53 protein-coding genes and 1 tRNA gene (2 of these 54 only partly in view) are annotated in these 56,284 nt (G+C 71.1%); 21 read left to right on the plus strand and 33 right to left on the minus strand.

What is annotated here, in order from left to right:
* From ACIOD2_RS20420 to ACIOD2_RS20430, 3 genes are all read left to right on the plus strand, one after another.
* Positions 1 to 173 carry the end of a substrate-binding and VWA domain-containing protein gene (locus tag ACIOD2_RS20420; protein ID WP_400540032.1) on the plus strand. 1,558 nt of this gene lie to the left of the window's left edge, so 173 of the gene's 1,731 nt are visible here — the last part of the coding sequence; its start codon lies off the left edge, out of view; it ends in the stop codon at positions 171 to 173.
* Positions 173 to 904, plus strand: coding sequence for a hypothetical protein (locus tag ACIOD2_RS20425; protein ID WP_400540034.1), 732 nt, complete (start codon positions 173 to 175; stop codon positions 902 to 904). The genes ACIOD2_RS20420 and ACIOD2_RS20425 overlap by 1 nt, the downstream gene beginning before the upstream one ends.
* Before the next feature lie 229 nt (positions 905 to 1,133).
* Positions 1,134 to 1,616 (plus strand): DUF4231 domain-containing protein, encoded by a 483-nt coding sequence (locus ACIOD2_RS20430; RefSeq protein ID WP_400540036.1) that lies wholly within the window; start codon positions 1,134 to 1,136, stop codon positions 1,614 to 1,616.
* A gap of 61 nt (positions 1,617 to 1,677) precedes the next feature.
* Here ACIOD2_RS20430 and ACIOD2_RS20435 read toward each other — a convergent pair whose 3' ends face one another.
* A complete protein-coding gene (locus ACIOD2_RS20435; protein ID WP_400540038.1) occupies positions 1,678 to 2,055 on the minus strand; it encodes a hypothetical protein in 378 nt (125 codons plus the stop codon).
* A 93-nt stretch (positions 2,056 to 2,148) separates the two neighbouring features.
* Between ACIOD2_RS20435 and ACIOD2_RS20440 the strand changes: the two genes are divergently transcribed.
* Positions 2,149 to 3,387, plus strand: a complete 1,239-nt coding sequence (locus ACIOD2_RS20440) for an MFS transporter (RefSeq protein WP_400540040.1) — start codon at positions 2,149 to 2,151, stop codon at positions 3,385 to 3,387.
* On the opposite strand, the gene ACIOD2_RS20445 is transcribed toward ACIOD2_RS20440, so the two are convergent.
* Entirely contained in the window at positions 3,354 to 4,403 is a 1,050-nt protein-coding gene (locus ACIOD2_RS20445) for a hypothetical protein (protein WP_400540042.1), read from the minus strand. The two genes, ACIOD2_RS20440 and ACIOD2_RS20445, sit on opposite strands and share 34 nt — an antisense overlap.
* A gap of 166 nt (positions 4,404 to 4,569) precedes the next feature.
* Here ACIOD2_RS20445 and ACIOD2_RS20450 point away from each other — a divergent pair, with 166 nt between their 5' ends.
* Entirely contained in the window at positions 4,570 to 5,364 is a 795-nt protein-coding gene (locus tag ACIOD2_RS20450) for a DUF2470 domain-containing protein (RefSeq protein ID WP_400540044.1), read from the plus strand.
* On the opposite strand, the gene ACIOD2_RS20455 is transcribed toward ACIOD2_RS20450, so the two are convergent.
* Positions 5,356 to 5,817, minus strand: a complete 462-nt coding sequence (locus ACIOD2_RS20455) for a PPOX class F420-dependent oxidoreductase (RefSeq protein ID WP_400540046.1) — start codon at positions 5,815 to 5,817, stop codon at positions 5,356 to 5,358. The two genes, ACIOD2_RS20450 and ACIOD2_RS20455, sit on opposite strands and share 9 nt — an antisense overlap.
* A gap of 22 nt (positions 5,818 to 5,839) precedes the next feature.
* On the opposite strand from ACIOD2_RS20455, the gene ACIOD2_RS20460 reads away from it, so the two are divergent.
* The 3 genes from ACIOD2_RS20460 (at position 5,840) to ACIOD2_RS20470 (ending at position 8,582) form a co-directional block, all read left to right on the plus strand.
* Entirely contained in the window at positions 5,840 to 6,652 is an 813-nt protein-coding gene (locus ACIOD2_RS20460) for a CPBP family intramembrane glutamic endopeptidase (protein ID WP_400540048.1), read from the plus strand.
* 40 nt (positions 6,653 to 6,692) lie between these two features.
* Complete coding sequence (locus ACIOD2_RS20465) at positions 6,693 to 7,877, plus strand: arginine deiminase (protein ID WP_400540435.1); 1,185 nt, start codon at positions 6,693 to 6,695, stop codon at positions 7,875 to 7,877.
* Between the two features lie 150 nt (positions 7,878 to 8,027).
* Positions 8,028 to 8,582: a ferritin gene (locus ACIOD2_RS20470; RefSeq protein ID WP_400540050.1), complete on the plus strand. Its 555-nt coding sequence runs from the start codon at positions 8,028 to 8,030 to the stop codon at positions 8,580 to 8,582.
* Between the two features lie 76 nt (positions 8,583 to 8,658).
* On the opposite strand, the gene ACIOD2_RS20475 is transcribed toward ACIOD2_RS20470, so the two are convergent.
* The 4 genes from ACIOD2_RS20475 to ACIOD2_RS20490 form a co-directional block, all read right to left on the minus strand.
* A complete protein-coding gene (locus tag ACIOD2_RS20475) occupies positions 8,659 to 9,483 on the minus strand; it encodes a hypothetical protein (protein ID WP_400540052.1) in 825 nt (274 codons plus the stop codon).
* On the minus strand, positions 9,480 to 9,986 hold the full coding sequence (locus ACIOD2_RS20480) for a SigE family RNA polymerase sigma factor (RefSeq protein WP_400540437.1): 507 nt from the start codon (positions 9,984 to 9,986) through the stop codon (positions 9,480 to 9,482). The genes ACIOD2_RS20475 and ACIOD2_RS20480 overlap by 4 nt, the downstream gene beginning before the upstream one ends.
* A 201-nt stretch (positions 9,987 to 10,187) precedes the next feature.
* Positions 10,188 to 10,541 carry a DUF952 domain-containing protein gene (locus tag ACIOD2_RS20485; RefSeq protein ID WP_400540054.1) on the minus strand — a complete coding sequence of 118 codons (354 nt, stop codon included), beginning with the start codon at positions 10,539 to 10,541 and terminating at the stop codon, positions 10,188 to 10,190.
* A gap of 132 nt (positions 10,542 to 10,673) precedes the next feature.
* Positions 10,674 to 11,555: a DUF5926 family protein gene (locus ACIOD2_RS20490; RefSeq protein WP_400540056.1), complete on the minus strand. Its 882-nt coding sequence runs from the start codon at positions 11,553 to 11,555 to the stop codon at positions 10,674 to 10,676.
* A 53-nt stretch (positions 11,556 to 11,608) separates the two neighbouring features.
* Here ACIOD2_RS20490 and ACIOD2_RS20495 point away from each other — a divergent pair, with 53 nt between their 5' ends.
* Positions 11,609 to 12,775, plus strand: coding sequence for a cytochrome P450 (locus tag ACIOD2_RS20495; RefSeq protein ID WP_400540058.1), 1,167 nt, complete (start codon positions 11,609 to 11,611; stop codon positions 12,773 to 12,775).
* 790 nt (positions 12,776 to 13,565) lie between these two features.
* Here the strand turns inward: ACIOD2_RS20495 and mca are convergent.
* On the minus strand, positions 13,566 to 14,411 hold the full coding sequence (gene mca / locus ACIOD2_RS20500) for a mycothiol conjugate amidase Mca (protein WP_400540060.1): 846 nt from the start codon (positions 14,409 to 14,411) through the stop codon (positions 13,566 to 13,568).
* Positions 14,408 to 15,769: a DHA2 family efflux MFS transporter permease subunit gene (locus ACIOD2_RS20505; RefSeq protein WP_400540062.1), complete on the minus strand. Its 1,362-nt coding sequence runs from the start codon at positions 15,767 to 15,769 to the stop codon at positions 14,408 to 14,410. The genes mca and ACIOD2_RS20505 overlap by 4 nt, the downstream gene beginning before the upstream one ends.
* 94 nt (positions 15,770 to 15,863) lie before the next feature.
* Between ACIOD2_RS20505 and ACIOD2_RS20510 the strand changes: the two genes are divergently transcribed.
* Complete coding sequence (locus ACIOD2_RS20510) at positions 15,864 to 16,460, plus strand: TetR/AcrR family transcriptional regulator (protein WP_400540064.1); 597 nt, start codon at positions 15,864 to 15,866, stop codon at positions 16,458 to 16,460.
* Here ACIOD2_RS20510 and ACIOD2_RS20515 read toward each other — a convergent pair.
* The 16 genes from ACIOD2_RS20515 to ACIOD2_RS20590 form a co-directional block, all read right to left on the minus strand.
* Positions 16,457 to 17,497 carry a DUF4328 domain-containing protein gene (locus ACIOD2_RS20515; protein ID WP_400540066.1) on the minus strand — a complete coding sequence of 347 codons (1,041 nt, stop codon included), beginning with the start codon at positions 17,495 to 17,497 and terminating at the stop codon, positions 16,457 to 16,459. The genes ACIOD2_RS20510 and ACIOD2_RS20515 overlap by 4 nt on opposite strands.
* Positions 17,498 to 17,499: 2 nt before the next feature.
* Positions 17,500 to 17,859 (minus strand): rhodanese-like domain-containing protein, encoded by a 360-nt coding sequence (locus ACIOD2_RS20520; protein ID WP_323325508.1) that lies wholly within the window; start codon positions 17,857 to 17,859, stop codon positions 17,500 to 17,502.
* 265 nt (positions 17,860 to 18,124) lie between these two features.
* Positions 18,125 to 19,753 carry a cation acetate symporter gene (locus ACIOD2_RS20525; protein WP_400540069.1) on the minus strand — a complete coding sequence of 543 codons (1,629 nt, stop codon included), beginning with the start codon at positions 19,751 to 19,753 and terminating at the stop codon, positions 18,125 to 18,127.
* Entirely contained in the window at positions 19,750 to 20,100 is a 351-nt protein-coding gene (locus ACIOD2_RS20530) for a DUF485 domain-containing protein (RefSeq protein WP_400540071.1), read from the minus strand. The genes ACIOD2_RS20525 and ACIOD2_RS20530 overlap by 4 nt, the downstream gene beginning before the upstream one ends.
* Before the next feature lie 204 nt (positions 20,101 to 20,304).
* Positions 20,305 to 22,095 (minus strand): cation acetate symporter, encoded by a 1,791-nt coding sequence (locus ACIOD2_RS20535; RefSeq protein ID WP_400540073.1) that lies wholly within the window; start codon positions 22,093 to 22,095, stop codon positions 20,305 to 20,307.
* Between the two features lie 29 nt (positions 22,096 to 22,124).
* Positions 22,125 to 22,646 carry a hypothetical protein gene (locus ACIOD2_RS20540; protein WP_400540075.1) on the minus strand — a complete coding sequence of 174 codons (522 nt, stop codon included), beginning with the start codon at positions 22,644 to 22,646 and terminating at the stop codon, positions 22,125 to 22,127.
* A 13-nt stretch (positions 22,647 to 22,659) separates the two neighbouring features.
* Positions 22,660 to 23,496 (minus strand): LytR/AlgR family response regulator transcription factor, encoded by an 837-nt coding sequence (locus ACIOD2_RS20545; RefSeq protein WP_400540077.1) that lies wholly within the window; start codon positions 23,494 to 23,496, stop codon positions 22,660 to 22,662.
* 88 nt (positions 23,497 to 23,584) lie between these two features.
* Positions 23,585 to 24,988, minus strand: coding sequence for a glycoside hydrolase family 16 protein (locus tag ACIOD2_RS20550; protein WP_400540079.1), 1,404 nt, complete (start codon positions 24,986 to 24,988; stop codon positions 23,585 to 23,587).
* 118 nt (positions 24,989 to 25,106) lie between these two features.
* The gene (locus tag ACIOD2_RS20555; RefSeq protein ID WP_400540081.1) at positions 25,107 to 26,231 is read right to left on the minus strand and encodes a TetR/AcrR family transcriptional regulator; all 1,125 of its coding nucleotides are present in this window, start codon (positions 26,229 to 26,231) and stop codon (positions 25,107 to 25,109) included.
* The gene (locus tag ACIOD2_RS20560; protein WP_400540439.1) at positions 26,232 to 27,830 is read right to left on the minus strand and encodes a long-chain-fatty-acid--CoA ligase; all 1,599 of its coding nucleotides are present in this window, start codon (positions 27,828 to 27,830) and stop codon (positions 26,232 to 26,234) included.
* 405 nt (positions 27,831 to 28,235) lie between these two features.
* Positions 28,236 to 28,697 (minus strand): hypothetical protein, encoded by a 462-nt coding sequence (locus tag ACIOD2_RS20565; RefSeq protein ID WP_400540083.1) that lies wholly within the window; start codon positions 28,695 to 28,697, stop codon positions 28,236 to 28,238.
* Between the two features lie 70 nt (positions 28,698 to 28,767).
* Entirely contained in the window at positions 28,768 to 29,613 is an 846-nt protein-coding gene (locus ACIOD2_RS20570; protein ID WP_400540085.1) for a S49 family peptidase, read from the minus strand.
* A gap of 19 nt (positions 29,614 to 29,632) precedes the next feature.
* The gene (locus tag ACIOD2_RS20575; RefSeq protein ID WP_392775613.1) at positions 29,633 to 30,958 is read right to left on the minus strand and encodes a sensor histidine kinase; all 1,326 of its coding nucleotides are present in this window, start codon (positions 30,956 to 30,958) and stop codon (positions 29,633 to 29,635) included.
* A gap of 301 nt (positions 30,959 to 31,259) precedes the next feature.
* The gene (locus tag ACIOD2_RS20580) at positions 31,260 to 32,120 is read right to left on the minus strand and encodes an Fpg/Nei family DNA glycosylase (protein WP_400540087.1); all 861 of its coding nucleotides are present in this window, start codon (positions 32,118 to 32,120) and stop codon (positions 31,260 to 31,262) included.
* Between the two features lie 39 nt (positions 32,121 to 32,159).
* Positions 32,160 to 32,600, minus strand: a complete 441-nt coding sequence (locus tag ACIOD2_RS20585) for a DUF983 domain-containing protein (protein ID WP_392775617.1) — start codon at positions 32,598 to 32,600, stop codon at positions 32,160 to 32,162.
* Between the two features lie 113 nt (positions 32,601 to 32,713).
* Entirely contained in the window at positions 32,714 to 34,291 is a 1,578-nt protein-coding gene (locus tag ACIOD2_RS20590) for a sigma-70 family RNA polymerase sigma factor (protein WP_400540089.1), read from the minus strand.
* A gap of 200 nt (positions 34,292 to 34,491) precedes the next feature.
* Here ACIOD2_RS20590 and ACIOD2_RS20595 point away from each other — a divergent pair.
* The 3 genes from ACIOD2_RS20595 (at position 34,492) to ACIOD2_RS20605 (ending at position 36,974) form a co-directional block, all read left to right on the plus strand.
* Positions 34,492 to 34,564: transfer RNA gene (locus ACIOD2_RS20595), tRNA-Gly, on the plus strand.
* 257 nt (positions 34,565 to 34,821) lie between these two features.
* Complete coding sequence (locus tag ACIOD2_RS20600; RefSeq protein ID WP_400540091.1) at positions 34,822 to 35,406, plus strand: lytic polysaccharide monooxygenase; 585 nt, start codon at positions 34,822 to 34,824, stop codon at positions 35,404 to 35,406.
* Between the two features lie 101 nt (positions 35,407 to 35,507).
* Positions 35,508 to 36,974, plus strand: a complete 1,467-nt coding sequence (locus tag ACIOD2_RS20605; RefSeq protein WP_400540093.1) for a phosphocholine-specific phospholipase C — start codon at positions 35,508 to 35,510, stop codon at positions 36,972 to 36,974.
* Positions 36,975 to 37,022: 48 nt separating this feature from the next.
* Here ACIOD2_RS20605 and ACIOD2_RS20610 read toward each other — a convergent pair whose 3' ends face one another.
* The 3 genes from ACIOD2_RS20610 to ACIOD2_RS20620 all read right to left on the minus strand — a co-directional run bounded on the left by ACIOD2_RS20610 (position 37,023) and on the right by ACIOD2_RS20620 (position 38,376).
* A complete protein-coding gene (locus ACIOD2_RS20610; protein ID WP_400540095.1) occupies positions 37,023 to 37,322 on the minus strand; it encodes a YiaA/YiaB family inner membrane protein in 300 nt (99 codons plus the stop codon).
* 69 nt (positions 37,323 to 37,391) lie between these two features.
* The gene (locus ACIOD2_RS20615; RefSeq protein WP_247059795.1) at positions 37,392 to 37,793 is read right to left on the minus strand and encodes an immunity 7 family protein; all 402 of its coding nucleotides are present in this window, start codon (positions 37,791 to 37,793) and stop codon (positions 37,392 to 37,394) included.
* Between the two features lie 43 nt (positions 37,794 to 37,836).
* A complete protein-coding gene (locus ACIOD2_RS20620; RefSeq protein ID WP_400540097.1) occupies positions 37,837 to 38,376 on the minus strand; it encodes a DUF2716 domain-containing protein in 540 nt (179 codons plus the stop codon).
* Between the two features lie 134 nt (positions 38,377 to 38,510).
* Here ACIOD2_RS20620 and ACIOD2_RS20625 point away from each other — a divergent pair, with 134 nt between their 5' ends.
* Positions 38,511 to 39,194: an alpha/beta fold hydrolase gene (locus ACIOD2_RS20625; protein WP_400540099.1), complete on the plus strand. Its 684-nt coding sequence runs from the start codon at positions 38,511 to 38,513 to the stop codon at positions 39,192 to 39,194.
* Here the strand turns inward: ACIOD2_RS20625 and ACIOD2_RS20630 are convergent.
* The 3 genes from ACIOD2_RS20630 to ACIOD2_RS20640 form a co-directional block, all read right to left on the minus strand.
* On the minus strand, positions 39,179 to 40,711 hold the full coding sequence (locus ACIOD2_RS20630; RefSeq protein ID WP_400540101.1) for a serine/threonine-protein kinase: 1,533 nt from the start codon (positions 40,709 to 40,711) through the stop codon (positions 39,179 to 39,181). The genes ACIOD2_RS20625 and ACIOD2_RS20630 overlap by 16 nt on opposite strands.
* A gap of 81 nt (positions 40,712 to 40,792) precedes the next feature.
* Positions 40,793 to 41,398 (minus strand): hypothetical protein, encoded by a 606-nt coding sequence (locus ACIOD2_RS20635; protein WP_400540441.1) that lies wholly within the window; start codon positions 41,396 to 41,398, stop codon positions 40,793 to 40,795.
* A gap of 116 nt (positions 41,399 to 41,514) precedes the next feature.
* Positions 41,515 to 43,272 carry a hypothetical protein gene (locus ACIOD2_RS20640; protein WP_400540103.1) on the minus strand — a complete coding sequence of 586 codons (1,758 nt, stop codon included), beginning with the start codon at positions 43,270 to 43,272 and terminating at the stop codon, positions 41,515 to 41,517.
* Between the two features lie 236 nt (positions 43,273 to 43,508).
* On the opposite strand from ACIOD2_RS20640, the gene ACIOD2_RS20645 reads away from it, so the two are divergent.
* The 6 genes from ACIOD2_RS20645 (at position 43,509) to ACIOD2_RS20670 (ending at position 53,557) form a co-directional block, all read left to right on the plus strand.
* Positions 43,509 to 44,630 carry a hypothetical protein gene (locus ACIOD2_RS20645; protein WP_400540105.1) on the plus strand — a complete coding sequence of 374 codons (1,122 nt, stop codon included), beginning with the start codon at positions 43,509 to 43,511 and terminating at the stop codon, positions 44,628 to 44,630.
* A 142-nt stretch (positions 44,631 to 44,772) separates the two neighbouring features.
* Positions 44,773 to 45,978, plus strand: coding sequence for a flagellar basal body protein FliL (locus ACIOD2_RS20650; protein ID WP_400540107.1), 1,206 nt, complete (start codon positions 44,773 to 44,775; stop codon positions 45,976 to 45,978).
* Positions 45,971 to 48,700 carry a glycosyltransferase gene (locus ACIOD2_RS20655; protein ID WP_400540109.1) on the plus strand — a complete coding sequence of 910 codons (2,730 nt, stop codon included), beginning with the start codon at positions 45,971 to 45,973 and terminating at the stop codon, positions 48,698 to 48,700. Before ACIOD2_RS20650 ends, ACIOD2_RS20655 begins: the two co-directional genes overlap by 8 nt.
* A complete protein-coding gene (locus ACIOD2_RS20660; protein ID WP_400540111.1) occupies positions 48,697 to 49,992 on the plus strand; it encodes a hypothetical protein in 1,296 nt (431 codons plus the stop codon). The genes ACIOD2_RS20655 and ACIOD2_RS20660 overlap by 4 nt, the downstream gene beginning before the upstream one ends.
* A 38-nt stretch (positions 49,993 to 50,030) precedes the next feature.
* Complete coding sequence (locus ACIOD2_RS20665; RefSeq protein ID WP_400540113.1) at positions 50,031 to 51,200, plus strand: hypothetical protein; 1,170 nt, start codon at positions 50,031 to 50,033, stop codon at positions 51,198 to 51,200.
* Positions 51,201 to 51,205: 5 nt separating this feature from the next.
* Positions 51,206 to 53,557, plus strand: a complete 2,352-nt coding sequence (locus ACIOD2_RS20670; protein WP_400540115.1) for a glycosyltransferase — start codon at positions 51,206 to 51,208, stop codon at positions 53,555 to 53,557.
* A 4-nt stretch (positions 53,558 to 53,561) separates the two neighbouring features.
* Here ACIOD2_RS20670 and ACIOD2_RS20675 read toward each other — a convergent pair whose 3' ends face one another.
* Together ACIOD2_RS20675 and gmd are read right to left on the minus strand one after the other, a co-directional pair.
* Positions 53,562 to 54,521 (minus strand): FkbM family methyltransferase, encoded by a 960-nt coding sequence (locus ACIOD2_RS20675; RefSeq protein ID WP_400540117.1) that lies wholly within the window; start codon positions 54,519 to 54,521, stop codon positions 53,562 to 53,564.
* Positions 54,518 to 55,513 carry a GDP-mannose 4,6-dehydratase gene (gene gmd, locus ACIOD2_RS20680; RefSeq protein ID WP_400540119.1) on the minus strand — a complete coding sequence of 332 codons (996 nt, stop codon included), beginning with the start codon at positions 55,511 to 55,513 and terminating at the stop codon, positions 54,518 to 54,520. The genes ACIOD2_RS20675 and gmd overlap by 4 nt, the downstream gene beginning before the upstream one ends.
* 237 nt (positions 55,514 to 55,750) lie before the next feature.
* On the opposite strand from gmd, the gene ACIOD2_RS20685 reads away from it, so the two are divergent.
* Positions 55,751 to 56,284: the 5' portion of a hypothetical protein gene (locus tag ACIOD2_RS20685; RefSeq protein ID WP_400540121.1), read on the plus strand. 63 nt of this gene lie beyond the right edge of the window; 534 of the gene's 597 nt are visible here — the first part of the coding sequence; the start codon lies at positions 55,751 to 55,753; the stop codon falls past the right edge of the window.

The following is a 56,284-nucleotide window of genomic DNA, read 5'->3' on the forward strand; positions in this document are numbered from 1 at the left end:
TGCGGCCCGAGGGCAACGCGGAGACGGTCCGGTTGTTCACCATCGCCTACGGCGGCGACGCCGACCAGGACGTGCTGAAGCAGATCGCGGAGTCGACCGAGGGGTCGGAATACGATTCGTCCAAACCGGACTCGATCAACCAGGTCTTCACGTCCGTGATCTCGAACTTCTGATGAAGTTCGCTCGTGAGCTCGCCGAACCGTGGGGGCTGTTCCTCGGCGCCGCGTCGGCCGGGGTGGCGTGGGCCGTGCAGCTGCCGGTGGTCGCCGCACTCGGCGTGGGTATCGCGGTGCTGGCCGCCCGCGCCGGCGTCGCGGTCGCCACTCGCGAGCCTCCACCTCGTGAAGCGCGGGTCCTGGACGTCACGCCGGGATCGGCCGAAGCCAACTGGCTGCAACGCGCGGAGCACGCCGCCGAGGGGTTCGGCTCGCTGAGCGACTCCCTGGACTCGGGCCCCCTCGCCGACCGCGTCGCCGACATGGAACCGGTGGTCCAGGAGACACTGTCGACCCTGCAACGCCTGGCCGGCCGCGCATCGGCGACGGGAAAGGCGTTGTCCCGCGTCGATCTCGAGGCCGTCGCGCGGGAAAAGCGCCGCCTGAAAGGGGAATTGAAGTCGGCCCACGAGGACGTCCGCGGTGATCTCGAGTCGGCGTTGAGCGCGGTGCAGGCGCAGGCTGACGTCCACGCCCGGCTGTCGGGAGCGCGGGACAAGCTGCTGGCACAGCTGCAGTCAGGCGCGCTGGGTCTGGACAGTCTGGTGGCGCGGGTCGCGGAACTGACGGCGGCGACCACGGACTTCGCGGTGGACACGGGCGCGGTCCGCGAGCTGAGCGACCAGCTGGAGGGAATCCGGCAGGGAGTCCTGGAAACGGAACAGGCGACGCGTCGATCGTTGGGCTAGCAAGGATTTTGCCGCGGGCGGGCCTCTAGTGGAACCAGACATCCCCCGCCGCTCCCAGGGGGGCGACCCCGGGTCCAGTTTATCGGTGGCCGGTGACAAAGGGGCCGGGAATCGGTCTGGCTGAAGGAGTTGTCCACAAGGCAAGGCGGGTGTGGACAACTCTGGTGCGCACGGCCGAGCGGTGGACCGCTGCTTGACCGGATCACCCTCTGGTGTGAACTTCCCTCCCATGAAGGCAGAGTCGCGCACGATCGCGCGGAGTCAGTGGGTTCTGGACGCGAAGGGTGTCGACGACGAGCCGGTGCCGCCGTCGGTGCTGGCCGAGTGGCGGCGGTACCAGCGGTCGTCGTGGGCCGCGCGGCGGCGGCACTCCGTGGTCGAGATGGCGAGCCTGGTCGTGACCGCCACGATTCCCGCGCTCGCGGCCTTCGCCATCGACGCGCGGATCATCGCCGCCGTCGGGTCGCTTGCGGTGCTGGTCAACGGGGTTCGCGCGCTCGGCGGGTACAAGGAGAACTGGACCAGCCGGACGCGAGCGCGCTACGCGATCGAGAAGGAGGTCGCGCTCTTCGCCGCCCGTCACGGCAACTACGCCGCCTCGGGCGCGGCGGCCGTGCTGGTGGAGACCGTCGAAGAAATCTGCGCCGGGGAGCGTGACGGCTGGGTGGCGCTGCGCCTGTCGTACGGCAACGCCCGGGAGAAGATCACCTAGCTCGGCCGCTCTCGTGCCGGGTCGCAGGTGCGTGCGGAGGGCGGCCAGCGCCGGGTGCGGGTCAGGTCGCCCACTCCGTGCCCGGCACGATGCCGGGCATCCAGATCCGGTGCCCGGCCAGCTGCGCCGGTGTCACCGCGGGCGCCGTCGCCGGCACGTGCGCGGGGCCGCACAGCAGCAGGAGCGGCTCGTCCAGTACCGCCATCGATGCGACGCCGCCGGACAAGGCGACGACGGCGCGGAAGGACGCGTCGTTCGAGCCGTCCCGCACCGCGGCGACCGCGGTCTCGGCGTCGAACCAGCAGCAGTTCGCGAGCGTGCGGCAGGAACGCCTCGCCGTCACCGCGGCCTGCTGGGTGACCGACCGGTCGGCGGCGGCGTCCTGGAACCGGCCCGCGTCCGCGGCGGCGGCGAAGGTGCGCACGGCATCGATGTCCACGGACCGACTCCAGGTTCACAACGCCGGGTTGTGGCTCGCCGCCACGGTGGTTGTTTGCTCCGCGGGCGCCTTGTTCGCTTTGCTCTCCCGGTGATGCGCAGGCGGTCGCTGGGACCGCGGTTCAGGTGGCTTTGGACGGCTTACGCCGTCAGTTCGTTCGGGACCTGGCTCGGGTTCGGGGCCTTCCCGCTGCTCGCGATCCTCGTGCTGCACGCCGGGCCGGTGGCGGTGTCCGCGCTCGCCGCCGCCGGGCCCGCCGTCGGTGCGCTCGTGGCCGTGCCGCTGGGGCCGTGGATCGAGTTCCGGCGGAAGCGGCCGGTGATGGTCGGGATGGACGTCGTCCGGTTCGTGGCCCTGATCAGCGTGCCGGCCGCCTACGCGCTCGGCTGGCTCGGTTTCGGGCAGCTCCTGGTCGTTTCGGTGATCGTCGCCGCGGCGGACATCGCCTTCACGTCGGCGAGCGGCGCCTACCTGAAGGCGCTCGTGCCGCCGGAGGACCTGCTCGTCGCGAACGGCCGGTTCGAGTCGACGACCTGGACCGCGACCGCGCTCGGCCCGCCGCTGGGCGGCGCCGCGTTCGGGCTGCTCGGGCCGGTGACGACGGTGGTCGCGAACGCCGTCAGCTTCCTGCTCTCGGCGCTGGGGATCCGGGCGATCGGCGGGGCGGAACCGCCGCCGGCACGCACCGCGGCACGGCTGCGCGCGCGGGACCTGGCCGAGGGGTGGCGCTTCGTGCTCACCCATCCAGGCCTGCGGCCGCTGTTCTTCAACGTGCTCCTGTTCAACGGCCTGATCATGGCGACCGAGCCGCTGCTGGCCGTGCTCATGCTCGGTCAGCTCGGGTTCACGCCCGTGCAGTACGGGCTCGCGTACGCCGTCCCGTGCCTCGGCGGGCTCGCCGGCTCGCGGCTGACCCCGCGGCTCGTCGCCCGGTTCGGGCGGCACACCGTGCTGTGGACGTCGGGAGTGCTGCGCGCGTGCTGGCTGCTCGCACTGGCGTTCCTGCCCACGGGCGCCGGCGGGCTCGCGTACGTGATGGTCGTCGAGCTCGGCCTGATCTTCTTCTGCAGCGTGTTCAACCCGGTGCTCGCCACCTACCGGCTCGAGCAGCTCCCCGCGGACCGCATCGCGCGGACGCTGTCGGCGTGGTCGGTCAGCACCAAGGCGAGCATCGCCGCGCTCACCGCGACTTGGGGGCTGCTCGCCGGACTGACGGGCCCGCGCGTCGCGATCGGGATCGCCGGGGTGCTGGTGCTCGTGACGCCGTTCCTGCTCCCGCGCCACGACCGCACGCCGGCTCAGCCGAGCCGGACCGTCCCCAGCACCGGGTAGCCGGGGACACCCGTCGCGGACCGGCCCGGGCGCGGGACGCCGGCGATCCACAGGCGTCCGGTCGCCGCGACGTTCGCGGCCGTCGACGGGTCGGCGTCGTGGATGCGGAACGGGATGACCTGGCCGTCGGCGAGCATCGTCAGGCCGCTCACCCGGGCGGAGCCGTGCGGGCTCACCCGCACCGGCCCGTCCGGCACCGCGCGCAGCTCGGTCCAGTGGTCCGCCGGCTGCGGCCCGAGGTAGGCGACCGAGCGCAGCGCGACGGCGATCGCGGCCGCCAGCGCGAGAACCGCGAGCCCGGTGAACACCAGGACGACGAACCCGGTCGCGCCGTCGTCCGCCGGGAAGTCGAGCCGCACCCAAGTCGCGAACCCGGCCAGGGCCAGCAGGAACGCGGCGGCTTCCCACAGCTCGCGGGCGCGGCGACGGCGGTGCGCGACGAGCACGGGGTCGAGCCGCGGCGACGCGGACCAGGCCGTCTGCGGTACGGCGACGGCGTGCGCGGGCGGCGTGTCGTGGATCCGGGCGCGGCGGACCCGCACGACACCGGGGAAGCCGACGAACACCTTCGGCCCCGAGCCCAGCAGCCACACCCGGCGGTCACCGGCCAGCAGCAGCCGGAACGCCTCGTCCAGCCGGACCCGCAGCCACCGGCCGTCCGGCAGCCGCACGCCGACGGTCCGGCCGCTGGCGACCAGCCCGTCCGCGGCGACGTCCACCCGCCGGAACCGCTCGCGCTTGAGCCGTTTCTCGGGCACCCCGACCCGGCCGCGGTGGAGCCAGAACAGCTGGAAGAAGCCGAACAGCACGATGAGGAACACCGGGATGGCGATGCCCGTGCCGGTGAAGAACTGGGAGAAGCCGAGGAGCACGAACGGCCAGCCCGCGAGCCGCTGGTTCGTGATGGTCCGGCCGATGCGGTCGAGGTACTCGCCGAAGATCGGCATGGCGCCGGACGGCATGGCGGGGTCGAACTCGAACGCGCGCACGCGCTTGTGAGCCGGGACGATCTGCACGTGGAGCCCCCACCGTGTCGACACTGGTCACCGACCCTTTCGGTGAACCGGTCATCGGCGTTACCGGATGCTCCGTTCGGCGGAACGAGCCGTGACGGACTCCGCGAACGAGCGACTACCCAGACCAAAGGATTCAGGTTAGGCTCACCTAAGTAGGAGGTGAGCCGTGACCGAAGCACCGACATCCATCCGCCGCCCGCCGGCACCGAACCCCGCCGAGCGCGCGAAGACGATCGCGACCCGCAACGGCCCGGCGTCGTTGATGCCCACCTGCGAACGCGCGGGGCTGGAGTCCGAGCGCGTCGTCCCGGTCCTGCACCACGTGCACCACAGCGGCAGCGTGAGCGTGCTGCTGCCCGACGAGCACCCGATGGTCCGCGCGAGCAAGCAGACCCAGCGCGGCGAGCTGGCCGTGATGGTGGAGCTCGCCGACCAGGCGCCGGTCGACCTGCGCGAGCCGATCCGCGGCCTGCTCTGGATCACCGGCTGGCTGCGGCCGCTCTCGCCGGTCTCCGCCCGCGCGCGAGCGGTGGCGATCGCCGAATCCCGGCCGGACGAGCGGCTGCTCGACGTCGGCCACGGCCTGACGCTGCTGCGGCTCACCCCGGCGTCACTCGTGCTCGCCGACGCCGAAGGCACCCACTCGCTGCGCCCGCACATGTTCAGCGCCGCGACGCCGGACCCGTTCCACGACTACGAGGCGCAGTGGCTGCGGCACCTCGAGAGCGACCATTCCGACGTCGTCGAGCAGCTGGCCAAGCACCTGCCTGCGGACCTGCGCGGCGGCCGCATCCGCCCGCTCGGGCTGGACCGGTTCGGGCTGCGACTGCGCGTCGAGTCCGACGTCGGCGACCACGACGTCCGGCTGGCGTTCTCGAAGTCGGTGGACAGCCCGCCGCAGCTCGCGATGGAGCTGCGGCGGCTGGTCGGCTGCCCGTTCCTGCGGGGCGCGTCAGGCTAGTTCGGCGGGGAAGCCGCCCTTGGCGAGCGGGCCCCAGCTCTCGATCGTCACGCGGATGATGCTCTTGCCCTGCTTGACCATGGCTTCGCGGTATTCGTCCCAGTCCGGGTGTTCGCCCGAAATGCTGCGGAAGTAGTCCACGAGCGGCTCGACCGAATCCGGGATGTCCAGCACCTCGGCGGTGCCGTTGAGCTGGACCCACCGGTCGTTCCACTCGTCGGACAGGATGCAGGCCGAGACCTGCGGGTTGCGCTTGATGTTCACGATCTTCGCGCGCTTCGGATAGGTCGAGATGACCAGCCGGCCCTCGGCGTCGACACCGCAGGTGACGGGCGAGAGCTGCGGGCCGCCGTCGGCCTTCGTGGTCAGCAGGATCGCGCGGTGGCGGGTGGACAGGAACTCGACGAGCTCGGCGCGGTCGACGGTTTCGTTGGTGGCGATAGTCCTGGGCATACCCCGAAGGTAGCGTGCGGCCATGACCTTCACCGCGCGATCGTGGCTGGCCCCGGCCCGCCCGGACTTCCCGGACGCGATCGAGGACCCGCGCGAGCGCAAGGCGATCAAGATCGAGCTGCTGATCGTCTTCGGGATCACGCTCGGCCTGTCCGGCGTGCGCAGCCTGCTGTCCCTTGTGGACTCGCTGTTGCAGTCGGCGCCGCTGTCGCAGCAGCAGGTCCAGCTCAACGTGCCCCAGGCCGCGGCCAGCCTGATCGACCTGCTCAAGCAGCTGCTGTCGGCCGCTCAGCTGGTCGGCTGGGGCGCGCTCGGGCTGTACCTGCTGTGGCGCGCGGGCGTGAAGATCACCCAGGTGGGACTGGACCGCCGGTCGCCCGGCCGTGACGCGCTGCTGACCGTCGCGCTCGCCGCCGTCATCGGGATTCCCGGGCTGGCGCTGTACTTCATCTCCTACCACCTGGGTTTCAGCCTGGCGGTGCAACCGTCCACATTGAACGACACGTGGTGGCGGCCGATTTCGCTGACGCTCTCGGCCTTCGGCAACGCCTTCGCCGAGGAAGTGCTGGTGATCGGGTACCTGCTGACCCGGCTGCGCCAGCTCGGCGTCCGCGAGAACAACGCCCTGTTCGGCGCCGCCGTGCTACGCGGGTCGTACCACCTGTACCAGGGCTTCGGCGGGTTCGTCGGGAACCTCGTCATGGGCTTGGTGTTCGGGCGGCTGTGGCAGAAGACCAACCGGCTGTGGCCGCTGGTGGCCGCGCACACCCTGTTCGACTTCGTGTCCTTCGTCGGGTATGCCCTGCTTAAGGGTCACCTTTCCTGGCTGCCCTGACTAAGCTCGGGTGGTGATCGACGAAACGACACCTCCCCGGGTGGACAGCGAAGTCGGACCCCTGCGCGCGGTGCTGCTGCACCGGCCCGGCAACGAGCTCAAAAGGCTGACGCCCCGCAACAACGACCAGCTCCTGTTCGACTCCATCCCCTGGGTCGACCGGGCCCAGGCCGAGCACGACGCGTTCGCCGACGTGCTGCGCGGCCGCGGCGTCGAAGTCCTGCTGCTGGCCGACGCGCTGCGCACGGCGCTCGAAGACGTCCGGGCGCACGCTGCGGGTGTGCACGCCGCCGTCGACGACCGGCGCCTCGGTGGCGACCTGGCCGACTCGCTGCGGTCGCACCTTTCCGGCGTCGACGCGGCCGGCCTCGCCGAGGTGCTGATGGCCGGGATGACGTTCGAGGAGCTGCCCTCGGCCGAAGGCGCGTCCCTGGTGCGGATGATGAACCATCCGCACGACTTCGCCGTCGACCCGCTGCCCAACCTGCTGTTCACGCGCGACTCGTCGGCGTGGATCGCCGACCGGGTGGCGATTTCGTCACTGACCATGCCCGCGCGGCGTCGTGAAACGGCCGTGCTGGACCTGATCTACGCCTACCACCCGTACTTCCGGCACGCGGCCCGCGCGTACGGCGCCCATTCGGCGCCGATCGAAGGCGGCGACGTGATGCTGCTGGCGCCGGGCGTGCTCGCCATCGGCGTCGGCGAGCGGACGACGGCCGCCGGCGCCGAGTCGCTGGCCCGTTCGGTGTTCGCCGACGGCATCGCGCACACGGTGCTGGCGGTGCCGATCGAGCAGTCCCGCGCGACCATGCACCTCGACACGGTGTGCACGATGGTCGACGCCGACGCGGTCGTGATGTACCCGCTGGCCCGCGACTCGCTGACGGCGTTCACCCTGCGCCCGACCGGCGACGGCGGCGTGAAGGTGGCCGGCCCGGCGCCGTTCCTGCTCGCCGCGGCCGAGGCGATGGAGATCGACCGGCTGCGCGTCATCGACACCGGCCTGGACCCGGTCACGGCCGAACGCGAGCAGTGGGACGACGGCAACAACACCCTCGCCCTGGCGCCCGGCGTGGTCGTCGGTTACGAGCGGAACGTCGAGACGAACGAGCGTCTCGAGGCGGCGGGCATCGAGGTGCTGCCGATCACCGGGTCCGAGCTGGGCTCCGGCCGGGGCGGCCCGCGCTGCATGTCCTGCCCGGTGCGCCGCGATCCCCTGTGAATTAAAGTAAGCCTTCCCTAAATGGCATTGATGATTTAGGGAAGGCTTACCAAAATTAGGTTCGTCTTTCTTTAGGAATGGTAACCTAATAGGGGGTAGATCACCACTCTGAAGTGGCATTGATTCACAATCTGACGTACCGTTATGGGCATGGCCCTCATCAACAAGAAAGAACCGCGCTCCAAGTTCTACGAACTGCTGCAGGCGCAGATCCACAACGAGTTCAACGCGTCCCAGCAGTACATCGCGCTCGCGGTGTGGTTCGACGCCGAGGACCTCCCGCAGCTGGCGAAGCACTTCTACAAGCAGTCGGTCGAAGAGCGCAACCACGCGATGGCGCTGGTGCAGTTCATGCTCGACCGCGACCACCACGTCGAGATCCCCGGCACCGGGGAGGTGCGCAACGACTTCTCCGGCGTCACCGAGCTCATCGAGCTCGCGCTCGAGCAGGAGAAGGAGGTCGCCACCGACATCTCCGCGATGGCCAAGGCGGCTCGCGCCGAAGAGGACTACATCAGCGAGCAGTTCACGCAGTGGTTCCTCAAGGAGCAGGTCGAAGAGATCTCGCAGATGAACACGCTGCTGACGATCGTCAAGCGCGCGAACGGCAATCTGTTCGAGGTCGAGGCGCACCTCCACCGCGAGTCCGTCGGCGACGCCGGCGCGGACGCGCAGATGCCGCCGGTGGCCGGCGGAGCGCTCTGACAGCTTCCCACCACGAAGAACGAAAACCCGGGCTCTCCCCCTGTGGACAGCCCGGGTTTTCCGTGTGCGGCGCCGGTCAGCCGGCGCAGTCCTGGTTGAGGCTCATCAGGCTGGTCTGCACGACCCCGGTGTCGTCGAGCCGGAAGTGGTACTCCGACGTGCTGAGCGCCGGGGCGACGACGCCGCCCGGCTCGTCCTTGGCCTCGGGGTAGGCGGCGAGCACCTGGTCCTTCGTGGATCCGGCGCCGACACCTTCGAGGGTGTGGGCCGTCTGCGCCGGGGTGACGACGGTGAGCCCGACGGCCTTCGAGATGACCACGGTCGCCGTCGCGGGGACTCCGCTGCCTTGCACCGTGTAGGTGGTGCAGCTCCCGCCGGGCTGGGCGTCGCTGAGCGTCACGCCCTGGGCGTTCACCTGGGCCTCGGACATGCCGAGCTTGATGTTGCCGAAGCCGTCCGACGCGAGCAGCGGCCCGGTCGAGACCGGCGCGAGCTTCGACGGCGGCTGGGCCGACGGCGGCCGCACGGTCCGCGAGGGCGCGGAAGCCGGTGGCGAGGAGGCTTCGATGTCGTTCGTGCTGGTCGGCGCGCCGATCGACGACTGGGGCGGCCGGCCGGGTGTGAGGTTCTCGGGAGGCTTGACGCTGATCGAGGACCCGCCGGCGGTTATCACCGCGGTGCCCTCCTCGGTGTGGAGGCGCACCATGGTGAGCCCGCCGGCGACGACCACCACGGCCGCGGCGACCCCGGCCACGGTCAGCGCGCCCTGACGACGCCGACGACGTCGGCGTGCGCCCGCGACGATCACCGTGCCGGCGTCGGGTGGCGGAGGCAAGTCGAGCCGCTCATCGGCGAACAGGGCGCGCAGGCGCTGCTCCAGTTCGTCCTCGGAGATGTTCAACCTGCTTCACTCCCTTCGCCGTCGGTCGCCTTCAGCTTCATCCGCAGCGACGCGATCGCCTTGCTTGCCTGGCTCTTGACGGTGCCCTGCGTGACGCCCAGGGCACTCGCGATCTCCGCTTCCGAGAGACTTTCGTAGTAACGCAGCACCATCACCGCGCGTTGCCGCGGCGGCAGTGTTCGTAGCGCGCGCCACAGTGGCTCGTGCTCGAACGGGTCGTCCGGCACGTGCGGACTGGTGTCCGGCAGATCGGCCACCAGGTTTTCCCGGCGGGTCCGACGCCAGCGGCTGACGTGCGCGTTCGCCATCGAGCGGCGGACGTAGGCCAGCGGGTCGCCGGTCTTGTCGTGCACGTAGGCCCAGCGTGAACCCATCTTCTCGAGCACGGTCTGGACCAGGTCCGCCGCGTCGTGCGGATTGCCGGTGAGCGCGTGGCCGTACCGCAGCAACCCCGGCAGTGTGGCCTGCACGAAGTCCCCGAAGTCGGCGAACTCACCCGGCAACGTCGCGGCCCTCCCTCGGCCTGCGCTGGTCACCCAGGTATCTCCCCCGGTGAAGACGGGTGCCGCAGCGGTCACCGTATCGCCTCCCATCGGGGTCGGGTAGCCAGAAGCCGAGTCACCTTCCTCCCCAACACGCATCACAACCCCCTCAGGTTGCCCGCGTCCCCGCACGAATTCGGAGACGCTGTGATGCGCTCCGCGTCAGCGGAGCGCGAGCGACTCCGGCAGCTGGAAGCCGCCGTCCGCCTGCACGGTGAACTCGTGGACATCAACGACGGCGTCACGCGCGATCGGCCCGTAGACGTGCGGGAACCAGATCCCGGCCGGGTGCGGCGGCTCGCCGTCCTCCCAGCGGACCGGGACCCCGAGCTTCGCCGGGTCGATCTCGAGCAGCACCAGGTCGGTGCGGCCCTGGTAGAGCGCGTTGGCCGGCAGGTGCGCCGTGCCGAAGTCGGAACAGTGGATGAACCCGACGTCCTCCAGCGACGGCGCCCGGTACTCGCCGCCTTCGCCCACTTCGGCCCACTCGGCCGCCCCGCAGATGTGGAGTATCACGGTGAGAATGGTCCCACCGGCGCGATCCGGCGGCGGTGTCTCGTGCGCCACATAATGCCTGGTTGAACGCTCATCCAGCACGACGAAGGGGCCGTCCCTCGCGGGACGGCCCCTTCGTCGTGCTGGATCGGATCAGCGCAGGGTGAGCTGGCGGCCGATCAGGCCGTCGCGCGCCCGTCGTTCGGCGGCGTTCAGCGGCTCGGCGTCGAGGGACTTGAGGGCCGTCTCGAGGCGGACGCCGAGGGCGTCCTTCGTGTCCGCCCACTCGCGGGCGTGGGCCTCGGTGTCGAGGTCCCACACCGGGACGAGCAGGCCGTGCGCCCGGAACGAGCCCGCGTAGCGCGAGCCCTCACCGAGGCCGAGCTCACCGGCCGCCGACAGCCGCGCCAGGGCCTGGAGCAGCAGGTTCTCCGGCTCCGGGCGTACCCAGCGCAGGTGCGCCTTGTCGCCGGCGAGCACCCAGTAGGCGCCCGAGCCGAGCCGTTCGGTCGGCATGATCGCGGCGTTGGCGCGCTCGAGGGACACCGCGACGTCACCGGTGGCGTCCGCGTCCTCGGGCAGCCACCAGGCGAAGTCGCTGTGCAGCGTGACGTCCAGGTCGGCACCGGGGGTCAGCAGGTCCTGCAGCCGGGCGTTCTCGTCGGCCGACGGCGGGGTGGTCGTGTCCGGCACGCCGAGGACGTCACCCTCCTTGGCGTCCAGCAGCCACTTCAGGGAGCGGCCGAGGTCGCGGCTGATGTCGGAGGACCGGGTCTGCACCTGCAGGCCGAGGTACCGCTCGCCGTCCGAGCGGACGAACGCGGCCGCGGCCATCGGCAGCACGGTGCCGAGGGTGACGTCACCGCCGTCGACGAGGGTGAGCTTCGCCGTCGCGGACGGCACGAACTCCCGCAGCGCGATCAGCTCGGGCTCCGCGGCCAGGCCTTCGAACGGCTGGCCGACGAAGACGTCGCGCACCTTCGGCTTGCGGTCCGACGCCTGCTTGGGACCCTTCTTGCGCGCGCCCTTGCCCACTGCTGCCTCCTCTGGCTCGGCTTGGAACGCTATCGAAGGGTTAGTCTCGCGACGTGTTCGACCCCCGCGATCCTGAGTTTCTCGAAGACCCCTACCCGGCTTTCGCAGCCCTCCGTTCCCAAGGCGACGTCCATTTCCACGACGGGCTCGGCCTGGCGTTGACGGTGTCCCACGCCGCGTCGTCGGCGGTGCTGCGCCACCGCGGCCTCGGCCGGATCTGGCAGGACGCGCAGCCGCTCGAACGGTTCGCCTCGTTCAACCTGCTGCACCGCAACTCGCTGCTGGAGAACGAGCCGCCGGCCCACACCCGGCTCCGGCGCCTGATCGCGGGCGCGTTCGGCCGCGGCCACGTCCAGCGCCTGCGGCCGATGGTCGCGACGCTCGCCGCCCGCATGGTCGACGACCTGGCCGCGGCGATCGCCGCCGACGGCAGCGCGGACCTGCTGGAGCACCTCGCCCAGCCACTGCCGGTCGCGGTGATCGCCGAGCTGCTCGGCGTCCCGGGCACCGACGGGCCGCGGATGGTGCAGCTGTCCAACGCCATCGTCAAGATGTACGAGTACGGCCTCCCCGAGGCGGAGCGCGACGCCGCCGAGCAGGCCGCCGAGGAGTTCGTCTCGTACGTCCGGTCAGTGGCTACTGCCCGAGCCGGCACTCCCGGCGACGACATCATCAGTGACCTCCTCAGGAGTGAGCTGACCCCGGACGAGCTGGTCGCCACGGCGGTGTTGCTCCTGATGGCCGGCCACGAAGCGACGGTCAACGTGCTCGGCAACGGCATCACGGCCCTCCTCACCCACCGTGACCAGTGGGACCGGCTGCTGGCCACGCCCGCGCTGCTCGACTCGTGCGTGGAGGAGCTGATCCGGTTCGACGCGCCCCTGCAGCTGTTCGAGCGGACGGCGACCGAGGACGTGACCATCTCCGGCTTTGTGGTGGCACGCGGCCAGAAGATCGGCGCGCTGCTGGGAGCCGCGGCCAGGGACCCGAAGGTGTTCGAGGACCCGGACCGCCTCGACATCGGCCGAACGCCGAACGCGCACCTCGGGTTCGGCATGGGGATCCACTACTGCGTGGGCGCTCCTCTCGCTCGGGTGGAGATCGCCGCGGCGCTGACCGCGTTGACGGAGAAGGTGCCGGGGCTGCGGCTGGTGGAGACGCCGCCGCGGCGACCGGAGTTCGTGATTCGGGGGTTGCGGGAGCTGCGGGTCACGGCTTGAGGTGTGACCTCACGGCTGGTGGGAGGCCGCAGTAGCCGGATCCGTGGGTTGCCACGGGTCACGCCAGGCGGGCAGCGGCTGATGGAGACGCCGCCGCGGCGACCGGAGGTCGTGATTCGGGAGCTGCGGGTCACGGCTTGAGCTGTGGCCTCACGGCTGGTGGAAGGCCCGCTGTAGTGATCGGTTCCGTGGGTTGAGTTGCTGCGGGTCGCGCCGGGCGGTGGGGTGGTGGAGACGCCGCCGCGGCGACCGGAGTTCGTGATTCGGGAGCTGCGGGTTACGGCTTGAGCTGTGGCCTCACGGCTGGTGGAAAGCCAGCTGGGGTGGTCGGTTCCGTGGGTTGGGTTACTGCGGGTCGCGCCGGGCGGTGGGGTGGTGGAGTCACCGCGGCGGTTGCGGGCGGCCCCATGTTGCGACTTCGGCCTTGGTCGCGGTTGCAGGTGACCAAGTGGCACGACGTGAGCTTTGGTCACCCCTTGCCCGGCTGAGCGAAAAGGCTGCTCCCTCACGGCAGGTGGCGCACCGCGGCCGGAGTTGCGGAGCCTCGAGTCGCGGCCTTGGCCGTGGTCGCGGCGCCCGGTCCCGCGGCGAAATGCTCGGCCGGGGCCTGCGGAGGCACACCGCGGCGGGCGAATCCGCGAGTGCTGCCAGTCGCGGACGGAGCTGTGGTCACGGCGGGCGGATCTGCGAACCGTGGTCTTGGTGCCTCCTTGATGGCTGGGCCGGCACGCGATCCAGTGGTCGAGACGAACCGGATTGGTGCGCCGTGGGCTGAGTGTGTTGGGGGCGCTCATGGGGTTAGGCCGGCGAAGAGGTTCGTTTCCAGGCTGGAGTCTGGGGCTGGATGGGCTCGGTGGTAGTCCTCGAAGGGCCAGGCCTCCCGCTCTATTTCGCGGGAGTGGGTGAAGAACGGGTGGGCCGGGTCCACCTGGGTGGTGTGGGCCAGGAGTGCGCGGTCTCGGGTTGCGAAGTGGTTCTCGCAGCGGATTTTGGTGGTGATCGGGAGTTTGTCTTCGGGTGGTAGTTCGTCCAGGACCGGGCCCATGGCTGATTCGAGGCCGGCTGCGAGGGTCGCCTGGTGGATCGCCTCGAACCACGCTCGGCTCAGGGTTGCTTGGTAGTACAGCTTTTGCGGCTGCCACGGGTCGCCGGTGCCTGGGTAGCGGGTGGGGTCGGCAGCTGCGGTGAAGGCCTCGGTTGTCACCTCGTGGGTGCGGATGTGGTCCGGGTGGGGGTAGCCGCCCGTTTCGTCGTACGTGATCACCACGTGCGGGCGGAACTCCCGGATCAGGGCGACCAGTGGGGCTGCCGCCTCTTCGAGCGGGAGGGCGGCGAACGAGCCTTCGGGTGGTGGCTCGCCGTCGGCGGGGAGGCCGGAGTCCGGGTGGCCGAGGAACTGCTGGCGGACGCCCAGGATCTCGGCCGCCGCGGCCATCTCGCGGCGGCGGATGGCCGGGAGGTCGGCCCAGGTCTCGGGGTGGTCGAGGGCCGGGTTGAGGACGTCGCCGCGTTCGCCGCCGGTGCAGGTGGCTACCAGGACGTCGACGCCTTCGGCGGCGTAGCGGGCGAGGGTTGCCGCGCCCTTGCTGGACTCGTCGTCGGGGTGAGCGTGGACGCTCAGGAGGCGGAAGGTCACGCGATGCTCCTCTTCGGACTTGAGGACTTCGGGAAGAACGCTGCGGGGACGAGGGTCAGGGCCGACAGCGCCAGGGCCCAGGTGAAGGTGGTGCCGAACGCCGTGGGGGCGGTGGTGCCGGCCAGTTCGTTGTGGAGGATCGCCGCCAGCAGCGCGGTACCCAGCGATCCGCCGATGCGGTTGACCACGTTGAACGCGCTCGCCGCTCGGGGGATGCGGGATCGCTCGAGGGAGCCGTAGAGCGTGGTCATGCCGGGGGTTGTCGCCGCGCCCAGGCCCGCACCGCGGATCAGAAGGGACACGGTCAGCAGGACGCCGTCGGGAGACGAACCCAGCTGTGTGAACGCGATCGTGCCCAGCAGGGACAACGCGATCCCGGCCAGCATCATCGTGCGGGGACCGAAGCGCGCCAGGAGACGACCGCCCGCCAGCAGCACCGCTGCCGAGCCCACCGCTTGCGGCGCCAGGAGCAGGCCCGCCTGCCACGCGCTCGCGTGCTCCACCTGCTGGTAGTACAGCGGGAGCAGCAACATCGAGCTGTACAGCGACGCGCCCAGCAGGAACGTGCTCGCACTCGCGACCGCGAAACCCCTGTCCCGGAACAACTTCAGGTCCAGTACCGCCGATCGAGCACGGGCCGCGTGGACGCCGTACGCGAGCAGCAACGCCGCTCCGGCGAGCGTGGCCACGACGACGCCTTCGGCCAAGCCGTACACGAACGCGCCCAGGCCCGGGGAAAGCAGCGCGATCCCCCGGACGTCGAGGGGTTCTCGCACCCCGCCCGGTTCCGGGGCCGGAAGCAGACGGCGGGCACACACGAACGTCGCCACGCCCAGCGGGACGATGCCGAAGAACATCCAGCGCCAGCCGAAGCCGGCGACGAGGGCGCCGCCGAGCATCGGGCCGAGGGCCGGGGCGACCGTGGCCGGCAGCGTGATCACGCCGATCATGCGCCCCAGCGCCGGGCCCGCTTCCTGCGCGAACACCGCCTGGCCGACCGGCTGCATCAGGCCGCCGCCCAGGCCGTGGAGCACCCGGAACCCGACCAGCGCGGGTGCCGACCACGCGAAGCCGCACAGCAGCGTGCCCGCCGTGAAGAGCGCGACCGCGGTCAGCCAGACGGCGCGGCCGCCGAACCGGTCGGTCAGCCAGCCCGACAGCGGGATCGCCGCCGAGGCCGCGAGCAGGTACGCGCTGGCAACCCACTGCACGGTGGTCAACGGGCTGCCGAGGTCGTGGGCGATCGAGTCGATCCCGACGGTCACGATCGTCGCGTCGAGGATCGACAGCACCGCACCCATGATCAGCACGCCGCCGAGCCGCCACAGCGCCTTGTCCGGCCGGACTGCCGTCGTCATGCCCACCCCCCTTCGTTAGGTCCGACCTCAGATTAGGTCGAACACACTCATTGGGTCAAGCACAAGTTTGGGTTCGACCCAGTAGAGTGACGGCATGAGCGAGGGACTCCGGGCCCAGAAGAAGCACGAGACCAGGAGGAACATCTCCGACGTCGCGACCGGCCTGTTCATCCGCAACGGCTTCGAAGACGTGACGATCGCGGAGATCGCCACCGAGGCGCGGGTGGCCAAGATGACCGTGACGAACCACTTCCCCCGCAAGGAAGACCTGGTCTTCGACATCCGCGAGGACTTCGCGGCCTGGCCGGCGACCCTGATCCGCGACAGCGCCTTCCACGACACGCGCGAGCTCTACTTCGAGGCCCTGGGCGCCGAACACGCGCTGGTCGGTTTTTCGGGCCGGGGGTTCGTGCGGATGATCAAGGACAGCCCGGTGCTGACGAACGCGCTGCACGAGATGCACCGCGAGCGCGAAGCGGCGCTCACGCACCTCCTGATCGGCCGGCATCCCGAGCAGGAGCTCGAGCCGGTTCTGGCCGCCGCGCACCTCACGACCGTGCTGCGGGTGCTCTTCCAGGAGGTCTTCGACCGGACGCTCGAAGACGAGCCCAGGAAGCAGATCGCCGACGCCGTCTGGCCGATCGCGGAACAGGCCTTCGACCAGCTCGAACCGGTCTTCGGCCGGTACTAGCGCGCGGCGCCGGCCGGGCGCTTCGTCCGCAGCTCGGGCTCCGGCGCGCCGTCGACCTTCAGCACGCGCAGGTCGCGCAGGTCCATCGCGTCGGACGGCGCCAGCAACGCCGTGAACCGCCGCACGACCAGCGCCGTCACCACCGCGAGCGCGGCCGCGGCCAGGTCGGTCACCGCGACCAGGACGACGCTGTCCGCCATCGACTGCACGTCGGTGCGGAAGCGCCAGACGATCGTCACGCCCAGCATGACCCAGTTCAGCAGCCAGGCGCTCCACCAGACGACGACCTGACGGGACGGCTTCGGGCGGACGTCGCGCGGGCGGCCCAGCACCGCGTGCTCCAGCTCGCCGACGACCGACAGCGCCATCGGCAGGTTCGCGACCGGCACCAGGATGCCGACCAGCACCTGCCACACCGGCCGCGGCGGGTCGTCGCCCGAGCTGTCGGCGGCCGCCTGCCGGGCGACCAGCAGCCACCAGACCGACAGCCCCGCCGGCAGCAGCGCGAGGATCGAGGCGAGCAGGCCGGCGGTGAGCACGAACCCGTCGGAGAACGCGACCACCGAGCGGGTCAGCGCGGAGTCACGGCCCTGGACGAGCAGCACGTACCGCCAGATCTCGGCTCCGGCCGCGACCACGGAGAGCACGGCGAACGCGAACAGGATGCCGACCAGGCTGCGGCTGAGGACCCGCACGCGGTCGATCGGGCGAACGCCGTCGGAAGCCGTGCCGGGCACCGACGTCGGACGTCGCCAGACCAGGTTCGGGAAGCCCCAGCGCGGCGGCACCGGGTAGGACGGCGGGCCGTAGTAGCGCTCGGGGGCCACTGCCCGGCGACGCGGCCACGCACCCGGCGGCGGGGTCGCCACCCAGCGCAGCTTCGGCCGGTGGTGCGGACGGCGGTGGTACGGGTACGGCTCCGGGCGCGCGGCCAGCGCGCGGCCCTGCAGCTGCTGCGCGTTCGGCGGCGGCGTGGCCGGGCGCGGCCAGTACCCGGGTGGGTACGGCGGTCCCGCCGGAGGCTGACCCGGGTGCAAGGCTAGATCACTTCGGGGTCGATGCCAGGGTGCTCGCCGACCATCGGACGGCCTTCGCGGTGCCACGCGCCCATGCCGCCGGCGACGTTCACCGCGTCCCAGCCGCTCTGGTTCAGCCACGCCGTCGCGCGCGCGGACCGGCCGCCGCTGCGGCAGATCACGTGGATCGGCTGGTCGTCGGGCAGGTCGGTCAGCTCGCCGACGCGGGCCGGCAGCTCCCCCATCGGGATGTGCACCGCGCCGGGCGCGTGCCCGGCGGCCCACTCGTCGTCCTCGCGGACGTCGAGCAGCACGAGGCCGTCTTGGGGCAGGTCGCGGACCTCGGCGGTCGGCAGTTCAGCAGGGCTCACCACGTTGACCATGCTGCCACGTCGGGGCGTTGCCCGCGTGTGAGGTGTGCGTACGAACGGGCCGTTCGCGACGGAAGGGGTGCGAACGGGCCGTTCGTGCCGGAATCCACCGCCGGGATCGGCGTGACTGGAGGGCATCTCGCGTGACTGGAGGGGCATCTCGCGTGATTGGGGAGGCATCACACGTGATTGGAGGGGCATCACGTGTGATTGGGGGGTCGACACGGCGAAGGGGGCCTTCCGCGGACTAGTGCGGAAGGCCCCCTTCGGGATGGTGCTAGTGCGAGACGGCTTTTTCGGCGCCCGCGCCCGTCAGGGCCCGGACCTCCATCTCGGCGTACTTCTTCGGGTTGCGCTCCTTCGACAGGACCGTGCCGAGCCAACCCAGGAAGAACGCGATCGGGATCGAGAACAGGCCCGGGTTGTCGAGCGGGAACCAGTGGAAGTCGACGCCCTGGATCATCGACGCGCTCTTGCCCGTCTTGGCGTCCACCGGCTTGCCGGAGACCGCCGGGGAGAACACGATCAGCACGATCGTCACCAGCAGGCCGCCGTAGATCGACCACAGCGCGCCCTGGGTGTTGAACCGCTTCCAGAACAGCGAGTAGAGGATCGTCGGCAGGTTCGCCGACGCCGCCACCGCGAACGCCAGTGCCACGAGGAACGCCACGTTCTGCGTCTTCGCCAGGATGCCGCCGAGGATCGCGAGCGCGCCGATCACCAGCGCGGTGATGCGCGCGACGCGGACCTCGCCGCCGGTGGAGACCGCGCCCTTCTTGATCACGTTGGCGTAGACGTCGTGGGCGAACGACGCCGACGCCGTGATCGTCAGGCCCGCGACCACCGCGAGGATCGTGGCGAACGCGACCGCCGAGATGAACCCGAGCAGCACCGGCCCGCCCAGCTCCAGCGCCAGCAGCGGCGCCGCGGAGTTCGTCGTGCCCGGGGCCTTCGCGATCTTGTCCGGCCCGACGATCGCGCCGGCGCCGTAGCCCAGCACCAGCGTGAACAGGTAGAAGATGCCGATCAGCACGATGGCCCAGACCACCGAGCGGCGCGCGTCCTTGGCCGTGGGGACCGTGTAGAAGCGCATCAGCACGTGCGGCAGGCCGGCCGTGCCCAGTACCAGCGCGATGCCGAGCGACAGGAAGTCCAGCTTCGTCGTGCCGTTCTTGCCGTACTGCTTGCCCGGGTCGAGCAGCGCCGCACCGCCCTTGCCGCCCTTGTCGACGGCGGCCTGGAACAGGTCGGACAGGTTGAAGCCGTACTTCCCCAGCACCCACAGCGTCATCGCGAACGCGCCGATGATCAGCAGCGCGGCCTTGATGATCTGCACCCAGGTGGTGCCCTTCATGCCGCCGATCAAGACGTACAGGATCATGATCACGCCGACCACGGCGATCACCAGGTCCTGCCCCAGTTCGCTGTCGATGCCGAGCAGCAGGTTGACCAGACCACCCGCGCCGGCCATCTGCGCCAGCAGGTAGAAGAACGAAACGGCCAGCGTCGAGACGGCCGCCGCGGCGCGCACCGGACGTTGTTTCATCCGGAACGCGAGCACGTCGCCCATCGTGAACTTGCCGGTGTTGCGCAGCAGTTCCGCGACCAGCAGCAACGCGACGAGCCAAGCGACCAGGAAGCCGATCGAATAGAGGAAGCCGTCGTAGCCGTTGACCGCGATCGCACCCGCGATGCCGAGGAACGACGCCGCCGAAAGATAGTCACCGGAAATCGCGATGCCGTTCTGCGGGCCGGTGAACGCTCGCCCGGCGGCGTAGTAGTCGGACGCCGTCTTGGTGTTGCGGCTGGCCCGGAACACGATCACCAGCGTGATCGCGACGAAGACCAGGAAGATGATGATGTTGAGGGTGGAGTTGGAACCCTCCACGCCCGCGGCGAGGTTCATCGGCCGGGCTCTCCTTCGATGCTCGCACGGATCTCGTCGGCCACCGGGTCGAGCTTCCGGTTGGCGTACCGCACGTACAGCGCGGTGATCACGAACGTCGACACGAACTGCAGGAGCCCGAAGACCAGGCCGACGGTGATGTTGCCGGCCAGCTTGGTGCTCATGAACCCGTGCGCGTAGTCGGCGAGGAGCACGTACAGCAGGTACCAAAGCAGGAACAGCGCCGTCATCGGGAACACGAACACGCGCAGCCTTCGGCGCAGGCCGGTGAATTCGGGACTTTCCTGGATCCTTTCCCAGTCTGTTTGCGACTCCGCGCCACCGACGTCTTCCTCGGTGCTGCTCACAGCGGATCTCCACCTTCCAAGTTCTCGTACTGTCCGTACTGTTTGAAGCCAACGGACCGTAAAGAGTTAACGGTGTGGTTGGTAAGCCCCCAATCGGGCGCTTGACCTTGTGTAGAAATTCCGCTTGAGATTCGCGAGGGATGTCCGTTTAGCGGACACGAGATCACTCGATCGGGTAATGCATTCTGACGCCGAGTCAGCAGATCACTTACGATGCCGCCCGCGACCGGCGATGCGGGTCTTCTCCTCGGCCTGACCGAACCGCGCGACGGCCCGATCGCGCATGAACCCGAGCGGGTCCGGCGCGTGCAGCCTCAGCATGATGTCGTGCACGTGGTCCGGGCGGCCGTATCCGGTCACCCGGCTGACCAGATACGTCGTGACGAACGCGACCGGCACGGTGATCAACGCCGGCTGGGTCGCGAACCACGGCGCCCAGCCCCCGGTGTAGCCGCTGACGATGTTGACGACCAGCGCGACCAGCACCAGGCCGCCGCCGACGAACATCCCGGCCAGCGCGCCGGGCCAGGACAGCTTGCGCCACCAGATGCCCAGCACCAGCAACGGGCTGAACGTCGACGCGGCGAGCGCGAACGTCATCCCGACCGACAGCGAGAGGTCCTCCGGCCGCAGCGCGACGGCCAGCCCGACCGGGAACAGCGCGACCAGCACGGTCGCCACCCGGAAGTCCCGCACCCGGCCGGGCAGCAGGTCGGTCGACACCACCCCGGCGACACTCACCAGCAGGCCGGACGTGCTGGACAGGAACGCCGCGAACGCACCGGCCGCGGTGACCGCGCCGAGGATCTGGCCGCCGATGCCCGGCAGCATCGCCGAGGGCAACCGCAGGATCGCCGCGTCCGTCTTGCCGGTGACCAGCAGCTCCGGCACGTACATCCGGGACAGCGCGCCCAGCAGCGTCGGGAACAGGTAGAACAGGCCGAGCAGCAGCAGGACGTGCACGGTGGTGCGGCGCGCGGCCTTGCCGTCGGGGTTGGTGTAGAAGCGGACCAGCACGTGCGGCAGGCCCATGGTGCCCAGGAACGTCGCGAAGATCAGCGAGTACGTCTGGAACAGGTCGGTCAGGCTGCCCGAGCCCGGGTGCAGCCAGTTCCCGTTGTCGGCGACGGAGTCGCTGACCACCGGCACCGGCGTGCCGGCCAGGAACTTCAGCGTGGTGCCTTCGGAAACCGTGTGCGGGGCCAGCGGGGTCCAGTGCGTCGGCCCGGCGGCCGGGCCGTTGTCCGCGTAGCCGTACGCGTAGAGGAACGTGTCCGAGTCGACGTGCAGGGTGACGTCGGTCTGGACGTCGACCGTGGTGTCGGTGGTGAAGACCGGCGGGGCGGCCGTGCCGAGCGGGCGGAAGCCGTCCGGGCCGCCGCCGGCGAAGAACACCATGCACAGCACGAACGCGGGCACGGCGATCGCGAACAGCTTGAGCCAGTACTGGAAGGCCTGGACGACGGTGATGGCGCGCATGCCGCCGGCGATCACGTTGAACGCGACCAGCACCATCACGACGACCGCGCCCGCCCACGCGGGCACCGGCAGGATCGTCGCGAGCGTCAGGCCGGCGCCCTGCAGCTGCGGGACCATGTAGAGGATCCCGATGAACACGACGAACGCCGTGGAGAACCGGCGCAGGCCGATCGAGCCGAGGCGCATCTCGAGGAAGTCCGGCAGCGTGTACGCGCCGGAGCGCCGCAGCGGCGCGGCGACGAAGAGCATCAGCGCGAGGTAACCGGCGGTGAAGCCGATCGGGAACCACAGCGCGTCGGCGCCCTCCTTGAGCACGATGCCGGCGATGCCGAGGAACGACGCCGCGGACAGGTACTCACCGGAGATCGCGGCGGCGTTGCGCCGCGACCGCACGGTGCGCCGCGCGACCAGGAAGTCGTGCGTGCTCGTGGCGGACCGCGAGGACCGGTGACCGAGGTAGAACGTCACCACGGCGACCAGCACGATGCCGGTCAACGCCCACGGGTTCAGCTGCACGGAGGAATCCTCGCACGGGGTGGCGCGAACTAGTTTTCGATCATGTCCACGAAGGCGCGTTCGTTGCGTTCGGCCAGCCGGTTGTACCAGAGGCCGACGCCGAACAGGAACGGGAACGGCAGTACGCCGAGGATCAGCCAGGGCACCGGGATGCCCGCCAGCGTCAGCCGCGAGAACCCGGGTAGCAGGTAGAACAGCACCGGCAGCGACCCGAACACGACGACGACCAGCAGGGACAGCAGCAACGCCGTCCGCAGCTGCACCTTCACCAGGTGGTCCCGGACGAGCAGCTTCCCCCAGCTGGTCTGTTCCTCCAGCTCGACGCGGGCGCGCAGGGTGCCGGCGCCCCGCCGCGGGTCGTTGAGGATGACGCGTTCGCGCTTGGGTTTCGAGTGCTGCTCGTGCTTCGCCGGCTCGTCCGGCGCGGGCGGCAGCGGCTCGACGACGGCCTGCTCGGTGGGCTGCGGCAGCGGCCGCTGCGGGCGTCTGCCCAGCGTCGGATCGGGCTCGCGGACGCCGTTCGCGCGCCGGTCGTAGAAGTCTTCGGTCATGACCGGCCCCGGCTCAGCCGTTCCGGCCTGAACCGACCAGCCGGTCCTTCAGCGCGCGAGTGTGGCGCCGGCTGACCGGCAGCACCTTCTCCTCGTTGCCGATCACGACCTGGTAGCCGCCCTGGCCCATCCGCAGCTCGGTGATCAGCGGCAGGGCGACCAGGAACGACCGGTGGATCCGGACGAACCCGGCCTTCTCCCAGCGCTCTTCGAGCTGCGCCAGCGGGATGCGGACCAGGTGGCTGCCCTCGGTGGTGAACAACCGCGCGTAGTCACCCTGGGCCTCGACCCAGCGGACCGAGGAGCGCGGGATTAGCTTGGTGGTGCCGGCCAGCTCGACCGGGATGACCTCGTCGTCGTTCTTGACGCCGGGCTCGCCGCCGACGGCGCCGGGAGCGGGCGCCGCGGCCGAGGCCAGCTTCTCGATGACGCGCGTGATCGCGCGGTCGAGGCGGTCCTGCTGGTACGGCTTGAGCACGTAGTCGAGGGCGCCGAGGTCGAAGGCGTTGACCGCCTCTTCGGCGTGCCCGGTGACGAACACCAGCGCGGGCGAGGGCCGGAGCGCGGCGAACACGCGTGACATCTCCATGCCGGACAATCCGGGCATGTCGATGTCGGCGAAGACGGCGTCGACGATCGGGAGGCCACGGTCCTTGCGTTCGCGTAGCCTCGGGTCGTCGGTCGACAGCAGCCTCAGCGCCTCCGACGCGTCGATCGCCGGGAACACCTTGGCCACGTGCGGGCTGTTGCGCAGGCAGTGGACGAGTTCGTCCAGACCTCGAGGCTCGTCGTCCACAGCCAGGACCACGAGCTTCCGGGTGTCATCGTGAGCACTCACAGTGAAACGCATCCTGCCCATTGCCGAGTGCAATGTCCAGCCCCCGTCCGCCTGAAGTGGGGAGACCCGCGGGCGACAGCGCCGCCCGCGGGTCCCTTAATCAATGCACGAAGGTGAACCAGTTGAGGTTCACGAAGTCGGCGGGCTGGCCGCTCGTGAACGTCAGGTACACGTTGTGCACCCCGGTCACCGCGCTGGTGTTCGCCGGGATCGTCCGCCAGCTCTGCCAGCCGCCCGTGCTGCCGACGGCGAAGCTGCCGACCGGCGCGTTGGACAGGCTGTCGAGACGCACCTCCACCAGGCCACTGACCCCGCCGGCCGCCCCGGACGCCACCCGCGCCTGGAAGTTGGTCGCGGCGCTGCTCCCGAAGTCCACCCCCGGGTAGAGCGCCCAGTCGCCGTTGCCGGCCGGGCCGATGTTCTGGCCGCCGCCGGTGTCGGTGGTCGTCTGCTTGGCGAGGCCGTTCTGCTGGCTATACGACTCGGCCTGGATGGTGCTGTACGCGCTGCCGCCGCCGGACGGCGGAGTCGTGGTGGTGGTCGGCGGTGTCGTGGGTGTGGTCGTGCCGCCACCGCCGGAGCCGCGTGTGCTCACCGTGACGTAGTCGACGACCATCGGGTGGCCCGGCACGATCCCCGGCCCCGGCGTCGTGGTGCCGGAGTTGTTGTTGGGGAACGCGCCGCCGATCGCGACGTTCAGCAGCACGAAGTAGCCGGCGTGGTTCGTCATGTTGGCCCAGGTCGTCGCGTCGACCTGGTTCTGGCTGACGGAGTGGAACTGCTGCCCGTCGACGAACCAGCGGAACACCTGCGGGCTGGCGCTCGCGTCCCATTCGAAGCGGTAGGTGTGGAACCCGGCCTGGCAGGTCGCGCCCGGGCAGGCCCGGTTGTTGACGATGCCGGTGGTCTCGTTGCACGGGCCGCCGGGGTTGACGCCGCAGTGCATGACGCCCCAGACGGAGTTGATCCCGTTGACGTTCTCCATGATGTCGAACTCGCCGATGGCGGGCCAGTTCCACCAGTTGCCGCGGTACGGGCCGCCGAGCGCCCAGAAGGCCGGCCAGTAGCCGAGCGCGGCGGCGCCGGTGACGTTCGGCATCTGGATCCGGCTCTCGATCCGCATGACCCCGCCCGCGGGCGGCTTGAAGTCGGCGCGCTGGGTTTCGATCCGCGCGGACGTCCAGTTGCCGGCGCCGTCGCGCAACGGCGTGATGCGGAGGTTGCCGGCCCCGTCGAGGGCGAGGTTCGACGGGCTCGACGTGTAGTCCTGGATCTCGCCGGTGCCCCAGTTGCCGGGGCCGCCCGGGTAGGCGTGGCCGGTGTCGACGATCCAGTTCGAGCCGGACGGCAGGGCGCCGGAGCCGCCGGTGAAGTCGTCGGCGAACACCGTTGTCCAGCCGGATTCCGGGGGTGGGATGGACGCTGCCGCGGGGACGGTCAGCGGAATGGCGATGAGCGCGGCGCCGGCCAGGGCACCGAGGGCGAATCTTCGGGAGTGGGGCATCGGGGACGACCTCCTCGTCGATCCGGATTTGTTGCGGGTCACAACAAAGCCCGTTGACGAGGAGACCTCCCGGAACGCGGTGATCGCCAGAGGCGTTACGAAGCAAGAGTGATACAGGTCACAAAGTGTGCCCCGAAGTACTCGAATCGGACAGTCCTAGAAGGGCTGATCCGATGACGTGCACGGCGTCTTCAACCCCCGGCAGCGTACGCAGGTGCGGCGTCCGGGCGACGTCGTTGACCACCGTGAGCGCGGCCTGGACGCGCACGCGCGCCGGGTCCGGGCCCAGGTCCGGGCGGGCGTCGAGCAGCAGCCGGACCCAGGCCTCGACGTACTCGCGCTGGGTGCGGCGCAGCTCGTGCCGCTCGGGTTCCGGCAGCAGCCCGACCTCGGTGATCAGCAGGTCGACGACGTCGTGGTGGGCCAGCGAGTACCCGGCGTAGGACCGCAGCAGCGCGGGCAGCGACGCCGTCCGCAGGCCCTCGCCGAGCGCGTCGGCGCCGGTGCTCAGGGCCGTCATCAGCAGCTCGGCCTTGTTCTCGAAGTGGTGGTAGACGCTCGGCCCGGCGATCCCGGCCGCCGCGCCGACCTCCTCGATGGCCACGCTGTGGAAGCCGCGCTCGGCGAAGAGCCGGGTCGCGGTCGTCAGCAGCAGCTCACGCCGGGACGCGGGCTCGACGGCCGGTTCGGGAGCCCGTTCGCCCAGGTCCGGGAGCCGGACGGCGGCGACCGCGGCGGCCAGCGACGTCATCAGCTCGTCGTAGGACGGGCGCGGCAGGTCGACGCGCTGGAAGGAGACGCTGACCAGCACCGCGAGCACCGACCAGGCCAGCAGCGCGGCCTGGTCGGCGGTCAGCTCCGGGCGCCCGTCCCGGAGCTGCCCGGCGAGCTGCCGCGCCAGCCGCCGCAGGGGCCTGCCGACGCGGTGGCGTTCGGCCGGCTCGAGGTGGCGGGACTCGCGCTGCCACAGGACCCCGACGTCGCGGCGATCGAGCGTGGCCGTCGCCACTTCGGCGAAATCGGTGACGGTGAGCGCGGTCAACGCGTCCTCGACCACCGCGGCGAGCAGCTCCTGCTTGCCGCGGAAGTGCCGGTACAGCGCGGACGGGCCGATCGCGACGGCGTCGGCGATGTCGCCCATCGCGACGTGCGGATAACCGCGGCGGACGAACAGCTCCGCGGCCGCGGCCACGATCAGCGCGCGGCGATTGCGCGGCCGGGTGCCGCGGGCGGGTGCGGACACTCAGTGGACCCCGCGGTCGCCGTCGGTCCAGTGCCGCTTCCGCAGCTCGCGCTTGAGGATCTTGCCCGCACCGGACATCGGGAGGGCGTCGGTGAACTCGAACGTGCGCGGCACCTTGTACCCCGCGATCGCCTCGCGGCAGAAGTCGCGCAGCTCGTCACCGGCCGCCTCCCGGCCGTCCAGCAGGACAACGACGGCGTGCACCCGCTCGCCCCACCGCTCGTCCGGCACGCCGATCACCGCGCACGCGGCCACGGACGGGTGCTTGGCCAGCGCGTTCTCCACCTCGGCCGAGTACACGTTCTCGCCGCCGGACACGATCATGTCCTTGATCCGGTCGACGACGAAGACGTACCCGCGCTCGTCCATGTAGCCGCCGTCGCCGGTGTGCATCCAGCCGCCGCGCAACGCGGTCGCCGTCTCCTCCGGCCGGTTCCAGTAGCCGAGCATCACGTGGTCTCCGCGGCAGACGATCTCACCGACCGAGCCGCGCGGCACCTCGACGTCGTCGACGTCGACGATCCGGACCTCGGCGTGCGGCGCCGCCCGCCCGGCGGCCCGGCGCAACGCGGGATCGTCGTGGTCTTCCGCGGACAGCAGCGTCGCGACCGGTGACAGCTCCGTCATGCCGTACGCCTGCACGAAACCCGCGCCGGGGAACACCTTCCGGGCGCGGTCGAGCACGGCTTCGGAGATCGGCGAAGCGCCGTAGACGACGTGGTTCATCGACGTCAGGTCGTGGTCGGTGACACCGGGGTGGTCGACGAGCAGCTGGATCATCGTCGGCACCAGCAGCGTGTCCGTGACGCCCCGGCCGCTGATCGCCTCGAGCACACCGGCCGGGGTGAACATCGGGACGATCACGTGGGTCGCCCCGACGAGCTGCCCGGCCGCCCAGGCCGCGCCGTCGGCCAGGTGGAACATCGGCGCGGCGTGCAGCAGTTTCCCGCGGGCGGTGAGGAAGTGGCCGGTGGCGAGGCTGCCCAGCGCCGACGTCAACAGGTTGCGGTGGCTGAGCATAACGCCCTTGGGCGTACCCGTGGTGCCGCCGGTGTAGTAGACGCCGAGCAGGTCGTCACCACCGCGGCGCGCGTCTTCCACCGGATCGGCGCCGGCGACGAGGTCTTCGTAACCCAGCATCCCGTCCGGCGTCGACGTCTCGCCGATGTGGACGACCGTGGTCACGCCGGCTTCGCGCAGCTTCGGCACCATCGGGACGAAGGCGTCGTCGACGAGCAGCACACGCGTGTCGGATTCGGTGAGCGAGTAGGCGATCTCCGCCGGGCTCCAGCGGATGTTGATCGGGTTGAGCACGGCGTTCGCCCACGGCGTGGCCAGGAGGTACTCGTGGTAGCGGTCGGAGTTGAGGGCGAGGATGCCGACACGGTCACCGGCGCCGACACCGAGCTCCTTGAGCGCCCCGGCGAACCGGGCGACGCGGGCGGCGACCTCGCCGACGGTCCGGACGCGATCGCCGTACTCGGTCATCGGCCGGTCGGGGCCCTGCTGCACGGCCTGGTGGAGGGTCTGCGTGAGGTGCATCCGCCGCTCCTTTGCGGTCCGGTCCCCTAGCGCTGATTCACATAGCCTAGCGTTGATTCACTTAGGAAGCCAGACCTCGGCGGCCACAGGGGCCGTCGAGGGGAGTTACTCGGTGCCTTTCGGATGTCCTGTGCTCGCCAGGACCACCCAGACGATCCGCCTGCATGGATCAGGGCAGTACCAGATCCGGCCACCCGCGGTCACTTCGTACTGCCACTGATCGAGTGCCTGGCCACCGATCTCACGCGTGGCGAAGGAACCCATCAGCCGGTGCTGGCGCGCCGGATTCTCCGGAGCCAGTGGCCTTTCGGTGAGGACGATCCACGCCTCCCACGTGTTGGACTTCGCGACCTGGCAGAGGGCATCCCAACCCTTCGCCGCCTCGGAGGTCGCGAACCGGGCCTCCCAGCCGCCGGGTCGGGCCGGCGGCGCAACGCGGTCGCCGCGTTTTGCGGGTATCGCTCAGATGTCCGCGGGGGCCGGGACGGGACCGAAGTCCTCCTCGATCGGACCGGTGAGCTTGCCGGCGAGCGCCGGATCGGCGTGAATGGCGGCGGTACTGCGCCACTCCGTGATCGTCTGAGCGAGGACTGACCACTGCCCGAGCTCCGCGGAAGCCTGAAAGGCTCGCGCGAAGTCGCGGACGAACTGTGCCTGCTCCGCCTCCGGCAGGACGTCCACCCACGGAAACTCTTCCAGCAGTGCCATCGCCACCACGTCAGGCGGCAAGTGAGCCAGCACGTTGCGCAGCGCACGCGCCGCCGCCACCGAGCCTTCCGAAGCCGAGTTCGCCCGGTCTTCCCTGGTCAAGAGCAGGGCAGCACCATCACGACGGCGAACTCTCACGTCGCCTTCGTCGGCGAGCGCCGCGACACTCTTGGGATCGCGTTGCAGCTCACTCCACTGCACCTCGGTCGTGGCCATGGCTCAATTCTGAACTTTTTCAGAAGTCTTCGCAAGTCTGCTTCCGGGGGCCCGAACGGCTGACGCTTGCTCAGAGGCCGAAGCGGGACCAGGCTGCCTTCTGCGTCACGGCGTCGAGCACCGCGGACGCGGCCGCCGGGGCGCCGACGCCGAGGCGGGCCAGCAGCGGGCGCTTCGGCTCGGCGACCGAGATGTCCGCGTCCGGGTACCGCTCGGTGATGATCTGGCGGAGGCTGCCGAGGCCGTCGATCAGCCCCAGTTCGGCGGCCTTCGCGCCGAGCCAGACGTCGCCGGTGAAGAGGTCCTCGGTGTCGGTCAGGCGCTCGCCGCGGCGCTCCTTCACCCAGCTCACGAACAGGTCGTGGAGCTGGGTGTGCATCTTCTTCAGCCACTCGACGTCTTCGGGCTTCTCCGGCGAGAACGGGTCGAGGCGCGACTTGTTCGCGCCCGCCGTGTGCAGCCGCCGCTCGATGCCGAAGCGCTCCAGCAGGCCGGTGAACCCGAAGCCGCCGCTGATCACGCCGATCGAGCCGACCATGGACGTCCGGTGGGCGAAGATCTCGTCGGCCGCGCAGGCCAGCCAGTAGCCGCCGGACGCGGCGACGTCCTCGCAGAACGCCAGTACCGGCACGCCCTTCTCGTCGGCCAGCTGCCGGATCCGCTCGGCGACCAGGCCGGACTGCGTCGGCGCGCCGCCCGGCGAGTTGATCAGCAGCGCGACGGCCTTCAGCCGGTCGTGCCCGAACGCCCTGGTCAGCGCGGACTCGACCGCGGTCAGGTTGATCGCGCCCCTGGCCAGCGGTGACGGCGACGGCGTGATCACACCGTGCAGCTTCACCACGGCCACGACGTCCTTGCGCTCGACCCGGTCGGCGAGACCCGGGATCCGCGAAGCCAGCTTGTCGGTAACGCTCATGGAGCCAGGCTAGACGGATTCAGCCCATGGGGAGGATGCCGGATCGGGTGCCGTTGACGCCGTTCGCCTCGGCGCCGTTGAGCTGCGCCGGACCGCCCTGCGACGGGACGTCGGCCTCGCCCGTGTCGGCGTCGGAGCTGTAGTCCGGCATGTTCGGGCGGACGCCGGGGACGAACTTCGGCACCCGGAGCGTCACCTTCATGCCGGCACCGGGCGCGGTCTCGACCATCACCGCGTAGTCGCCGCCGAACACCTGCTGCATGCGCTGGTTGATGTTGCCGAGCCCGACGTGGGCACCGGTGCGGTGCGCGCTCTTGAGCTCGTTGAGCCGCCGCGGGTCCATGCCGATGCCGTCGTCCTCGACGCTGATCAGCGCTTCGGTGCCGTAGTCCTGGGCGATCACCGTGACGCAGCCGCCGCTGGGCTTGCTGGCCAGTCCGTGCTTGACCGCGTTCTCCACCAGCGGCTGGATGATCAGGAACGGCACGACCACGCTGAGCACCTCGGGCGCGATCTTCATCCGCACCTCGAGCCGGCCGCCGAAGCGAGCGTTCTCGATGGTCAGGTAGCGGTCGATGTTGCGCAGCTCCTCGGCGAGCGAGGTGAACATGCCCGACGTCCGGAACGAGTAGCGCGTGAAGTCGGCGAAGTCCTGAAGCAGCTCTCGCGCCTCTTCGGGGTCCGTGCGGATCAGCGCGGAGATCGTGTTCAGCGCGTTGTAGACGAAGTGCGGTGAGATCTGCGCGCGCAGCGCCTTGATCTCGGCCTGCTGGAGCTGCTGCTTCGACTCGTCGAGCCGGGACAGCTCGAACTGCGTGCAGACGAACTGCGCGACCGCGTCGGCCATCTGCACCAGGCGGCCGCGGGTGCGGCCGACGACGATCAGCGCCGCCTCGGTCTCGCCTTCGACCAGCAGCGGCACGATCACCGCGGTCTTCATCCGGCAGGTGCCGCGGTGGTTGCAGGGCATCCGGTCGTGCGCGACGACCTCACGGCGGTGTTTGCGGATGGCCGCGCTGACGGCGTCGACGAGGTCGACGTAGTGCTCGTTCGCCTCGCCGTCCCAGGACAGCAGCGTGCCCTCGCTGTCGGTGATGCCGACGGCGACGCAGTCGAGCATCTGCAGCAGCTGGGTGGTGATCTTGTCGGCGGCGTCCTCGTCCAGGCCCGAGCGGAGGTTCGGCGCCGCCTTCGACATCCGGTGGACCGCCTGCAGCATGGCGTCCTCGATGACGCTGGCCGGCTTGCGCTGCTTGAACAGCAGCACGACCACCACGATGACGAGCAGCACCACGATCGCCCACGGGACGATCTGCTCAAGCGGAAACCCGGACACGGCGTCCATGCTCTGCGCTCGACCAACCGGGTGCAAGGCCTGTTCCCACTTTCTGTTCAAACGTGACGACCGAGGGTGGGGATGACCCTACTAAGAGTCGGGTAGCTGCCCCCATGGTCACTGTCGGCAACGCGCGAGAGGCTGGTCCTGTTCCACCGGTTCCGGGAAAACCGGCAGGAAGAGCGCGGTTTCGGGGACCGCGGCCGTGGGGGCGCCGACCCCGGGACGGGCGACGGCGGAGCACCTGCCGCCGAATGGGGGAATCCGGTGCGTGACGTCGCGACCACGCATGTCACGCACCGGATCGGCCCTACTTCAGCAGCCGGGACATCCGCCGATCGGCCAGCGGCTTGCCGCCGGTCTGGCAGGTCGGGCAGTACTGGAACGACTTGTCGGCGAAGGAGATCTCGCGGATCGTGTCGCCGCAGACCGGGCACGGCAGCCCGGTGCGGGCGTGCACCCGCAGGCCCGAGCGCTTCTCGCCCTTCAGCCGCGCCGCCTTCTGCCCCACCGAGCGCTGGACGGCGTCGGACTCGATCTCGACGATCGCCTCGGCGAGGGTTTCCAGCGCGCCGTCGTCGAGCTTGCCGATCGTCGCGTACGGCGAGAGCTTCGCGCGGTGCATGATCTCGTCGGAGTAGGCGTTGCCGATACCGGCGATCAGCGACTGGTCGGTCAGCGCCCACTTCAGCCGGGTGTTCCGCCCGGCGAACAACTCCCGCAGCTGAGTGGCGTCGAGGGTGAGGGCGTCGGGGCCGAGGCGCGCGACGCTCGCGATCTCCTGCGGATCCTTGACGATCCACACCGCGAGGCCCTTCTTCGTGCCGGCCTCGGTGAGGTCGAAGCCGGGCCCGGTGGCGGACTCGAGGTGCACCCGCAGCGAGATGGGGCCCTTGCCCGGCCGCAGCGGCGCCGCGGCCAGCCCGTCCGACCAGCGCAGCCAGCCCGCGCGGGCCAGGTGGACGACCAGGTGCAGGTCACCGGCGACGACGTCGAGGTGCTTGCCGTGCCGGGTGGCGCCGGTGATCTCGCGGCCGTGCAGCTGGGTCCACGGCGGGGTCGCCGTCTTCAGCACGCTCAGCGATGCGACATCGATCCGGAAGATCGTCTGGCCGACGGCGTTTTCTCGCAGGTGGTGAGCCAGCGCTTCGACCTCGGGTAGCTCGGGCATTCCGTCAGTCTCACCCTTTCGGCCGAAATCCGGTACGGCTTACTCGACCGGGTGCAGCGGCCCGTCGAAGTCCGGCAGCGAGTGCCGCTGGATGGTCTTGGAGATCTTCTTGACCTCGCCCTGCACGGTGAACATGCCGCGGATCGTGCCGACCCAGCGCTCGGACGGCCGGTCGCCCGTCACGTCGCCCTCGGTCTCGGCGACGACCGTCCACGGACGGCGCAGGATCCACCGCAGCGGGAAGAACAGGATGATCAGCAGCAGCGCGAGCAGCACCCACGCGGGGATGTTGACCTGGTCCGGGGTCCACACGACGAGGATCACGGCCAGCAGCGCGGTCACGACGATCATCGCGATGCCGGGGCCGTAGCTGCCCGCGACGTCGTGTTCGAAGTCGTCCGCGGTCGCCGGAGCCCGCCATTCCATCTGGGCACGGACCACCCAGTCGCGGCCGTCTTCGCCGCGCACCAGCCGGTTCATTCAGTAGCCTCCCGGGCCGCCCGCAGGGTGAGCACGACAACGGTACCGTGCGCGGCCCAGCGCGCGCGAGGGAGGAATCGGACATCCCGCGCCGCGGAGTTGATCACCGCTGTTCAGGACCCCGACGGCACGGTCGCGGCCGAATCCGGCGATTCGCCCGAATCGGTGACTTCGGCGCTGCTGCTAGAGCACGGTTTCCCGGAGGTCGGCGTCACCGTTGTCGAAGGCTCGGTCGAAGGCTCAGTGGACGGTTTCGTCGATCCGGAGTCGTCGCCGGTCGGGTCCGGCTTGGTCGTCTCGGTCGGCGAACCCGTCGGACGCCCGGTCGGCGACAGCTCGGGTGCGTTCTCCGGCTCGTTCGGGTCGGTCGACTCGGTGATGGTCCAATCCGGGCTCGAGGTCTCCGTGTCGAGCCTCGGCGCCGTCGACGAGTGGCCGGGCGTGCTGAACGTCGAAGGCGCTTCGTCGTCGCGCGGGCCGAGCCCGTCGGTGCCGGCGTCTCCGGTGTCCCCGCCGCTCGTCTCGCCGGCCGGGACGTCACCGCCGGCGGCCACGCCGGGAACCTCGTTCGCGCCGAGCTGGTGTCCCCCGGTCCGTGACTTGGCCGGGACGGTGATCCCGGTGCCACGGCCGTTGAGCACGCCGATGCCGATCCGCGGGTTCTGCGGGGGCGGCGGCTGCTGGTGCGTCCCGCTCGGCGGCACCACCACGAGCTCCGGCGCGCCGCCGGTCAGCCCGACGTCCTGCACCGGTGACGAGCCGAACAGCACCGGCCCGGCGGCGACGCCCACGGCACCCACGGCCGCGGTCGACGCCAGCGCGAGGCCGATCTTGACCTTCGAACCGACCAGCACGCCCTTGACCGTGGCACCGAGCCCGGCCAGCACCCCGCTGCCGCTGACCGCGGCACCCGCGGCCGGCACCAGCAGCACCAGCACCCCGGCGTGCGCGCGCAGCGACGAGCAGACGTCGCGAAGCTCGTCCTGGGTGGCGCGGCACGACGGGCAGCCGTGCAGGTGCGCCTTGATCCGCTCGGCTTCGGCGCCGGTGACGCTGCCCGCGGTGAACCCGCCCAGCTTCTCGACGACCGCGCGGCACGAGTCCGGCCCGCGGTTCACCGAAAGGTGTGCCTGCAGGTAGGCCGCGCGCAGCCCTTGGCGGGCCCGGCGGGCCAGCGCCGCGGTGGCGTTCGCGCTCAGCCCGAAGTGGGTGGCGACCATGGCGGGCTGCTCGCCCTCGACCTCGGTCTGCCACAAAACGGTCCGCCAGCGCTCGGGCAGGCTGGTGAACGCGGTCGTGATCAGCGTGTGCTCGGCGGTGCGGGCGTGCGTGTCCGCCCCGGCGCCGGCGCGGAAGGTCAGCTCGTCGTCGGAGACCGGGACGTCACGGCGGGCGCCGTGCCACTCCCAGGAGACCCGGCGGGCGACGGTCAGCAGGTAGGCGCGGACGTAGTCCCGGGGACCGGCGCCCCGGCGCAGCGCCTGCAGCACCCGGAAGAAGGTCTCCGCGGTGATGTCCTCGGCCTCGGACCGGTCGGAAGCCAGGCTCTGCGCGAGTCTCCGGACGGCGGCCGCGTGCAGCTCGAACAGCTCTCCGAACGCCGCGTCCTCACCGTTTCGCAACCGATGCAGCAGTGCCTGCTCGTCGGATTCCGAGGCCGCTGGTGGCGGCACCGTGCCCAGCTCGGTCATCCGGCCCGGCACCTCCTCCCCCGAAGGTTCTCCCCATTCGGTCGAATGGGGACACCATACGGAGGGAAACAGCCGTCGTCACCCCTTGTACGCCAGCTGTGACACCGAAGCACCGGGTCAGGGGACCGAGGACCCCGCTCATCGGAGCGGTTTCGGGAGGGTATAGAGTACTCATCACAGCAGCCGCAAGGAAGCTGTACGCGGATGTAGCGCAGCTGGTAGCGCATCACCTTGCCAAGGTGAGGGTCGCGGGTTCGAATCCCGTCATCCGCTCAGGTTCCGAAGGGCCTGTGTCGACAGAAAGCGTCGACACAGGCCCTTCGCCGTTTCACCCGGGGGCCGAGCCCCCGGAGCCCCACGGTGCCGTTGCCGGACTGCCGTGTTCCGGTGGGTGCTACTCTTTGCGTCTTTCGGTCCATTGTCTGGACCAATCGCTCTAGGCGGCCCGGCTTGAAGTTCGGCCGGACAGTGGTCTGAACCATTCAAGTGAATTCTCCACACTGGTGAGTACTTGTTGTGAGAGGAGTCACATGGTCAAGAAGCTTGTTCTCGCCGTTGTCGCCGCTCTCGCTCTTCCGTTCCTGGTCACCGGCGCCGCCTGGGGACACGGGTACACCACCACGCCGCCCAGCCGGGCGTACAAGTGCAAAACCGGGGCCGTGACCAACTGCGGGGCCATCCAGTACGAACCGCAGAGCACCGAAGGCCCGAAGAACTTCCCCAGCGGCGGCCCCGCCGACGGGAAGCTCTGCTCCGCCGGCGTCGCCCGCTTCGCCGAGCTCGACGACCAGCGCGGTGGCACCTGGCCGACCACCAAGCTCACCAGCGGCGCGACGTACACGTTCAAGTGGACGCTGACCGCCGCGCACTCGACGACGTCGTTCCGCTACTTCGTCACCAAGAACGGGTGGAACCCCTCGGCGCCGCTCACCCGGGCGCAGCTGGACACCACGCCGTTCCTGACCGTGCCGTTCAACGGGCAGCAGCCCAGCACGTCGGTGTCGCACAGCGGCAAGCTGCCCTCCGGCAAGAGCGGGCGGCACATGATCCTCGCCGTCTGGGACATCGCCGACACAGCCAACGCGTTCTACCAGTGCTCGGACGTTACTTTCTGACCTGGTTCGTGCCGGTTCGGCAACTGTTTTCACTTCGTGTTCCGCTCTCGTTCCCCGGTTGCCACCTTTTCGGGTGACAACCGGGCACGAGGGTGTCAGGCATGACCGAACTGACTCGTCGCCGTCTTCTCGGATCTGCCGCCGGGGTCGCCGCCACCGCGGCCGCGGCCACCCTGATGCCCCCAAACGTCCAGCGCGCGCTCGCCCAGGGCGCCCCCAAGCACGGCTCGCTGAAGGACATCGAGCACGTCGTGCTGCTGATGCAGGAGAACCGCTCGTTCGACCACTACTTCGGCACGCTGTCGGGCGTCCGCGGGTTCGGCGACCCGCACGCGGCGCGGCTGCCGAACGGCAAGCCGGTGTTCTACCAGCCGGACGCCGAGAACCCGGCGGGCTACGCGCTGCCGTTCCACCTCGACACGCACGCGACCAACGCGCAGAAGATCCCGTCGACGTCGCACGCCTGGCAGGTCCAGCACGACGCCTGGAACGGCGGCAAGATGGACAGCTGGCTGCCGGCGCACCGCAAGGCCGACGGCAAGAACGGCCCGTACGTGATGGGCTACCACACCCGCGCCGACCTGCCGTTCCAGTTCGCGCTGGCCGAGGCGTTCACCATCTGCGACAGCTACCACTGCTCGGTGTTCGGCCCGACCTGGCCGAACCGGATGATGTGGATGACCGGCACGATCGACCCCGACGGTGAGAACGGCGGCCCGATCCTCGACAACAAGGCCCCGGCCGGCGGCTACACCTGGACGACGTACGCGGAGCGGCTGCAGGCGGCCGGCGTCAGCTGGAAGGTGTACGAGCAGAGCGACACCTACGGCTGCAACATGCTGGAGAACTTCGCGAACTTCAAGAACGCGCCCGCCGACTCGCCGCTGGCGGTCAACGGCCTCACGCACCGCCCCGAAGGCCAGTTCGAGTACGACGCGCGCAACGACAAGCTGCCGACGGTCTCCTGGATCATCTGCACCTCGACGGCGTCGGAGCACCCGCAGTACACGCCGGCCGAGGGCGCGGCGTTCGTCGCGTCGAAGATCGACGCGATCGCGGCGAACCCGGAGGTCTGGGCCAAGACGGTCTTCATCCTCAACTACGACGAGAACGACGGGCTGTTCGACCACGTCGTCCCGCCGACGCCGCCCGCGGGCACGCCGGGCGAGTTCGTCACCAAGACGTCCCCCGGCGGCACCCCGGGCAACGGCCTCCCGGTCGGCGCCGGCTACCGCGTCCCGGCGATCGTGATCTCGCCGTGGACCGCGGGCGGCTGGGTGTGCAGCGAGAACTTCGACCACACGTCGACGCTGCGGTTCCTGGAGCAGGTGACGGGCGTGGCGGAGCCGAACATCTCGCAATGGCGCCGCAAGACGTTCGGGGACATGACGTCGGCGTTCCGCTTCAACGACCACAAGTCCCAGCCGCCGGTGCTGCCGGACACGTCGGGCCCGCTGACGCTGTCCCGCTACGAGGCGGCGAACCTGCCGGCGCCGACGTTCCCGGGCACCGACCAGAAGCCGCCGAAGCAGGAGCCGGGCGGACGGCCGCGGGTGCCGCGCCACTGACGTTCTTGCGGACGGCCACCCTCGTTCCGCGAGGGTGGCCGTCTTCGCTTACACGGCGGTGGTTTTGAAGGGATCGTGCTCGGCGAGCAGCTTGTCGAGCCGGGCCTGGTCGACGCGGGAGACCACGGAGGTCTCGTCCTGTCTGTCCCGCACGCACTTGGCGAGCGTGAACGCCGAGGTGACCAGGAAGAGCATGCCGAGGGCGAGGAACCCGCGAACCCAGCCGTCGACGGGCAGGTACACGATCCCCGCGGTGACCGCGGTGAGGGCGAGCCCGAAGGAGATGGCCGCCTGCGCGTAGAACGCGGTGGTGGTGGGTGAAGCTGCGGACGAACCGGACTTGGTCATGTGACCACGGTCTCGCCGAGCACCCACGGGTGTCTTGAGCAGTACTACTCAGCCCGGATTGCGATGCGGCTACAGCTCGTAGACGTCCAGGACCGTGGGGGCCACCGGGGTCAGGTGCGGGTCTTCGCGCTCCGTGACCTGGCCTCGGGCCATGCGGTAGACGCGGAAGTCGTTGTCGTGCTCGGTGTCCTGGTCGTCCCAGACGTGCAGCAGGCCGTACGAGCCCGCGGCCAGCTCGCCGACCCTGGTGAACATCTCCAGCAGGTCCGGGGCGAGTTCACCGCCGTGCTTGTCGAAGCCGCCGAAGTGGAGCATCGGCATGCCCGCGCTCCAGCGGAGGTCGACCAGGTCGAAGTCGCCCGCATCGCGGATCGCGCGGTGCACGCGGTCGACCAGGCGCTCCAGGAGCGCCGCGTCGTCATCGCCGCTCGCGGTCGCCTGGATGGTCACCCAGCCGTGGTATTCGAACACCTGGAGAACGGTAGCAAGAGATCAACCAGCGCAGATGCCGGGCTCAGCGGGCCAGCGCGGAGGGCTTCCCGTCGCGGCGCAGGACGTTGCCCAGCACCCCCTCGCCGAGGCGCTCGAACGCCGACACGAGCGGCTCGCCGAACACGCAGAGCGTGCGCTCCCACGGGTGCCCGAGGGTGCCGAACGAGAAGTCCCTGGCCAGGAACAGGTGGTAGTCCGCGCGCGGGAACACCGGCACCGGCCAGCGGGCGCCTTCGGTCATCAGGTGCGGCCGGACGCGGTAGGACTGGTGCTGCCAGTGCAGCGCCCACAGCCAGTCGTCCGGGCCGCAGACCTCGCGGAACGCGGCCTGCGCGACGGACGCGACCTGGTGCTCGTCGACCGCCCACGGGCCGAGGCGGAACTCCGCCGACGCGCGGTCGAGGTCGCCGGGCGAGAGGTCCCAGGTGCGCGACGGCGCGGGCTCGCGGAACCCCGGCCAGGCGTGGGCGTAGGTGCTCGGCCAGAACGCCAGCTTGTCGTACACCCAGTACCAGGCGGGCTCGTCGGCGACGCGGGAGACGGCTTCCCAGGCTGTATTCACTGTTTCGACCTCTGACTTGGCCAGGCACGAAAGAACACGCGAAAGCTTCGTGTTCGGTCTCCGGTTTGTCCAGTCCTCGTCCGCTCCGCGCGAACTGTGTCACTCGACCGGGTGGGTTCTGTCAGGTTGTCACCATGCGGATCATCTTCGTCCACGGGGCCTTCGTCCGCGACGGCGCCTGGTGGTGGCAACCGACGGCAAATGTACTCTCCAAGCACGGTTTGCGCAGCTCAGCGGCGGTGTTGCCGAGCTGCGAAGCCGACCCGCGCGGTGACCTCCACGACGACGCCGCGGCGGTGCGCGCCCTGCTCGACGCCTCGGACGAACCCGCGCTGCTCGTCGGTCACTCGTACGGCGGAATGGTGATCTCCGAGGCCGCCGCCGGGCACCCCGCGGTGCAGCGCCTCTTCTACGTGACGTCGTTCCTGCCGGACGCCGGCGAGGCGCTCGCGGACTTCGGCCCCGGCGAGCCACCGCCGTGGCACCTCAGCCACGGCGACGGCACCGCGGGTGTCCGGGAGGAGTTCGTGCGGCCGCGGTTCGCGCAGGACTTCGACGACGCCACCTACGCCGAAGCCGCGGCCCGGCTCACCGCCCAGAACGAGGCGGTGTTCGGCCAGCGGGCGAACCACGCGGCCTGGCGGGAGATCCCGTCGACGTACGTTCTCTGCGCCGACGACCTCGCGACCCTGCCCGAGACGCAGCGGCAGCACGCGGCGCGCGCGACCGACGTCGTCGAGCTGGCGGTGCCGCACCACCCGTTCGTCACGCGGCCGGACCTGGTGGCCGGTGTCCTGCTGGCTCAGACGACGACGTAGCCCAGCAGGAACTCCTTCGTCTTGCCCTCGCAGCGGCCGTCGAGCGAGTCGAAGTGGCTGGCGCCGGCGTTGCAGCGGTAGAGCGCCCGCGAACCGGACCAGGTCGGGGGGCTGGCGTAGATGTAGCCGAGGAAGCCGAGCGACTGCTGGCCCTCGCACTTGCCGCTCTGGTCGGGCGAGGTGAACCAGTCCTTCTGGTCCTTCACCTTGCAGGCGAACAGCTTCCGCGTGCCGGGCTCGGCCGTCGCGACCAGCTCCCCGAAGAGGCCTTCCATCTTGAAGCCGCCCGGCGGGCCGACCTTCTTCGTCCCGCTGAAATGCCCGCCGTCCGGTTGGTGGAAGCGGACCAAAGGCACCTTGACCGGATCCGGTTTCCCCGCGGTCGACGTCGGAGCCGTGGAGCTCGCGGACGTGCTCGGCGACGGCGTGGGTTTCTTGCTGCTGCTGTGCTTCGTGGTCGTCGGGGTCGCGGAAGACTTCGGTGTGGGACCCGGCGCGCCCGCGGCGACCGGGGTCGTACCGTCCGGCTTGAGCAGGAAGACCGCGGCCAGCGCGGCGATCACCACCACCGCGGCGCCGGACAGCACCCACGGCAGGCGCCGCTTCCGGGGCCCTTCCCAGTCCACTGTGGTCGGTGACGGCGCGGCGACCTTCGCCGTCACCGGCTCGAAGACGATCGTCGGCAGCTCGCCGGGGTCGACGGCCCGCGTCGGCGCGTCGGTGATCGTGGTGCGCGCGGTTTCCAGCAGCCGCCGCAGTCCGGCCGCGCCGAGACGGTCCGAAGTGGACTGCGTGAGCAGGCCGAGGACGGCGTCGGCGAGCGGGCCGCGGCAGCGCTCCAGCACCGGCCGGTCGTACATGATCGCGTGCAGCGTCGCGGCCGTCGTCGTCCGCTGGAACGGCGCCCGGCCTTCGGCGGCGTGGAACAGGGTCGCGCCGAGCGACCACAGATCGGACGCGGGAGACGGGCCGGCCCCGGCGAACAGCTCGGGCGGCATGTAGCCGGGCGAGCCCATCACCCCGCCGGTCTGGGTCAGGCCCGGGTCGTCCATCGCCCGCGCGATGCCGAAGTCGGCGAGCTTCACCCGGTCGCCGGGCAGCACCATGATGTTGCTGGGCTTGACGTCCCGGTGCACGATGCCGGCCGCGTGCGCGCTTTCCAGCGCGCTCAGCACCTGCAGGCCGATCTCGGCGACGCGGTCGTTCGCCAGCGGCCCCTCGCGCCCGACGACGTCGGCGAGCGTCGGCGCGATCACCAGCTCCATCACGATGAACGTGGCGCCGTGCTCGCTGACGACGTCGTACACCGTGACGACATTGGCGTGGTTGAGCCGCCCCGCGGTGCGGGCTTCGCGCAGGACGCGTTCGAGGTGCACCGGCGAGGCGCCCGGCGGCGTGGCCAGCTCCTTCAGGGCCACCGGCCGCCCGAGGAACTGGTCCTCGCCGCGCCAGACGACGCCCATCCCGCCACGGCCCAGTTCGGCCGAAATCGCGTACCTGCCCGCGATCAGTCTCATCGTCGCCCCCCTGAGCGCTCGGGGGCGATGCTAGAAGACGACCAAGGAGACGCCGGGAGAGGGCCCGGCGCCTCCCCGGTCTCAGGCGGCGTCCCAGAGGGTCAGGAACGCCGAGGCCTCGCTGCGGGCCCAGGGCCGCAGCCGTTCGCGGTCACGCGCCGAGAGCTGGTACTCCTTCGCGCGGCGGACGTCGATCACCAGCGCCTCGCCGCCCGGGAGGATGTCCGGCATCGCCTGTTCCAGCACCCACAGCGCGAGCTGGGCCGACGCCTTGCTCAGCGGCTCCTCCTTGAAGTAGAGCCAGGTCGCGTAGCGGCGGCCGTCGCTCTTGCGCAGGCCGAGCTGCGGGCTGACGCCGATCTCGAGGTCGCCCAGCCGGCACCGGCCGCGACCGACCTCCACCAGCCGCGGCGACTTGCGGCCGAGGTACCGCAGCCAGCCCTCGGCGATGGCGCTGTAGTGCGGTTTCGTCTTCTCGTCCGCCGCGTTGACGAGCGCCCGGAGCGCCACTTCGTCCTGGTTCGCCGCCCGTCCGGAGCGCACGGCGTTGGCCGCCCGCCGGTAGTAGTTGAACGCGGCCCGCGCCGGGGCCTCGTACAACCGGCGCTGCCGCCGGACGAACGACGACCGCGACGGTCCGGTGCTGGCGCTGTAGCCCACGAACGTGGGCAGGGTGATGTAGGCCATGGCCCTGCCTTCCTCCATCACACCACCCGCGGTCGCGGGCGGCATCTCCCCTGTACAACGCCCATTTTAGAACATATGTACGACAGTTTCGGGGGCCTGACGGGTGACGGGCGGGACTAGTTCAGCGTGAAGGTGACCAGGTCCGCGGACTCGCTGCGCGTGACGCCAAGGCCGCCGAGCGACCGGGTCGCCGCCGGCGCGTACGGCCCGCCCGCGGCCGCGGCCTTCAGCAGCAGCACCTGGCGGATGCCGTACTTCCGCAGGACCGCGACGCTGTGCGTGTCCGGGAACGTCTTCGCGGCCTGCATGATCTCGTCGTACTGCGGCGGGAGCAGGCCGTTGTGGCCGTTGGCCAGCTGGGGGAAGCCGTCGGTCGACCAGAACTGGTAGACGTATTCGCTGAACTCCCCGAGGCCCTGCGTCACCGGCAGCAGCAGCGACGGCGGGGGCGAGCTCTCGAAGACCTTCACCAGGTCCGGCGGGATTCCGGTCACCGGCGAGTGGGGCTCGGCCGGCACGCCTTCGAGCAGCGCCAGCAGCAGGGACGCCCCGATCAGGGACCGCAGGTACGGGGCGTCCGGGCGCTCCCGTGCCAGTTGCGCGCACCGCGTGAGCGCGCCGGCGGCGAGCAGGGCCAGCAGCAGGATGACCCACAGCATGAGCCGGCCCGGCGTGCGCAGCGCGTCCCAGCCCGGCAGGTAGCGCCAGAGCAGGTAGTAGGTGAACTGCCCGCCGAAGAACTGGGAGCCGAGCGCGAACGCCGTCACGACGACCGCCGAGACCCCGAGGCCCACTCGCACCCGGACCGGCCAGGCGCTGACGAACAGGCCCGTCACCGCGAGCAGCAGCAGCGCCAGCCCGGGGAACAGCAGTTTCTCGGGCGCGCCCGGCAGCGAAAGCCACCCCGGGTCGGCGAAGACGCCGCTGCGCAGGTTGAACGGGCCGTGCTGCCAGAACCAGGTCTCGGTCGGCGCGGCCAGCAGCCCCTGCGGGGGCGACGAGTAGTACTGCACCTCCGACCAGGAGCGGGTGAACCCGTACTCGTCGACGACCCGGCGGTACGGGATGGTCATCAGGTACGTGACGACGACGAGCACGACGGCCCCCACCCCGTCGGCGACCACCAGCCGGGTGCCGAACGGGCGCCGCCGCCGCACCGCGGCGACCAGCAGGACGACGCCGATCCCCCCGAGCAGGTAGACGAACGGCATCCCGGTCGCGAACCCGAGCGTGACCTGCCACGCGGCGACGACCCAGCCGGCGAGGGCCCACCACGGCCGGGACAGTTCCGGACGGCGCCCGTGCCGCAGCGAGAAACCGTGGCCCCTCGCGAGCGCGAACAGGGCCAGCGCGATCCCGCCGCTGGACAGGATGTTGAGGTGGCTGATGTGGCTCAGCCGCCACGGCGCCCAGGCGAACGCGATCCCGCCCATGGCCGCGGCCGCCCAGTTTCCGCCCAGCTGGCGCACGAGCAGGTAGGCGCCGGTGAAGGCGAGCGCGCAGGCGAGCAGGAAGGCGGCGTTGTAGCGCAGGAGCGCGGCGTACTGGCCGTCACCGAAGACGCTCAGCGGCAGGTAGCCGAGGAGGGAGTCCGAGAAGGCGTAGCTGCCGCTCGCCGGGAACAGGGTGTTGCCCGTCCAGAGACTGCCGCCCGTGGTGACGACGTGGTGCTGCCACGCCAGCTGCCACGCCTGCAGCAGCGGGTCGCCGGGTTCGCCGGTGACCAGGGACCTCGGGTGCAGCACGACCGGGAGGTTGAACAGCGCCGAGAGCACGAGCCCGGCGAGCACGGCCAAGACCGCTTCGCGGGCCTTCGCGCCGGTGGTGCGAAGGCGGCCGGCGACGTCCCCCGGGCGCGCCGTCTCCTCGGTCACCAACTGGAACTCCTCCCCCGGACTGCGGCCTTTCACGACGAGCCTCGCACGGCCGCCACCGGGACGGCCGGACCCCGCCTGATCTTCAGCGTGCCGGGACGAACCGGCGCCGGGGCGGAAGGGACTCCCGAAAGCGCGTCACTTGCGCTACGTTGCCGATCAACCTCAAACCGCAACCTTGCAGGTCGGCCGCGCGTGCCAAACTGTTGCCCGAACGGTGGATGGGGGTCGGAACGATGAGCTGGCAGGAAGAACTGCGCCGTCTCGACGCGGACCTGGCGGCCGGCCGGATAGAGCCTGCGGACCATCGCAGGCAGCGTGAAGAACTGCTGGCGCAGGTGTCCGGCTCGACCGCGCCGTCACCGGTGCCCGCTCCGCTGCGCCGCCCCTCCTGGCACAGCACGAACCCGGCGCATCCGGTCACGCCGGTCAACCCGGTCAGCGCCGCGCGCCCGCCCGCGATCCCGCCCAGCCGGGTCGAGGTGCCGTGGGCCCGGAAGCCGAACCCGGCGGGCCCCCGCCCGCACCAGGTGCCGGCGACCAGCGGGGTACCGGCGCTGCCCGATCACATGACCACCGCGCCCAGCCCGGCCGACATCACCCCGACCCGCTACCTGGCCGTGGAAGGCCGGGTCGACGGTTCGACGAGCCGGTTCCCACCGATCGGCCCGCCCGGCACCGCGAGCCCGCCGGAGCGGGACGCCGCGCCCGCCGACAGCGGGCGCCACCGCGACGCCGACGGCAAGCGCCCCACGTGGCTGTTCCTCGGCCTCGGGGTGCTCGTGGTGCTCGCCCTGATCGTCGGCGCCACGATGTGGCTGGGCTCGGACGAGCCCACCGCGGACAACCAGCCGACCAGCCCGTCGATCGTGCCGAGCGCGCCGTCCGGTGTGCTCAACGGCGTCGAGGACCGGCTGCCGGAGCTGCCGGGCACCCAGAACACCGCCAACTCGACCATGTCGCTCGACCGGGCCGTCGAGCTCGGCGTGCTCGAAAAGCCGTCGGCCGAGGTGCTGCGCAAGAGCGGCGCCACCGAGGTCGTCTTCCGCGGTTCGGCCGTGGAGGCCGGCAGCAACCTCGTGCTGGTGGCACCGACCCCGAAGGCCGCGAACGCCGAAGCCGCCGTCGAGCAGCTGTACCGCAGCGCGCTGAGCAACGGCTTCGCCGAAGTGCAGGCCGACCTGCGCACCGCCGTCGGGAGCACGGGCGACACCCAGGTCCGGGCGACCTGGTACACCTCCGGCGGCATGATCGTGAACGTCGGCGTCTCGCAGCCCAAGAAGAAGAGCGATACGCCGCTGACCGCCCGGTTGGACCAGCTCGTGATGGCGTTGCGCGCGGTCCTGCCGCCCGGCTGATCCGGACAGCACACCCACATCACCCGCGACCCCGCGGCGGACGGGTCACGAAACGACCCTCGGCCACGGACCCGATCGGCCCTGCGTGCAGAATGTCCCCTGAGTCTGCGAACGCGGGTCCGCGACAAAGAAGGGGGCAGGTTTGTCCTGGCAGGAGGAACTTCGCCGGTTGGACGAGGAGCTGGCGGCAGGCCAGCTCTCCGCTGACGACTACCGGGCCCGACGGGACGCCGTGCTGTCCTCCGCAGTGAACGCCGATCCGCAGGCCCAGCAGGCCTCGCAGGGGGCCTCGGCGGCCGACAGCACCCAGATCATCACACCGGTCAGCCCGCCGCCCCAGCAGCCGCAGCAGCAACCGGGTGGCAGCGAGGCGGACCGGACGCAGATCGTCAGCAGCGCCGACGCGGCCGGGGGCGAACGCACCCAGGTGGTGCCCGGCACACAGCAGCAGTCGCCGCCGTACCAGCCGCCGTGGGCGACCGGGCCGTCGGTGCCGGGCGTGCCGCCGCAGGCGATGGCCGCCGGTGGCCTGCGGCCGAACGGCCCGACGTCGGGCGGGTTCCCGATGCAGCAGCAGCACCCACAGCAGCAGCCGTGGAACACCGGTGGCGACGCGGCACCGCCGTGGGGCGCCAGTGAGTACCCGCAGATGTCGCCCGGCCCGGACTGGGTCAGCCAGGGCCCGGAGACCTTCGAGACCACGTCTTCCGGCGGCAAGAAGAAGTTCGCGATCATCGCGGTCTCGGTGCTCGTGGTCGCCGCGCTCGGCGTCGGCGGCTACCTCGTGTTCGGCACCGGCTCGAACAACCAGCCGACCCCGCCGGCGGCGAGCTCCTCGGTGCCGCCCGCGCCGACCAGCACCGTGCGGCCGAAGGACGACCTGGAGATCGCCAAGCTCCCGGCCCCGCCCGGCGAGAAGACCGACATCCAGACCTTCGCCGACGTCGAGCGCGCCGCGTTCCTCACCCCCGAGGAGAACGCGATCTACAAGACCGCGGGCGCCTCGAAGGTGCGGATGGCCGCCGCCGGGCTGCCGGACACGGTCAAGGCGCTGGTGCTCACCGCGCAGACGACCTCGAGCAGCTCCGCCAACGTCGCGCGCGACGACCTGACCGACCTCGAGCGGTCGAAGTACACGATGAAGGCGTACTCCGGCTCGGTGCCGGACGGCGTGAAGGCGTCGCAGTTCGCCAAGTCGGCCGACTACCCCGCCGTGATCCGCGCGCACTACGTCCACAAGGGCACGCTCGTGCGGATCGAGGTGTCCGGCTCCGACCTCGACAAGATCAGCAAGACGTTCGACGACATCCTGGAAGCCCAGCTCGCGGAGCTGCCGGCCAATGGCTGAGCGCGCCGGCCGGGTGACCACTGCTTGCACGGTGGTCACCCGCGCCGGTCTGCCCTCGGCGCGGGTGCTCGCCCGTACCTACCGGCAGCACCACCCGGACCACGATTTCCTGGTCCTCGTCGTGGACGGGACCAGCGGCGGCACCGAGGACGGCTGCCGTGTCGTCGGCGGCGACTGGCTCGACCTCGACCGCGACGAGTTCCACCGGATGGCCACCTGGTTCCCGGCGGCCGACCTGGTCGACGCCGTCAAGCCGCTGCTGCTGCACCAGCTGCTCGAAGACTCCGACGTCGCGGTCTGCCTCGGCTTCCAGACCCGGGTGTTCGCACCGTTCGACGACCTCACCGCGAAGGCCGCCGAGCACGACATCGTGCTCGCGCCGCGGGTACTCGCGCCGGTCCCGCAGGACGGCCTCGAGCCGGGCCGCGAACCGGCCGACCGCGCCTTCCACGAGGACTTCGTCGCGGTCGGCAAGGGGGCTCGCCCGTTCCTCATCGCCTGGGCGGACGGCCTCCGGTACGCCCCGATGGCCCCGCCGTCCGTCCCGTCGCCGCCGGTCGAGCACTTCTTCGACCGCGTCCCGGCGCTGTACCGGCACGTCGTGACCCGCGACCCCGGTGTGGCCGCCGGGTTCTGGAACCTGCACGAGCGCAAGCTCGCCGAACGCCCGGACGGCACGGTCACCGCCGGCGGCGCGGCGCTGCGCTTCCTGAACTTCCACGGCTTCGACCCGGAGCAGCCGTGGCTGCTCAGCACCCAGTGCCCGGTGCGCCCGCGGGTCGTCCTCTCCACCGAACCCGTGCTGCGAGGGCTGTGCGGCGGTTACGCCGAGGCGCTGACCGAAGCCGGGCACACCGGCGAAGAGGTGCCGTACGGCTTCGGCCGGCTGCGGGACGGCACCCCGCTGACCCGGCCGATGCGGACGCTCTACCGCGACACCTGGCTGCGCGCGCACCGTGCCGCGACCACACCCGCGCAGTTCGCCCCCACCGTCGTCGACGAGATCCCGCCCCCGCCGTTCGGGGACGACCACGGCGCGGCGTTCCGCGAGTGGCTGTGCGGCCCCGGTTCGCCGATGGCGCGGTCGGCCGGGCTCAGCAGGCTCGCGTTGTGGCTGTGGGCGGGCCGTATCGACCTGCAGACGGCGTTCCGCGAGCCGCAGCACGAAGACGGCCCCGCGTTCCGGCAGTGGTGTGCGACCCACGGCGTCGACGAGGGCCTGCTGCCAGGGTGGGCGCTGCCCGCCGAGCCGCCCCCGGTCACCGGGCCCGTCGACGAGTTCGGCGTGAACGTCGCCGGGTACCTCACCGCCGAGCTGGGCCTGGGCGAGATGGGCCGGATCGTGCACCGGGTGGTCGCCGAGGCCGGCGTCCCCGTGGTGTCGGTCGTCGAGGCACGGTCGCTGTCGGCGGCGGTCCGCACCGCGCTCGCCGCGCCGGACACGGTGAAACGGCCGCGGTTCCCGGTGAGCATCCTCGCGGTCAACTCCGACTACACCCGGCTGTTGCTGGACAGCCATCCCGAGCTGGGGCACCGGCGCTACCGGATCGGGCTCTGGGCGTGGGAGCTGGAGGACTTCCCGACGACCATGCGCGGGGGTCTCGACCTGGTCGACGAGGTGTGGGCGCTGAGCGACTTCACCCGCCGGGCGATCGAGCCGCACTCGACGGTGCCGGTGAAGACGTTCCCGATGCCGGTGCCGGACCCCGGAAAGCCCGCCCGGATCCCGCGACGGCCGGGCGACCCGGTGCGCTTCCTGTTCGCCTTCGACTTCAACAGCACCGGCCAGCGCAAGAACCCGTGGGGCGCGGTGGCCGCGTTCCAGCGCGCGTTCCCGGGCCGCGACGACGTCCGCCTGGTCGTCAAGGCCACCAACGGGCACCTGCACGCCGCCGCCGTGGAGCGGTTGCGGTACGTCATCGGCGACGACAAGCGCATCGACCTGCTCGAGGCCTACCTCAGCGTCGAAGAGCTCGGCAACCTGTACGCGTCCAGCGACGCCTACGTCTCCCTGCACCGGAGTGAGGGCTTCGGGCTGACCGTCGCCGAAGCGATGGTGCGCGGGCTCGCGGTGATCGCGACCGACTACTCCAGCACCACGGAGTTCTTCCACGACGGCACGGGCTGGCCGATCCCCCACGGGATGATCGAGGTCGGCGAGGGCTGGCCGCCGTACCAGCCCGAGGCCGTCTGGGCCGACCCCGACCTCGACGCCGCCGCGAAGGCGATGCGGGAAGTCGCGGACGATCCGGAGGAGGCCCGCCGCCGCGGTGAGGCCGCGCGGGCCCACGTGCTGCGCACCCGGTCGATGGCGAGCGCGGCGGCCTGGGCCGAGACGCAGCTTCGCGCCGCGTACGAGACTTGGCGCGGCCGTGACTTCGGCACCGCCGCCGACGCGCCGAAGTCCCCGCTGGCCAGGGCCGAGGAGGCCCTGCACTGGCAGCCGGACCCGGCCGGCCCGCACCGGTTCCCGCTGGCCCCGGTGTTCCGCCGCGCGGTCCGGCGGGCGCTGAGCCACTACGACGGCAACCAGCGCCGGATCCTGCGCACGCTGACCGAGAGCACCGGCGAGGCGATCGGCGGGCTGGCCGGCCGGTTCGACGACAAGTCGACCGCCCAGGACCGGCGCCTCGGTTCGCTCGAGGCCGAGATCGCCCGGCAGAACGCGCGCATCGAGCAGCTCGAGGCGCGGCGTCCCGACGGCCCCCGGCGGCCGGCATGACCCAGGAGACCCCGCAGGTCCCACGGTCGCCGCTGCCACCGGTGCACGAGGCCTTCCTGCCGCGTGAGCACGCGCTGCACCGGCCGCGCCACGGCCGTCGCCAGGCCGTCGCGCTGGTCTGCGCGGCGGTGTTCTTCGGCACGCCGGTGCTCGCGTCGGTGGCCGGCGTGCACCCCGGCCAGTTCGAAAACCGCGCCCTGACGTCGTTCCCGGGCCTCGGCCAGGGCTGGTCGTTCTTCCCGCAGCTGGGCCAGTGGGCGACCGACCACCTGGCGTTCCGCGAGCAGGCGGTGCACGCGGGTGACGGCATCAGCCGCGGGTTGTTCGGCGAGGCGCCACCGCTCGACGGGCAGCGGCCCCAGGACCAGCAGGGCCCGATCCCCGCGCAGCCGCCCGCCCCCGCACCGCTCGTCAACTACCCGAAGGTGCTCGAGGGGAAGAACGGCTGGATGTACCTCGGCGACGAGATCGCCAGCCACTGCAACCTGAAACAGCCACTGGCCCAGACCATGGCCGAGCTGGACCGGCTGCGCGACGGCGTCCGCGCGTCGGGCCGCCAGTTCGTGGTGGTCGTGGCGCCGGACAAGACCACAATCGCCCCGGAGTACCTGCCGTCGAACTACGTCGGCAAGGACTGCCGGGAGCGCACCGCCGCCGAGTTCTGGCAGCGGGTCGACGCCGACAACTCGATCCTCGACCTGCGCAGCGGGCTGGAGGCGCAGGGCCGGGCGGTCGGCGCGCCGGTCTACGGGCCGCAGGACGCGCACTGGTCGGACGAGGGCGGCATGCTGATGGCCCGGTCACTGGCCGAGTCGATGAGCCCCGGCAGCACCGCGAGCTGGGTGATCAAGCCGAGCGACCCGTGGCAGATGCCGGCCGACCTGCCGCCGCTGATCGGGCACACCGGAACGACCAGCGGGCGGCACTACGAGGTGCTGACCGACGGCAAGCGCGACCAGACCCGTGAGGTGCTCAGCGACCTCAAGGCACCGCTGAAGCTGACGTCGGCGAGCGGCACCGGCACCTACCAGGGCAAGGTCGCCCTGCTCGGGGACTCGTTCACCTATCGCGCGCTGCCCTACCTCGCCGCGACCTTCGGCAACATGACCGCCCAGCACCACAGCGCCCTGCTCACCGACACCGGCAGCACCGTCGGCGACATGTTCGCCGACAACCGCGTGGTGGCGATCGAGGTCGTCGAGCGCACCCTGGCGTCCGGCACCTTCGGGCTGCTCGCCCCGCAGGTCGTCGACAACATCCTGGCCAAGCTCGCGGCCCGCCCGATCCGCTGACCGGGTGGCTCGCCACCCCCGACCCGATGGAACACCGCATGTCTGACGCACGCGTCGCGGACGCTCTCTCCCGCCTCGAGCAGCACGCCAACCTGAACCTGCCGCTGCGGCGGGGCGACGTGCTCGGCCGGCTCGCGTTGCGGTTCCTGTGGCGCCGCCAGCTGAAGTGGCAGATCGAGACGAACCTGGCGGCGCGGGACGCGGTCAGCGCGCTGTCCGACGAGGTCCGCGCCACCGAGGGGCAGTTCCAGCGCTGGCTGGCCGACCACGGTGAGCTGGTGCGCGCCGAGTCGCTGCACCGGGAGCTGGAGTCGTTGTACCGCAACGACCAGAACCTGGCCGCGGGGCTCAACCAGCGGCTCTACAGCGCGGTCGGCGGGCTGCAGGCGCAGCTGTCCACGCTGGCGTTGCAGGTCACCGACTCCGCGGAGGGCTCGGACGGCGTCGAGGCGCGGCTCAAGGAGCTCGAAGCACAGCTGGCGCAGGTGCAGGCCGCGGCGGAGCAGGCCCGGCTGCGGCACGTGCAGGTCGACCTGTTCCTCGACCGCGCCCGGCGGGAGTCCACAACGGACACCACGCCCGCCGCGGCCGCCGCGGTGCCGGACCGCGACTCGTTCCTCGAGGTCGCGGTGGAGGCCCTGCTCGACGGCTCGGCCGAGCGCGCGCGGGACGCCGTGCGCGCGTACCTGCCCGTGGTCGAGGAGGCCCGGAAGGCCGGTGCCACCGGCGCGGTGCTGGACATGGCACCCGGCCGCGGCGGCTGGCCGGAGGTGCTCGCGGCCGCCGGCGTCCGCTACCGCACGGCGTCGCGCAACACGCTGGTGCGCAAGCAGTGTGCGGCGGTGGACGTCCAGGTCGCCGACGCCGACCCGATGCGGCTGCTCGAAGAGGCGACGCCGGGTTCGCTGGGCGCGATCACGGCGTTCCGCTTCGCCGAGCGACTGGAGCCGGCCGCGCTGGCGCGGTTCGCCGAGCTCGCGGCCGCCGCGCTGCAGCCCGGCGGCCCGCTGGTCGTCGAGACCCCACTGGCCTCACCGGACTTCCACCTGGACCCGTTCGCGCTGCGCCCGGTGCACCCGGACTTCCTCCGGTTCCTCACCGAGGCGGCCGGGTTCTCGCACGTCGAGGTCCGGCTGCCGGGCGAAGCCGGGATCCCGGTCGCCGACCCCGCCGGGCGGGATCGGTACTGCCTGCTCGCGTGGCGGTGACGGGCGTGCGCCACCGGATGTGGACGCCGCTGCCGCCCGAGCGCAGCGGCATCGCCGACTACAGCTTCGAACTGCTGGAGACGATGGCGGGCCTCGCCGACGTCGCGGCGGTCAGCAGGTACCCGGGTGACGCCCGTGCCCCCGAAGGGGTGCCGGTGCTGGGTCCGGACGACGTCCCGCCGGACGACGACGCCGTCGACGTCTACCAGATGGGCAACAACACCGAGTTCCACGAGTGGATCCACCGGCGGGCGCTGGCGGTGCCGGGGCTGGTGGTGCTGCACGACCCGTCGCTGCTGGACTTCTCGCTGAGCTACTTCGGCGGGATCGAATCGCCGCGGTTCAAGGACGAGCTGGCCCACGCGCACGGCCCGATCTGGGGTGACCCGGCGGACCCGGCGCTGGTGCTCGGCTGGCCCGCGGTCGACGTGGACGGCGTCAAGCACCTCGACCGGCAGACGATGAGCTTGGAGCGGCGGATCGTCTCGGCCAGCCGCGGCGTGCTGGTGCACGACCCGTTCCGGGCGGGGCAGCTGCGCGAGCGGTACCCCGAGGTGCCGGTGTTCACCGTGGCGTCCGCGGCGCCGGTGGTCGAGGACGACGCCAAGCGCCCGGCCGTCCGGGCCAAGCTCGGCTGGACCGGCGACGAGGTCGTCTTCGGCGTTTTCGGCGGGTTCACCGCGATCAAGCGGATCCGCGTCGCCGTGCTGGCGTTCGCGCAGGTCCGGCGGCGCTGGCCGCAGGCGAAGCTGCTGATCGTCGGGCACGCGCGGGAGAAGGACATCGAAGCCGACGTCCACCGCACGATCGCCGAGCTCGGGGTCGGCGACGCCGTGCGGATCATCCCGAGCCCGGACATCGACGAGTTCCAGGACCTGATCGTCGCGACCGACGCGCTGATCGGCCTGCGCTGGCCGACCGCGGGCGAGACCAGCGCGGTGATGATGCGCGCGTTCGGCATCGGCCGGTTGTTCATCACCAGCGACCTTCCCCAGCACCGCCACTACGATCGCGAGTTCTGCCGGCTGGTCCCGATCGACCCGCGGCGCGAAGCGGTGGAGCTGGCCGCGCACCTGGAACGAGTGGTCTCCTGGCCGGAAGAGGCCCGGGACGCGGGCCGCAAAGCACGCGAGTACGTCCGCCGGCACGCCTCGTGGCCGGTGGTCGCCGCGGCCTACCGCGACGCCGCCGAGTCCGTGCGCGGGCCGGTCCCGCCGCCGGTGAAACCGTCACGGGAACGGCCGGGTGTCAACGTGTTCGGCGACGTCCGCGCGGCCGGCGTCCGGGCCGACGCGACCCGGCGGCTGGCGTCCGTGCTGACCGGCAGGCTGCCCCGCTCGACCTTCACCGAGTTCAACTCGCGGGTGCCCGACCGGCCGTTCGAGGTGCCGCGGCAGCTGGCCGACCAGCGCCGCGGCAAGGACTACGCGACCGACCTGTGGCTGGTGGACGCGCCCGAGTTCCCGTTGATCCCCCAGCACTCCTTCGACCGCTACACCATCGCGTGGTGGGCGGGCGAGCTCCCGGACCTGCCCGCGACCGGTCTCCCCCAGCTGTCCGATGTGGACGAACTGTGGGTGCCGTCCACGCTGGCCGCCGGCCTGGTGCGCGGCAGCACGGACATCCCGGTCACCGTGGTGCCCAAGGTGGTTCCGGTCGCGGACGGCACCGGCGACCGCGCCCGGTTCCGGCTGCCCGAGGCCGGCTTGGTCGTGCTCACGACGTTCCACTCGTCGTCGGACGCCGAGCGGAAGAACTTCCGGGCCGCGATCACGGCGTTCCGGCGGGCCTTCCCGGCGGGCGGGGCACACCTGGCCGTCGCGGCGATCGACCTCGACCCGGCATCCGAGCTGGCGGACTGGCTCGACCGCGAGGTCACCGCCATCGGCGGGACGGTGCTCGGCGGCAGGCTGCCGGAGGAAGACCGCGGGCTGCTGCTGGCTTCCTGCGACATCTACCTTTCGCTGCACCGGTTCGAGACGTTCGGGCTGGACATGGCCGAGGCGATGGCCCGGCGCAAGCCGGTGGTCGCCACCGGCCACGGCGGCAACCTCGACTTCATGCCGCTGGGCGCGGCCGCTCTGGTGGGCTACGAGACCTACGTCGCGAAGGACGCCGAACCCGGCTACACCAACGGTTTCACCACGTCGTACCCGCTCGGGCACCCGTGGGCCGAGCCCGACCTCGGCCAGGCCGTCCAGTGGCTGCGCAAGCTCGCGGCGAACGCCGGGCTCCGGACGTCGATGGGCGAGCGGGCCGCGGAAGCGGTCGCGGCCGTGTGCGGGCCGGACGCCGTCGAGGCCGTGGTGACGCGGCGGCTGGCAGCCGTCCCGAAGGAGCCCGCCCGCCGGCCGTGAGGGTTCAGCCGCGCCGGGCTTCCAGCTCGGCGATGCGGCCCGACGCGGCGGCGAGCAATGCCTCCAGCTCGGCGACCCGCGCTTCCAGCCCGGCCGTGTAGCGGGCGCCCCGCGTGCGCTGCCGCTCCTGTTCGGCCCGGGTCTGTTCCAGCTGCTCGAGGTAGTCGGCGGCCCGCCGGTGCGTCTCCTGCAGTTCGCGCAGTTCGCCCTCGATGCGGCGGGCGTAGCCGATCTCGGCCGCGCGCCCGGCCCTCAGCTCCTCCAGTGCCTTCGCCTGCTGCAGGACGTCGTAGCGCTCGAACTCGTCGAAGACGTTCGCCGGCGCGCTGAGCCGCGACAGCGCCTCGGCGTCGTCGGACCGGGCGTAGAAGCGGTTCAGGCCGTCGAAGAGCCCGCACTGGTAGCCCGCGTCCAGCAGCATCGGCTCCCACTCCTGGTGGGTCTGCGTCTGCGCGCCGGGTTCGGTGGCCTCGACGACCAGCACCCGCGGGCGGTGCCGGGTCCAGTCCGCGCCCTCGATCACCGCGCGCTCGGCCCCTTCGACGTCGATCTTCAGGAAGTCGACCGCTCCCGGGTGCTCGTCCAGCACCGCGGCGAGGGTGGACAGCTCGACCTCGACGGTGCTCACCCGCCACCCGTTGTCGTCGCGGTAGCGGACGGCCAGCTCGTCGTCCAGCGTCGACCAGCCCCACTCGTTCTCGACGACGTGCAGCTTCGCCGTGCCCGGACGGGCGCCGACCGCGACGTCCAGGGTCAGGTCGCCGGGGCGGGCGGTGCGCAGCTCGCGGGCCTTCGCCGGGATCGGCTCGATGTTGATCCCGCGCCAGCCGAGGTCGTAGAAGTGCTTCGTGACCGAAGCGACCAGCGGGTCACCCGCGCCGATGTCGACGTAGCGACCGTCGGCCTGACCTGCGAAGACGCGGGCGAGGACCACGTCCTCGGCCTGCTGCGCGTAGGAGATCATGGCAGGGTGATGCCGGCCTTCCGCGCCTCCAGCTGCAGGTCGTGGTCGACCATCATGGCGACCAGGTCTTCGAAGCCAACCTCGGGCTTCCACCCGAGCTCGGTGTGGGCCTTGGTGGCGTCGCCGACCAGGAGGTCCACCTCGGCGGGCCGGAAGAACCGCGGGTCCTGCTCGACGTACCGCGACCAGTCGTCGATGCCGGCGTGCTTGAACGCGAGGTCGACGAAGTTGCGGACGCTGTGCGTGCGCCCGGTCGCGACGACGTAGTCGCCCGGCTCGTCCTGCTGCAGCATCTGCCACATCGCGCGGACGTAGTCACCGGCGAAGCCCCAGTCGCGCTGCGGGTCGAGGTTGCCCAGCATGAGCTTTTCCTGCAGGCCCAGCTTGATCCGCGCGACGGCGTTGGTCACCTTGCGGGTGACGAACTCGATGCCGCGGCGGGGGCTCTCGTGGTTGAACAGGATGCCGGAGCAGGCGTACAGGCCGTAGCTGTCCCGGTAGTTCACGGTGATGTCGTGGCCGAACACCTTCGCCACGCCGTACGGCGACCGCGGATAGAACGGCGTGTCCTCGGTCTGCGGCGACTGCCGGACCTTGCCGAACATCTCCGAGCTGGACGCCTGGTAGAAGCGGATGGGGTTGTTCTGGCTGCCGCCGACCATCCGGACGGCGTCGAGCAGCCGCAGCACACCCAGGCCGGTGACGTTCGCCGTGAGCTCGGCCTGTTTGAAGCTCAGTGCGACGAAGGAGATCGCGCCGAGGTTGTAGACCTCGTCGGGCTGCACCTGCTCCAGGACCCCGACCAGGCTGGACAGGTCCTGCAGGTCCCCCTCGACGACCTCGACGAACGGGTACTCCGCGCGGATCATGTCGATTCGGGGGTTGTTCTGCCCCTTGACCAGGCCGAAGACCTCGTACTGCTGCTCGTGGAGCAGCTCGGCGAGATATTGCCCATCCTGACCGGTGATACCGGTGATCAACGCACGACGCACCCGCTGAGGATAGCCGGGCGGCCATTCGGCCGGGCAGGTTAGCCCGAAGGTGTGATGTCCGCCGTGTCGGTGAACGCCGTCCCACCCCCGGACGCCTACTGAGCAGAGCATCGGCCGGGAAGGAGGCGCCGTGATCTGGATCTGCCTGGTCGCCGTCCTCGCCGTCGTGTTCCTGGTGCGGGCGTTCCGCGTGGTGCGACGGGTGCGGCGCGGCTGACCTGTGGTTGGGTCGACCGCGTGCCCCAGCTCGTGACGCGCCGGATCACGCCGGCCGGTTTCCTGCTCGCTCTGCTGCTCTTCCTCTTCCTGCCGTGCCTGGCCGCGTCCTGCGACGCGCCGGACGGCACCCGGACCGAGGTCAGCTACTCCGGCGCCGACCTGGTCACCGGCCAGCAGAAGGTCACCGGCGTCGACGGCCTCGGCCTGACCCCGCCGCAGCAGGCGGCCCTGGCGGACAAGTTCGACATGCCCGGTCTGGTGCAGGTCCTGGCCATCGTCGCCGGGGTGCTGCTCGTCCTCGGGCTCGGGACGGCTTTCCTACGGACCCCGAAGGTCCGGGCGTTGACGGCGGTCGTCGTCTCCGGGACGGGCGCGGTGCTGCTCGTGGTGACCGAGGTGTTCGCGCTGGGGAACCTCACCGACAACGCGCGCCTGATCTCGGCCACCGTCTCGTCGCTGTCACCGGGCCAGAGCACCAGCACCGAGGACGAGGCCGTCGCCGCCGTCGAGCTGCGGCTCGGCTTCTGGCTGTCGGTGAGCTTGCTGCTGCTG

The sequence above is a fragment of the Amycolatopsis sp. NPDC088138 genome (genome assembly GCF_044741685.1).
In the GTDB taxonomy this organism is placed as follows: Bacteria; Actinomycetota; Actinomycetes; order Mycobacteriales; family Pseudonocardiaceae; genus Amycolatopsis.

What these genes read in the sequence shown, in the direction of transcription:
- ACIOD2_RS20625 (WP_400540099.1), top strand. Translation starts at nt 38,511, where the DNA reads ATGCGGATCATCTTCGTCCACGGGGCCTTCGTCCGCGACGGCGCCTGG.
- ACIOD2_RS20460 (WP_400540048.1), top strand. Translation starts at nt 5,840, where the DNA reads ATGACCTTCACCGCGCGATCGTGGCTGGCCCCGGCCCGCCCGGACTTC.
- ACIOD2_RS20665 (WP_400540113.1), top strand. Translation starts at nt 50,031, where the DNA reads ATGTCTGACGCACGCGTCGCGGACGCTCTCTCCCGCCTCGAGCAGCAC.
- ACIOD2_RS20525 (WP_400540069.1), bottom strand. Translation starts at nt 19,753, where the DNA reads ATGAACCTCGCCGCGGGCGTGGAGGGTTCCAACTCCACCCTCAACATC.
- ACIOD2_RS20425 (WP_400540034.1), top strand. Translation starts at nt 173, where the DNA reads ATGAAGTTCGCTCGTGAGCTCGCCGAACCGTGGGGGCTGTTCCTCGGC.
- ACIOD2_RS20440 (WP_400540040.1), top strand. Translation starts at nt 2,149, where the DNA reads ATGCGCAGGCGGTCGCTGGGACCGCGGTTCAGGTGGCTTTGGACGGCT.
- ACIOD2_RS20605 (WP_400540093.1), top strand. Translation starts at nt 35,508, where the DNA reads ATGACCGAACTGACTCGTCGCCGTCTTCTCGGATCTGCCGCCGGGGTC.
- ACIOD2_RS20675 (WP_400540117.1), bottom strand. Translation starts at nt 54,521, where the DNA reads ATGATCTCCTACGCGCAGCAGGCCGAGGACGTGGTCCTCGCCCGCGTC.
- ACIOD2_RS20655 (WP_400540109.1), top strand. Translation starts at nt 45,971, where the DNA reads ATGGCTGAGCGCGCCGGCCGGGTGACCACTGCTTGCACGGTGGTCACC.
- ACIOD2_RS20645 (WP_400540105.1), top strand. Translation starts at nt 43,509, where the DNA reads ATGAGCTGGCAGGAAGAACTGCGCCGTCTCGACGCGGACCTGGCGGCC.
- ACIOD2_RS20590 (WP_400540089.1), bottom strand. Translation starts at nt 34,291, where the DNA reads ATGACCGAGCTGGGCACGGTGCCGCCACCAGCGGCCTCGGAATCCGAC.
- ACIOD2_RS20540 (WP_400540075.1), bottom strand. Translation starts at nt 22,646, where the DNA reads ATGACCGAAGACTTCTACGACCGGCGCGCGAACGGCGTCCGCGAGCCC.
- ACIOD2_RS20510 (WP_400540064.1), top strand. Translation starts at nt 15,864, where the DNA reads ATGAGCGAGGGACTCCGGGCCCAGAAGAAGCACGAGACCAGGAGGAAC.
- ACIOD2_RS20570 (WP_400540085.1), bottom strand. Translation starts at nt 29,613, where the DNA reads ATGAGCGTTACCGACAAGCTGGCTTCGCGGATCCCGGGTCTCGCCGAC.
- ACIOD2_RS20470 (WP_400540050.1), top strand. Translation starts at nt 8,028, where the DNA reads ATGGCCCTCATCAACAAGAAAGAACCGCGCTCCAAGTTCTACGAACTG.
- ACIOD2_RS20660 (WP_400540111.1), top strand. Translation starts at nt 48,697, where the DNA reads ATGACCCAGGAGACCCCGCAGGTCCCACGGTCGCCGCTGCCACCGGTG.
- ACIOD2_RS20430 (WP_400540036.1), top strand. Translation starts at nt 1,134, where the DNA reads ATGAAGGCAGAGTCGCGCACGATCGCGCGGAGTCAGTGGGTTCTGGAC.
- ACIOD2_RS20550 (WP_400540079.1), bottom strand. Translation starts at nt 24,988, where the DNA reads ATGCCCCACTCCCGAAGATTCGCCCTCGGTGCCCTGGCCGGCGCCGCG.
- ACIOD2_RS20575 (WP_392775613.1), bottom strand. Translation starts at nt 30,958, where the DNA reads ATGGACGCCGTGTCCGGGTTTCCGCTTGAGCAGATCGTCCCGTGGGCG.
- ACIOD2_RS20610 (WP_400540095.1), bottom strand. Translation starts at nt 37,322, where the DNA reads ATGACCAAGTCCGGTTCGTCCGCAGCTTCACCCACCACCACCGCGTTC.
- ACIOD2_RS20585 (WP_392775617.1), bottom strand. Translation starts at nt 32,600, where the DNA reads ATGAACCGGCTGGTGCGCGGCGAAGACGGCCGCGACTGGGTGGTCCGT.
- ACIOD2_RS20545 (WP_400540077.1), bottom strand. Translation starts at nt 23,496, where the DNA reads ATGCGTTTCACTGTGAGTGCTCACGATGACACCCGGAAGCTCGTGGTC.
- ACIOD2_RS20580 (WP_400540087.1), bottom strand. Translation starts at nt 32,120, where the DNA reads ATGCCCGAGCTACCCGAGGTCGAAGCGCTGGCTCACCACCTGCGAGAA.
- ACIOD2_RS20600 (WP_400540091.1), top strand. Translation starts at nt 34,822, where the DNA reads ATGGTCAAGAAGCTTGTTCTCGCCGTTGTCGCCGCTCTCGCTCTTCCG.
- ACIOD2_RS20455 (WP_400540046.1), bottom strand. Translation starts at nt 5,817, where the DNA reads ATGCCCAGGACTATCGCCACCAACGAAACCGTCGACCGCGCCGAGCTC.
- ACIOD2_RS20630 (WP_400540101.1), bottom strand. Translation starts at nt 40,711, where the DNA reads ATGAGACTGATCGCGGGCAGGTACGCGATTTCGGCCGAACTGGGCCGT.
- ACIOD2_RS20520 (WP_323325508.1), bottom strand. Translation starts at nt 17,859, where the DNA reads ATGGTCAACGTGGTGAGCCCTGCTGAACTGCCGACCGCCGAGGTCCGC.
- ACIOD2_RS20505 (WP_400540062.1), bottom strand. Translation starts at nt 15,769, where the DNA reads ATGACGACGGCAGTCCGGCCGGACAAGGCGCTGTGGCGGCTCGGCGGC.
- ACIOD2_RS20635 (WP_400540441.1), bottom strand. Translation starts at nt 41,398, where the DNA reads ATGGCCTACATCACCCTGCCCACGTTCGTGGGCTACAGCGCCAGCACC.
- ACIOD2_RS20565 (WP_400540083.1), bottom strand. Translation starts at nt 28,697, where the DNA reads ATGGCCACGACCGAGGTGCAGTGGAGTGAGCTGCAACGCGATCCCAAG.